Raw genomic sequence first — 55895 nt, forward strand, 5'->3', positions numbered from 1 at the left:
ACCTGGCCGTGGGGGAGGAGGAGCCGCCGTTGTTGCTGCTGGCCTCGGCCGAGCGGCTCGACCAGAGCGTGGTCACCGAGCTCAAACAGACCCTGCAGGCCCACCGCGGCGACACCCCCGTCCGGCTGACGCTGGTCACCGGCCGCCGCGAGCGCCGCTACGCCCTCGACGACTACCCCGTCACGGTCAGCTCGATGCTGCTCGGTGAGCTGAAGGGGATCCCGGGCATTTCCTGTGCCCGGTGACGACTCCGCCCGGGTGACTACTCCGGTAGTGCGCTCGCGACGATCAGATCCACGAGCGCGGTGACGTCGTGCTCGGCGAGGACGTCCGGCGTCGTCAGGTGCTCCACGAGCAGCCCGGTCATCGCGAAGTACAGCAGCAGCACGGTGTCCGCGCCGCCGGGCAGTCCGGCGTCGACGTGGAAGCCGACGTTGGCGGCGAGGTTGTCGCGCAGCGTCTCCGTCAGCGCCTCGCGCAGTGCCGGGCGCCGCGTGGCCTCGAGCCGGAGCTCCAGCAGCGCGAGGTAGCCCGCGCGGTCGGCGAGCATCCGGTCGCGCAGGTCGTGCATCAGGCGGAAGACCAGCGCGCGGTCGCGCGGCGCCGCCATCAGCCCGGCGAGCACGGTCTCGTCCGGGGTGAGCCGCACGTGGATGTGCAGGCCCGCCTGGTGCAGCAGCTCGTCGCGGCCCGCGAAGTAGTTGGACGCCGTGCCGGGCGGAACTCCCGCCTCCGTGTCGACCGCGCGGAACGTCAGTCCCCGGGCGCCGTCGCGTGCCAGTACCTCTATCGCCGCATCGGCCAGTGCCGTCCGCCTGGCCTCGTTGCGCACCATGCCGCCTCCGGAAAAGTCCTTGCAACCACTCCGGACATAGTACTACAAATAGAGTGGTTGCCGGGATGGTCCGGCACGACGGCCCCCAAGGAGCACCGCATGCGAACACTGACCTACTTCGTCGCCTCGACCATCGACGGCGTGATCGCGGGGCCCGACGGCGGCGATCCCTCCGGCCCGGACGGCTTCTTCGTCATGGAGGGCGACCACATGCGGGACCTGCTCAGCGACTGGCCCGACATCCTGCCGGCGCCGGCCCGCGCCGCACTCGGCATCGACGCGCCCCCGACGCGCTTCGACACCGTGCTCGAAGGCAGGGCGTCCTATCAGGTGGGGCTCGACCTGGGCGTGACCGACGCCTACCCGCACCTGGAGCACTACGTCTTCTCGCGCACCCTCACCGAGTGTCCCGATCCGGGCGTGCACCTGGTCTCCGGCGACCCGGTGGAGACCGTGCGCGAGCTGAAGCGGCGCGACGGCCTCGGCATCTGGCTGGTCGGCGGCGGCACGCTCGCGAGCGCGCTGCGCTCGGAGATCGACGAGCTCATCGTGAAGCTGCATCCGGTGGTGGCGGGCGCGGGAATCCCGCTGTTCGGCGGAGAGTTCGGCCCCCAGCGCTTCGACCTCACCGACGTCCGTCGCTTCGACAGCGGCGTGCTGTACCTGACCTACACGCGGCGCTGAGGGCTCACTCGGTGCCCGCGTAGCGCTCTCGGACGAGGTCCAGTTCGGCGGGGGAGAGGTCGAGATCCAGTGAGCGCAGCGTCTCCCCGAGCTGATCCGGCTCGATCGTGCGGTGCTCGTCCGGTCCGTCGGCGTGCTCCACGACGAGGTCGCCGCCGATGATCTTGCGGCAGATCCCCTCGGACAGGCGCATCACCACGAGCCTGCCGGTGAACGGCGAGCGCGGATGCGTGGCCACGTAGTGGTTGAAGACCTCGTAGTCGATCGGGTACTGCGCGGTCGCGTCGAACGAGTACTGCGTCTCCCACATGCCGTCGGTGAGCTTGTCGAGGCGCCAGCCCGCGCCCTCGGCGATGAGCCGGTGCGGCCAGCCTGCCTGGTCGCGCTCGCTGCCGTCGGTCAGCGGCATGGGCCGCATGACGCTCGCGCCGAAGCCGACGTCGGCGAGGAAGTCGGCGCCGTCCACGCGGACGCGCAGGTTCATGTGGGTGTTCGGGCCGGGGTGGTCGGGCTGCACGCGCGCCGCCTGCCGGTGCACGTCGTAGCCGAGCTGCTCCAGCGCGGCCGCGAAGAGCAGGTTGTGCTCGTAGCAGTAGCCGCCGCGACGACGGCGCACGAGCTTGTCCGCGATGTCGCCCAGCGCGAGCGAAGGCGAGCGGCCCAGCAGCGGATCGATGTTCTCGAACGGGATCGCGTGGACGTGGGCCGCGTGCAGGTCGCTCAGCGCGGCGGCCGAGGGCGCGGTGTGCGGCAGCCCGAGGCGATCCAGGTAGGCGTCGAGGTCGAGGTCGTCGCTGTGCCAGACCTCGGTGCCGCCCGGTCTCGTCGTGGTGTTCACGGTCTTCGCGGTGTCAGGCATGGCTCCAGGCTCACACCTCCAGCGCGATGGAAGTCAAGCACCGTGCCGGTGATCACCCGCGGCCCGGCGTGCTCGCCGGGCCGCGGGGAGGTCAGGCGCCGGTGCGCAGGGCGTCGGCGTTGGCGACGGCAGCGGGCCGCCGTCCGCTGTGCCAGGCGCGCAGGGCCTCGGCGGCGAGGCGCGAATGCGCCACGATCACGTCGTCCGAGGCGCCGCCGATGTGCGGTGTCAGGGTCACCGTGGGCAGCGACAGCAGCGGGTGGTCGCGCGGGATCGGCTCGGTCCAGAACACGTCCAGCCCGGCGCCGGCGAGGTGCCCGCTGCGCAGCGCCTCGATCAGCGGCGCCTCCTCGACGACGGCCGCCCGGCCCGCGTTGATCAGGTACGAACCCGCGCGCATCGCCGCGATCTGCTCCGCGCCGAGCAGCCCGATCGTCGACTCGGCCAGCGGCACGTGCACGCTGACCACGTCGGAGGCGGCCAGCAGGTCCTCGAGCGGTACGACACGGGCCTCCTCGCCGAACGCGTCCTCGGCCAGGAACGGGTCGTACACCAGCACGGTCATGCCGAACGCGCGCGCCCTCGCCAGCACCCGCCTGCCGACCGCCCCGCCGCCGAGGATGCCGAGCGTGCGCCCGGTGAGGCTCAGCCCCCGGAACTCGCGGTAGGGCGCGAAGACATCGTCGGTGCTCCACGCGCCGGAACGCAGCCACGCCTCGGCGCGGGAGGTGTTGCGCAGGGTGGACAGCAGCAGCGCGAACGTGAGGTCCGCCGTCACGTCGGCGTTGCGCCCCGGCGTGGTGGCCACGGGGATGCCGCGCCGTGTGCAGGCGTCCAGGTCGATGTTCACCGGCGCGGCGCGGCAGGACACCGCGAGCCGCAGCCCGCCCGCGATCGCCAGCGCGCGGTCGTCGAGCAGGTCCAGCTCGCACACCACGGCGTCGGCCGCGGCGAGCTCGTCGTCGAGACCGGCGTCGGCGAGCGACCGTCCGCTGTCCGACGGCGGCGTGAGCACCAGGTCGAAGTCCGCGGCGAGCTCGTCGGCCACCGCCTGGTCGAACGCCGCGGTGACGAGCACTCGTGGCTTGCCCGCTGAGGTCATGGTTCGTGCGCTCCTTGTCTGGTGTGGACTGTGGTCTTGTGCGTCAGCGCAGGGCCCGCAGTGCCGGCCAGTGCGGCCGTACGGCGTCGCGCACCGCGGTGAACGTGCGGAACTGGGCGTCGTGCGCGGCCGTGGCCTCCGGATCGGGTGTGAAGACGTCGAGTTCGCCCACGAACGCGGCGGCGGCCTCGGCGAGTCCCGTGCCCGACAGCGCACGCAGCGCCAGTGCCGCGGCGCCGCGCGCACCCGGTTCGGCCGCGACGGCCCGCTCCACCACCGCGCCCGTCACGTCGGCGACGATCTGGCAGAGCAGTCCGCTGGTGGCGGCGCCGCCGCAGAGCCGGATGGTGCCGTTCGCGCCGGGTGCTCCCAGTGCGTCGCGGCACTCGCGCAGGCTCAGCGCGAGTCCCTCGTAGACCGCGCGCAACAGCTGGCCCGCGCCGGTTTCGGTGGACAGACCGAGCCAGGCCGCGGAGGCGTGCACGTCGGCGAACGGTGCGCGCTCGCCGGACTCGGCGCCGTAGGGCAGGTACAGCACCCCGCCTGCGCCGGGCGGCACCGCGCCCGCCTGCCGCTCGATGGTGTCCCAGTCGGCGTCGCGCAGCCCGAGGGTCGTGCGCACCCAGTCGAGGTTGGGCGTGCCCGACATGGGGCACAGGCACTCCAGCACGGCGTGCTCCTCGCCGGTGGCGACGGTGATGCCGACGTTGGTGCGCAGCTCGTCCGCACTCGCGCGCACGGTGCCGAGGAACGCGGTGGTGCCGAGGATCGAGTAGACCTGGCCCGGTTCGGTCACGCCGAGCCCGACCCCCGCGGCGGCGGTGTCCACCAGCCCGGTCACCACGGGCAGACCGGCGGGCAGGCCGAGTGCGGTGGCGGCCCGGGCGGTGAGCGGCCGGTGCGAGCCCGGCGGGGCGATCGGGGGCAACCAGGCGGCGAACCGTTGGTGCCCGAGCGCGTCGAGAAGCGTCGTCGAGTAGTCGCCGGTGGCGACGTCGAGGTAGGTCCGGGAGGCCTCCGACGCGTCGGTCTCGAGCACGCCGGTGAGCCGCAACCGGATCCAGTCCTTGCAGTTGGCCTGGTGGCGGGCGCGGGCCAGCAGGCCTTCGTCGGTGTGGGCGAGCTCGTCGAGCAGCACGGGCAGCGCCCCGGGGAACAGTGACGAACCGGTGGCGCGCCGGACGGCCTCGGCCCTTCCGTCGCGTTCCCACCGCTCCACGCGGTCGGCGGCGCGGCCGTCGAGCCACAGCACGGCGGGCCCCGCCGGCTCGTGGTGCTCGTCGAGCAGCCACGCGCCGTCGCCCTGGCCGGTGACGCCGAGTGCGCGCACCCGGACCTCGCCCGCGGCGGTCAATGCCGCGCGCACGGTCTCGGTGACGGCGTCCCACACGTCGGTCATGGACTGCTCGGCGTGGCCTCGGCCGGAGCGGGCGACCGGCACCGGAACGCGCGCCGTGCCCAGTTCGGCGCCGCCGGTGGTGACGACGGTGGCCTTGACCGCGGTGGTGCCCGCGTCGATCCCCACGATCGCGTCCGGCAGCTCGGTCATCATGTTCTCCAGTGAACAATTGTGCAATGCGATGCGCTAACGTTCGTCAACGTACGGCCGGTGCGACGCTCGGTCAAACCCGGGTGCCGGGGTTGACAGGTCCGGCCCGCAGGGCTGAAGCTGCGAGCGCAAGTACGATGAATTGAACAATTGTTCAGCCATAGTGGACTCAAGGGAGAGTTCTCCATGTCAGAAGCGGACGACGAACGCGCCTCCGGATTCGCGGGCACGCTCGCGCGGCAGGGAATCGTCCGGCCGCTCGCCTGGGGCTATGTCGCCCTGCTGCTCTTCATGGTCGGCGACGGCATCGAGCTCGGCTTCCTCGCGCCCTACCTGACGTCGCAAGGGTTCGACGCCACCGGAGTGGCCACGCTGATCAGTGCCTACGGCATCGTGGTGGCCGTGGCGGCGTGGCTTGCTGGCGCGCTCGCCGAGGCGTGGGGACCCCGGCGCGTGATGCTGATCGGCTTCGCGATCTGGGTCGTGTTCGAGGTGGTGTTCCTCGGGCTCGGTGTCGCGGCGGGCAACTACGAGATCATGCTCGTCTCCTACGCCATCCGTGGGTTCGGCTATCCGTTCTTCGCCTACGGCTTCCTGGTCTGGGTCACGATGGACACGCCGAAGGCGCTGCTCGGCCGCGCGGTCGGCTGGTACTGGTTCGCCTCCACGGCCGGGCTCGGCGTGGTCAGTTCCTACCTCGCGGGCGCCGTGATCCCGGTGCTCGGAGAGCTCGCCACCCTCTGGCTCTCGCTCGCGTTCGTCGCGGCGGGCGGGCTGATCCTCGTGTTCGCCGTCCGCGCCCGCGCGAGTGCGCCCACCGGTGGCGCGCTGACCAACCTCCGGCAGGTCGTGCGCGGCCTCACCGTCGTGCGCTCGCACCCGAAGGTCGGCATCGGCGGTGTCGTGCGCATCATCAACACCCTGTGCTTCTACGCGTTCCCGGTGTTCCTGGCGACGCACATGGTCAACGACGTCGGCTTCTCGCTGCCGCAATGGCAGACGATCTGGGGCACGATGCTGTTCGCCAACATCGTCGGCAACGTCGCCGCCGGCTACCTCGGCGACAAGCTGGGCCGGGTCAACGTCGTCGCGTGGTTCGGCGGGCTCGGCTGTGTGGTCACCGTGCTCGGCATGTACTACGTGCCGGAGTGGCTCGGGCCCAACTTCGCCGCGGCGATGGCCGTCGCGATCCTGCTGGGGCTGGCGATGGCGGCCTACGTCCCGCTGAGCGCCATCGTCCCGCTGCTCGCCCCGGCCCAGAAGGCCGCGGCCGTGGCGATCCTGAACCTCGGCGCCGGGCTGAGCAACGCCACCGGGCCGCTGCTGGCCCGCGCGTTCCTCGGGCCGATCGGCGTCGCGGGGATGATGTGGCTGCTCGCGGCGATCTACGGCGCCGGCATCGTGCTCACCGTGTTCCTGCGCGAGAACGACGACACGCGCGAGCCCGAGCCGGAAGGTCGTGAGGTCCGTGATCGTGCGGCATGATGGTCGCTGAACACGCGCTCGATCGAAAGAACGGATGTTCATCTCATGGAGTCACGAGAGCTGCAGGGCCGGGTCGCCCGGCTGCACTACCAGCACGGGATGACCCACCAGGAGATCGGCGACCTGCTCGGCCTGTCCCGGGTGAAGGTCACGCGCCTGCTCGCCGACGCCCGCAGGGCCGGGATCGTCGAGATCAGGATCCACAGCTCGAGCAACCCGTTCGAGGACCTGGAGACCGCGCTGGTCGGCCGCTACGGCCTGCAGCAGGCGTGGGTCGCGCCGAGCTTCGCCGACGCGCGGCGTACCTGGGACTCGGTGGGCATGGCGGGTGCGGAATGCCTGCGGGCACTGGTGCCGACCACTGGGACCGTCGCGATCGGACTGTCGTCCAGCGTCGCCGCGATCCTGCCGCACCTGCACCCGGAACCGCGGCCGGACATCGGGTTCGTGCCCTTGGCGGGTAGCTGGGGCGGCATGTCGCGGGGGATGAACCCGCACGAGCTCGCGCTCAAACTCGGCTCCGCGTTCGGTGCGCGCACCTACCATCTGCCCGCGCCCATCCTGGCCTCCACGCCCGAGGCGGGTGCGGCGTTTCGCGAGGACCCCGGCGTGCGCGAGACGATGGCGCTGGCGGGTGGTGCCGACCTGCTGATCGCGGGCGTCGGCGGCATGGACCGCGCGTCCGGCATTCTCGTCGACGCGCTGTCCGCCGCCGAACGGACGCAGCTCGCGGCCGACGGCGCGGTCGGCGACATCTCGGCGCGGTTCTTCGACACCGACGGACGCGGCGTGCCCGGCCGGCTCGACGAGCGCGTGGTGGGCCTGTCGCTCGAGGCGCTGAGCGCCATCCGGCACCGCGTCGCGGTCTCCTTCGGCCCGCACAAGGTCGCCGCGCTCGACACCGCGCTGCGCACCGGCCTGATGAACATGGTCGTCACCGACGTCGACACCGCGAAGTCCCTCACCGGCAAGACCGGAACAGCCCTGCCGGGCACGGAAAGAAAGAGTGGGTAATGAAGAAGGCAACCACCGCAGGCGAACTCGTCGAACAGCTCATCGAGGTCGGCAGGACCGCCGTCGAGCGCGGCTTCGTGCTCGCCAGCGGCGGCAACCTCTCCGCCCGGCTGCCCGGTGCGAGTGAGTTCGTGGTCACCGCGTCCGGCACGTGGCTCGACCGTCTGGTGCCGGAGGACTTCACGACGATGACCGTCGACGGCGAGATCGTGGGTGGTAACCCCGACCCGTCCAGCGAGTGGAAACTGCACCAGCGCAGCTACCGCGTGCGCGACGACGTCAACGCCGTGATCCACATGCACCCGCAGCACACCGTGCTCGTCGACGCGCTCGGCCATCCGATCCGGCTGTTCACCCTGGACCACGCCGTGTACGTGAAGTCGGTGGGCCGCACCGGCTACTACCCGAACGGCTCCGACGAGCTCGCCGACACCGCCGCCGAACAGGCGCGCGTGCACAACTGCGTGATCATGGGCAACCACGGGTGCTCCGCGCTCGGCGAGGACATCGGGATGGCCTTCCGGCGCGCCATGAACCTGGAGGAGGCGGCCACGGCGACCTTCCGCGCGCTCAGCCTCGGCGACACCACCACAGAGTTTCCCGAGGAGGCGTGGAAGTCCCTGCACCACGCCTGAAGCCCACCCGCCGCCGCGTGGCGTGCGCTCCCGTCAGAGCGCTCCGCCCGCGTCGACGACGTGCGTGGTGCCCGTGACGAAGCGCCCCTCGTCGGACACCAGGTACAGCACGGCATTGGTGATGTCGGCCGGTTCGAGCGCGGCGACGGGAAGCCGGTTGAGCGTGCGGGCGGCCTCCTCGAAGTCGGCGCGCGTCGGGTTCTCGAGATCGGGGCGGAACAGCCGGTAGGTGGCCTCGTTGAGGATCATGTCCGTGGCGACCGTGGTGGGATGCACGGTGTTGACGCGGATGCGGTGGGGCGCCAGCTCCTTCGCGAGCACCTTCATCAGCTGCACCAGGCCCGCCTTGGCGGCGCTGTAGTGGGCGGTGTTCTCGTTGGCGTAGAGCGCGGCGAGCGAGCTGGTGATCACCACCGAGCCGCCGCGCCCGCCCGCGACGACGTGCGGGACCGAGGCCTTGAGCGTCTTCCAGACACCGGTGAGGTTGATGTCGATCATGTCCTGCCAGGTCTGCTCGCTCATGTCCAGTGTGGACGCCGGGCTGGAGATGCCCGCGTTGGCGAGCACGACGTCGAGCCTGCCCAATTCGGCGACGCCGCGTTCGACCACGGCGCCGAGCGCGGCGAGGTCACGCACGTCCGCGTCGCCCGTGACGACGCGGCGGCCGGTGGCCTCGACGAGGCGGGCGGTCTCCGCGAGATCCTCGGCGGTGGCGAGGTCGTAGGGAACGCTGCCGACCTTCGCGGTGGTGTCGGTGGCGATGATGTCGGCGCCCTCCTCGGCCAGCCGGACCGCGTGACTGCGGCCCTGCCCCCTGGCGGCGCCCGTGATGAATGCGACCGTGCCGTCCATGCGTCCCATGACCGCCTCCGTGATGTCGACTCTGACCCTCGGATGTTCGCTGGTGAGGAGGTTATGACACAGGGTGTCGTAAGTAAAGGTCGATCACGGTGCGCTTCCGGCGTGGCGACGGCGTGCGACGATTCCGGGATGGAGCCGTCGCCGAGCCGCGTCAACGTCGGTGGCAGGCCTGCCCAGACCAGTGCGCACCAGCTGGCCGAGATCGCGCAGGAACTGTTCCTCGCGCACGGGTTCGAGCGGACCTCGGTCGCCGACATCACCGCGGCGGCGGGGGTGAGCAGGCGGACGTTCTTCCGGTATTTCGCCAGCAAGGCCGACGTGCTGTGGGTGGAGACCCCGGCGGAGCAGGAGCGGCTCCGCGCGCTGCTCGCCGAGGCGCCGCCGGGGGAGTCCTGCGCCGAGGTGCTGTACCGCGTGGTTCCCGAGGCGCTGCGGCATCCGGCGGACCAGCGTCGCTGGGCGCTGCACCGCGCGGAGCTGGTGCTGACCGTGCCCGCGGTGCAGGCGCAGGCGGTGCGGCGCTACGCCGACTGGCGTGCTGTCGTGGCCACGTTCGCCGCGGAGCGGCTCGGTGTGCCCATCGGCGACCTGGTGCCGGTCGCGGTCGGTCACGCGGTGCTCGCGGCGACCGTCGCGTCCCACGAGTACTGGGTCGCCCACCCGGACGAGGACCTGGAGCCGATCCTGGAACGCCTCCTGCGCCTCCTGCTCCCACGGCCGCTGAAGCCCCAGTAACCGCGAGTCCTGCACTCGGGCACGCGAGTCCCCCGTTCGGGCGCGCGAGTCCCGCACTCGGGCGCGCGAGTCCCGCACTCGGGCACGCGAGTCCCGCACTCGGGCACGCGAGTCCCGCGCTCCAGACCGCGAGTTCTGCGTTCCGGTCCTCCGGGCGCGGGGCGGGTCGCTCGCCGCGCCAGCTCGCGCTCGCGTCAGGGCGCACGACTCGCGTTCAGGCTCAGAACCCCTGCCGCTGAACGGGCAACTCGCGTGCCGGAGCGGGGGACTCGCGTGCCGGAGCGGGGGACTCGCGCGCTGGAACGGGGGACTCGCGGCGGACGGGCGTCCGGCTCTGTTGTTGACCCGCATTGTGGGTGTGTGTTCATAATGTGGGGCGCTGCGGGGTCCCGTGGCGCGGTGCAACGTCGCACGACGGACGGACGGGTGAATGTCAGATACGGCAATCCTGATCAACACAGCGGTCGCGATCGTGGCCATCGTGGTCCTGATCGTTCGGTTCAAACTGAACCCGTTGATCGCCCTCGTGGTGGGCGGTTGCTACCTCGGCCTCGCGGCCGGGCTCGGCGCGGGCGGCACGGTGGACGCGATCACCACCGGATTCGGCGACATCATGGCCGAGATCGGCCTGCTGATCGCCTTCGGTGTGCTCATGGGCGCGATCCTGCGCGACCTGCGCGCCATCGAGCGCCTGGTGGAGAGACTGCTGCGCGTGGTGGGGCCCAAACGCATCCCGACCGCCATGGGCCTGACGATCTCGACGTTCCTGCAGTCGATCTACCTCGACGTCCTGCTCGTGATCTCGGCGCCGCTGGCCAGGGGCATCGCGCCGCGGCTCGGCAAGTACGGCACCGCGCGCATGGCGACGGCGCTCGCCATCGGCCTCGAGTGCGGCATCGTGTTCACCATCCCCGGCGTCGGCGCGCTCGCGCTGGCGGGGCTGCTCAACGTCCCGCTCGGCACGTACCTGCTCTACGGCCTGATCGTCGTGATCCCGACCGTGATCATCGCGACGACGCTCATGACCTTCGTGCTCACCAGGGGCTGGTGGAAACCGGAGCTCGACGAGCAGAGCGACGCGGTCCCGTCGGACGCTCCCGAGGGCGACATCGCGGCCGAGCGTCCCGACGAGCCCGGCCCGGCCGGCAACACCGACCGGTCCGGCACACCCGGCGCCCTAGCGAGCGGCGACACGACGACGCTCACGCCGCGCCGAGTCCGCACCGAGCCACTGCTCGTCGTGCTCTTCGCGCCGCTGGTGGTCGCGCTGCTGCTGGTGGGACTCGGCGCGATCGCCGAGGTCGCCGAGTGGGGCAACCCCGTGGTGCAGTTCCTGTCCAATCCGGTGATCGCGCTGCTGATCGGTCTCGTCGGCACATGCCTGATCGGCCGCAGGTACATGGGCCAGCCCAAGGTCGAGGAGTCGCTCGGCAGCGGATTGCGGCAGAGCGGCCAGATCCTGCTGCTCAGCGGCGTCGGAGGGTCGCTGGCCGCCGTGATCGAGGCCGTCGGGCTCGGCGACATCCTCGGCAAGTACCTGTCCGCGAGCACGTGGGCGCCGCTCGTGGTGGTGTGGGCGATCGCCGCGCTGCTGCACGTCGCCGTGGGCTCGGTGACGATCTCGGCCATCACCGCTGCGGGCCTGCTCGCGCCGGTGGCGCCGTCGCTGGGCCTGGACCCGGTGCTCATCGCGCTGGCCGCCGGTGCGGGCTCGCTGTTCCTGGTGCACCTCACGAGCAACACGTTCTGGCTGCTGCAGTCGCTGCTGGGCCAGACCACGCGCGGGACGTTGAAAACCTGTTCGGTCGGGGTCTCCGTCGCCTCCGTCATCGCGATGGGTCCGATTCTGGTGCTGAGCCTGGTCCTCTGACCGAGGAGCCGGTTCAGCGCAGGGAGGGGAAAGACAAGCAATGCCCAACGAGGGAACACCGCTGCCGCTGCAGGGCGTGCGCGTGGTCGAGCTCGGCAACTACATCGCCGGGCCCACGGCCGGGCGGCTGCTGGCCGACTTCGGCGCCGAGGTGATCAAGGTGGAACGGCCGGGGCGGGGTGACGAGCTGCGCAACTGGCGGCTCTACGCCGGTGACACCTCGATGCTGTTTCGCACCATCAACCGCAACAAGCGCTCCGTGGTGCTCGACCTGCGCACCGAGCAGGGCCGCGAGATCGTGCTCGACCTGGTGCGGCACAGCGACGTCGTGATCGAGAACTTCCGTCCCGGCACTCTCGAGGGCTGGGGGCTCGGCCCGGACGTGCTGGAGGAGGCGAACCCGGACATCGTGCTGGCCCGTATCTCCGCGTTCGGCCAGACCGGTCCGCTGGCGCAGCGCCCCGGGTTCGCCGCCGTCGCCGAGGCGATGGGCGGACTGCGCAATCTCGTGGGGGAGGCCGACCGGCCGCCCTCGCGGGTCGGGGTGTCCATCGGGGACTCGATCGCCGGTCTCTATGCCGCGTTCGGGGTGATGGTGTCGCTGTTCCAGCGTTCCACCACCGGCCACAGCGGATCGATCGGCGACCGCGTGGTGGACGTGGCGCTGCACGAGGCAGTGTTCTCGATGATGGAGTCCCTCGTGCCGGACCACCTCGCCTACGGGGTGGACCGGCAGCGGGTCGGTGGCCGCATGGAGGGGATCGCCCCCACCAACGCCTACGAGTGTCTCGACGGCTCCAGCGTGGTGATCGCGGGCAACGGCGACTCGATCTTCCGGCGCTACATGCTGGCCATCGGCAGGCCCGACCTCGCCGACGATCCCGGCCTGGCCGGCAACGCGCAACGCTGGGCGCGGCGCGACGAACTGGACGACGCGATCGGACAGTGGACGAAGACGCGCACGCGCGACGAGGTGCTCGAGGTCCTCGACGGCGCGGGCGTGCCTGCGGGCCCGATCTACACCGCCGCCGACATCTGCGCCGACGACCAGTACGCGGCCAGGGACATGATCCAGCGGCTGCCCGTCGACGTCGGGGCCGAGCAGCCCGCCGAGGTCGGCTTCCCCGGAGTGGTGCCGGTGCTCGGCGAACGGTCGCTGCCCGTGCGTTCGGCCGGGCCCGACCTCGGCGCGGACACCCGCGACGTGCTCGCCGGGGTGCTGGGCCGCAGCGACGCCGAGATCGACTCGATCGTCCACGAGAGCGAGGAGCGCCGATGACCGCCGTGACCCTGCGCGACGTGACGTTGCGCGACGGCCTGCAGCTGACCGGCAAGGTGCTGCCCACCGAGCGCAAGGTGGAGGTGGTGCGGGAGCTGCTGCGCCTCGGCGTGCCGAGCGTGGAGATCGGCTCGCTCGCGCGGCCGGACCTGGTGCCCTCCATGGCCAACACGGTGGAGCTCGTCGAGCGTCTCGAGCCCGCCGAGCTGGAGCGGTGCTGGGTGTGGGTCGCCACGCCGCGCCATGTCGAGCGCGCCGCCGCGGCGGGTGCGCGCAACTTCCAGTACTGCCTGTCGGTGTCGGACAAGCACAACCGGGCCAACATCGGCCGCTCCACCGACGCGAGCCTGGCGGCGATGCCCTCGGCCGTGGAGCACGCGCTCGGGGTGGGCGGGCGGATCCAGCTGTGCCTGGCGACCTCGTTCACCTGCCCGTTCGACGGCGAGGTCCCGGAGGAGCACGTGCTGGCGATCGCCGGGGACGCCAGGACCGAGGGCGCGGACGACATCGTCGTGTGCGACACCCTCGGGCAGGCCGTGCCCACGCAGGTCACCAGCCTCGTCACGAAGGTCGCCGAACGGACGCCGCCCCGGCGGATCGTCTACCACGGACACGACACGTGGGGCCTCGGCGTGGCGAACTCGCTCGCCGCGGCGGCGGCCGGGGCCTCCGAAGTGGACGGTGCGCTCGGCGGACTGGGCGGGTGCCCGTTCGCGCCCGGCGCCAGCGGCAACGCGGCGACCGAGGACCTGCTGTTCGCGCTGCGGCCCGAGTGGCTCACCCCGGACCGCTTCGCCGCGCTCGTGCGGCTCACCGACGGGCTGCTCGCCGAGCTCGGCGAGCCGAACCGCTCGCGGGCCGTGCAGGGCGCCCACTCCAGCGCCACGGCGTTCCCGTGGGCGCTGGCCTCGCAGGGACAGCCGTGAGCGCTCCGTCCTTTCTGGTCACGACGCCCTTGCCGGAGCCGGGTATGCGGCTGCTGCGCGAGGCGGGCGAGGTCGTGGTGCCCGCGCACCCGCCCTCGGCGGAGCAGCTGCTCCAGGCGTGCGCGTCCGGCCGCCACGACGTGGTCGTCGCGCAGCTCACCGACCACTTCGACGAGGAACTGCTGGCCACGGCGAGGATCCGCGGCGTCTCCAACTACGCCGTGGGCCACGACAACGTGTCCGTGCCCGCCGCGACCCGCCGCGGCATCCTCGTGGGCAACACGCCCGGGGTGCTCACCGACGCCACCGCCGACCTGGCCCTGCTGCTGATCCTCGCCACGGCGCGACGGTGCGTGGAGGCCGACGCGTTCGTCCGGGCGGGGCGCTTCGACGGCTGGCGGCCCGAGTTGCTGCTCGGCGCCGACGTCAGTGGTGCGACGCTAGGCCTCGCGGGTTTTGGCCGGATCGCGCGCGCGACGGCGGAGCGGGCGCTGGGTTTCGGCATGGACGTGCGGTACTGGGCCCGCCGGGGCCCCGTGCCCGAGGCCGAGCTCGGAGCGCTCGCCGGGCGGGTGCGCCACGCGAGCTGGGACGAGGTGGTGCGCGAGAGCGACTTCCTGTCCCTGCACGTGCCCCTGTCGCCCGGCACGCACCACCTCGTCGACGCGGCGACGCTGCGCGCCATGAAGCCCACCGCGTGCCTGATCAACACCGCGCGGGGTCCCGTGGTGGACGAGCACGCGCTGGTCGAGGCGCTGCGCACGGGCGAAATCGCGGGTGCGGGCCTCGACGTCTACGAGCGCGAGCCCGCGCTGGCCGACGGGCTCGCCGAACTCCCGAACACCACGTTGCTGCCGCACGTCGGCAGCGCGACGCGGTCGGTGCGGGCGCGCATGGCGCGGCTGTGCGCGGACAACGCCGTCGCGATGGCGACGGGACGGCGCCCGGCCCATCTCGTGAACCCGGAGGCCTGGGCACAGGCCGCGGTCACGCCGGGAACCGGCCTCCCAGGGCGCGGGTGACCCGTTCGGCATGTTCCACCAGCACATCGACCCACTCGACGCATTGCTCGTAGGGCATGCGCAGCGTCGGACCCTGGATCATCAGCGCGCCCACCAGGTCGGCGGCCGAGTCGAACACCGGCGCGGCGAGTCCCGACGCCCCGTCCACGCGTTCGCCGACCGTGATCGCGTAGCCGTCGGCCGCGGTCTGCTTGATGAGCCTGCGCAGCTCGTCGCTGTTGGTCACCGTGCTGTCGGTGAGCTGGGGGAGCTCACGGCTGAGCACGTCCTCGGCGAGGTCGGGGTTCCACGCGAGCAGCACCCGGCCCGGCGAGCCGACGGTGATCGGCGCGATGCGGCCGACCGACATCTCCCTGCGCAGCGCGTGCCTGGTCTCGGCCACCGCGATGCACACCCGGTGCTCGCCCTCGGCGCGGAAGAAGCACGCCGTCTCGCCGGTCAGGTCGCGCAGGTCCTTGAGCACAGGGTTGACCACGGCGAGCACGTCGAAGTCCTTGGCCGCGGCGGCCGCCCAGTAGGCCATCCGGACACCGATGCGAAAACGGTCATCGGCCCGGTCGAGAAACCCGTTCGCGACCAGGTTGGTCACCAGCCGCTGCACGGTCGACGTGGGCAGACGGGTAGATTGCTGTATCTCGCGCAAGGTCAGCGACGGCTGCTTCAACGTGAAAGCGTTGAGGATTTCCGTGATCTTGCCCAGAACGAGCAGCGGCGTGTGCGTGGCCCCGTCGGTGGCCTTCGCAGGGTCCCGGCCGGCCTCGTCGTTGCGGCTACTCATGGCTGAACACTATGACAAGGAGGACCGTGTTGTCTGAGAACGCCCCGGATGCGGGTGTGGTGAGCGCGGCGGACGTCACTGAGGCGGCCGCCCGGTTCGCCGACGTGATTATGCCGAGCCCGCTGCAGCGCAACGAGCGGCTGTCCCAGCGGCACGACCTGGACGTGTGGCTCAAGCGGGAGGACCTCAACACGGTCCGCTCGTACAAGGGCCGCGGCGCCTACAACCTCATCGCCTCGCTCAGCGAGGAGGAGCGTGCGCGGGGCGTGGTGTGCGCCAGTGCGGGCAACCACGGCCAGGGTGTCGCGTTCGCCTGCGCCGCGCTCGGTGTCAGCGCCCGCGTCTACCTGCCCAGGACCACCCCGAGGCAGAAGCGCGACCGCGTGGCCAGCTTCGGCGGCCGGTACGTGCAGATCGTGGTGGAGGGCGAGACCTACGACGACTGTGCCGCGGCCGCGCGCGAGCACGCCGGGTCGACCGGCGCGATCCTGATCCCCGCGTTCGACGACCCGCGCACCATCGCGGGCCAGGGCACGGTGGTCAAGGAGGCGATCGAGCAGCTCGGCCGTGTCCCCGACGCCGTGGTGGTACCGGTCGGCGGTGGCGGCCTGATCGCCGGGACCCTGACCTGGCTGCGGGAGACGCACCCCGAGGTGCGCGTCATCGGCGCCGAGCCGCAGGGCGCCGCCAGCATGGCGCGCGCGCTCGCCGAGGGCGCGCCGGTGCCGCTGGAGCAGCTCGACCCGTTCGTCGACGGCGCCGCCGTGCGTCAGGTCGGCAGGCACACGTTCGCCGTCGCCGCCGAGCAGCGGCCGAAGGTGGTCGCCGTGCCCGAGGGGCAGATCTGCGTCGAGATGCTCGATCTCTACCAGTCGGACGGCATCATCAGCGAGCCCGCGGGTGCGCTGGCGTCGGCGTCGCTGGTGCAGGACCTGGGCCTGCCCGCGGGCGCGACGGTGGTGTGCATCCTCTCCGGCGGCAACAACGACGTCAGCCGGTACAACGAGATCGTCGAGCGCGCTCTGGTGTTCGAGGGCCGCAAGCACTACTTCCTCGTCGAGTTCCCGCAGGAGCCCGGTGCGCTGCGCCGGTTCCTCGACGACGTCCTCGGCCCCGACGACGACATCACGCTGTTCGAGTACGTCAAGCGCAACAACCGCGAGACCGGGCCCGCGCTGGTCGGGGTCGAGCTGGGCGCTCCGGAGAACCTCGAGGCCATGCTCAAGCGCATGGACGCGGCTCCGCACCGCATCGAGCAGGTGTCGCCCGACAGCCCGCTGTTCACCTTCCTGGTCTGAACCCGCCGCGAGTCGTGCGAGACATGGCCGTCCGGACCGCGAGTCACGCGGACCGGGCGGCCATTCGCGCGTCCGGTGGCCCCCTCGTGCCGGCTCACCTCTCGTCAGCGGAAAACTCGGTGCCCGGTTTACACGGGGCTTACGTACTACTCCATTTGTCGTAAAACTTCTGTCTCAACGCAGCATAAGTCAGCCTTTTTTGACCGTAGATATTTACGGGAGCACCGGAAGTAATTAACTTCCCTCCTGGAACCCCTCGGCGCTGAAGGCGAGGCAGGCGTGAGACGGAAGTCGCGACAGGTGGACACGGCGCGAACGCGGCGACAGCTGCGGTCCGCGCGCATCCGCCATCCCGGACGCGGCCCGGCGATCGGCTTCCTGCCCTGCCCCGCTCCGCCCTGACGCACGCCGCCCCCCATCCCTTCGACCCCGTCCCCAGCACAGCGCGCCGCCTCGCGTGCGCGCGCCACACCCGCCCTGGCGAGACCGCCCTGCGCGGCGAATCACCCTGCCCGATCCCCACCGTCCACACGCGACCGCACGCGCACGTCGACGCTTCACCAGCTCCCCACCCCCCGATCTCCCCGGTGCCGCGTGTGCCCGGGGCACGCGAATGGAGGCCTCATGGCTGACACACCCGATCGCCCCCGCAGGCGAGGCCTGTCCCGGCGGTCGATGCTCGCGGGTGCCGCGGCGGCAGGCGTCGCCGCGCCCGTGGTCGTCGCGGGTCTCGGTACGGCGTCGGCTTCCCCCGAGACCTCGCGTCCCGCGCGCGCGGGCGTGACCCGGCGCGTCACCGTGTACGCGGAGGAGCTCGGCGGTGGCCAGTTCGGCTACGGGCTCTCGCCGGGCACCGCCACGATCCCGGGGCCGGTGCTGGAGGTCTACGAGGGCGACACGCTCGAGATCGACCTGGTGAACAACACCGACCGGCGGCTGTCGATCCACCCGCACGGCGTGGACTACGACGTGGACTCCGACGGCAGCCCGCTCAACGACTCGTTCAACGAGCCAGGAACCCGCCGCACCTACGTCTGGAAGACCCGCGCGCCGTTCCAGAAGGACGGCCGGTGGATGCCCGGCAGCGCGGGGTACTGGCACTACCACGATCACGCGATGGGCGACGACCACGGCTCCGGCGGCATCCTGGCCGGCCTCTACGGCGCGCTCATCGTGCGCCGCGAGGGAGACCTGTTGCCGCAGCGGCAGTACACCGTGGTGTTCAACGACATGACCATCAACAACCGGGTCGCTCCGGACATCCCGGTGATCGAGGCCAACCAGGGCGAGCGGGTGGAGTTCATCGCCATCGGCCACGGCAACACCTTCCACACGTTCCACCTGCACGCCCACCGCTGGGTGGACAACCGCACCGGCATGCTCAGCGGTCCCGACGACCTCACTCCGTCGATCGACAACCGGGACCTGAACCCCGGTGACTCCTTCGGTTTCCAGGTGATCGCAGGCGAGGGCGTCGGACCGGGGGTGTGGATGTACCACTGCCACGTGCAGTTCCACTCCGTGGGCGGAATGGCGGCGGTCTGGCTGGTCCGCAACCCCGACGGCTCGATGCCGGACGGTGCCCAGGAGGCGCTCGACCGCTACCAGGCGCACGAACACAGCTCGCACGCAGGCCACTAGTGCACGACGAGTGAAGGAGTAGGGATGGGTCGAAGAAGGTTGGCACTCCTGCGCCGCGACGGTCGATTACGGCCGAAGCCGTTGCGGCGCACCATGATCATGCTGACGAGCGCGACGCTGGCACTGGGGCTCACCGCGTTGCCGGCCACCGGGGCGCCCGCGCAGCCGGCGCCGACGCAGAACAAGGCCGCGCAGAACACCCAGGCGAGTGTCCTGGTGTTCCACGGTGTCGCCGGCGAGCAGGCGGACCCTGTTCGCCAGGCCGCGCGCGCGATCGAGGAACTGGGGCAGGGCAACGGGATCGCCGTGGACCGCACGACGGATCCCGCCGTGTTCACCAAGGACAACCTCGCGCGCTACCGCGGTGTCGTGTTCCTCTCCGCCGAGGGCAGGGCACTGAACGCGGGCCAGGAGGCCGCGCTGCAGAGCTACATCCGCGAGGGTGGCGGGTTCCTGGGGATCCGCGACGCCGCGAAGGCGCAGGCGAGCTCCGAGTGGTTCGGCGGCCTCATCGGGGCCCGGCCCGCGGGCAACCGGCCGACGCCGCAGGACGTCGCCGCGGTGACCGTGAGCGGCGAGAACCCGCCCAACGAGACCGGCGCGAACCTCGTCGACGGCAAGACCAACACCAAGTGGCTCACGTTCGACTCCTCCGGCTGGGCCGCGCTGGAGCTCGCCGAGCCCGCCGCGATCGTGCACTACTCGTTGACCTCGGCCAACGACTTCGCCGGCCGTGACCCGGTGGACTGGACCCTGCAGGGATCGCAGGACGGGGAGAACTGGACCGACCTCGACCAGCGCAGCGGCGAGGACTTCCCGGAGCGTTTCCAGGCCAAGGAGTACCGCTTCGAGAACACCGAGGCGTACGCGCACTACCGGCTCGACATCACCGGCAACGCGGGCGAGTCGGCCACGCAGCTGGCCGAGCTGGCGCTGCACACCGCCGATGCGACCCCGCCGCAGGAGGGCGAGCAGGAGGCCCAGCAGGCCACGGTGAGCATCGTCGACCGGCAGCACCCCGCGACCGAAGGTCTCCCGCTGACGGTGAAGCGCTCGGACAAGTGGCTCAACTGGGAGACCAACCCGGTGGGCGAGGTCCACACCATCGCCCAGGTTCAGGAGCACACCTACGACGCGGGTGACAACGGCAACGGTCCGTTCCACCCCATCTCGTGGTGCCGGGACTACGACGGCGGACGGTCGTTCTACACCGGGATGGGCGGCACGGCGGGCAGCTACGGCGAGGCCGCGTTCCGCACCCACCTGCTCGGCGCGCTGAAGTGGACCACCGGCCTCGTGCGCGGTGACTGCCAGGCGACCATCGCGAGCAACTACAAGATGGAACGGCTCACCGCCGAGAACCAGCCGGGCCAGCTCGACCAGAACGGCGAGATGCACGGCCTGACGACGGCGCCCGACGGCACCGTGTTCTACGTCGGCAAGGCCGCGTGCCCGTCTGGTCCGGTGCCGAACTGGGACGACGAGAACGTCGGCCTCGGCTGCGGCACGATCCACCAGTGGAATCCGGAGAACGACCAGGTCAAGCTCCTCGCGACGCTGGACGTGTTCGGTAACCGCGGTAGCGGCAGCGAGCTCGTCAAGGCCGAGGAAGGCCTGCTCGGGATGACGCTGGACCCGGCCTTCGGTGAGAACGGCTGGATCTACGTCTACTGGATGCCCTACGACTCCATCGACACGGAGAAGCGCATCGGCCAGCGCACGGTCTCGCGCTTCACCTACGACGCGGCCGCCGACTCGATCAACCTCGAGAGCCGCAAGGACCTGCTTCAGTGGGACACCCAGATCCACAGCTGCTGCCACGCCGGTGGTGGCCTGGACTTCGACAAGGCGGGCAACCTCTACGTCGCGACGGGTGACAGCAACTCGTCGCAGGGTTCCGACGGCTACTCGGGCAACAACTGGACCCAGGACTACGAGGGTGTGTCGTTCCAGGACGCCCGCAGGACGTCGGGTAACACCAACGACCTCAACGGCAAGATCCTGCGGATCCACCCCGAGGACGACGGGACCTACACGATCCCCGAGGGCAACCTGTTCCCCGAGGCGGACGACGCCGACGACAAGACACAACCCGAGATCTACGTGATGGGCGTGCGCAACCCGGCGCGCCTGCAGGTCGACCCCGTGCACGACTGGGTCACCACGGCGTGGGTCGGTCCCGACGCGGGAGCCCCGAGCCCCGAGCTCGGCCCGGCGAAGTACGAGACGGCCACGGTGCTCACCTCGGCCGGTAACCAGGGCTGGCCGTACTGCATGGCCGACCAGCAGCCCTACCGTGATCGCAGCGACACCGACGCGTCCGAGCTGACGGGCTGGTACGACTGCGACAACCTGAAGAACACCTCGCCGCGCAACACCGGCCTGGTGGACATCCCGCCCGCGCGGGACAACATGATCTGGTACTCGCCGCAGGGTGGTGGCCCGGTGTTCCCGGAGCGGCCCGACGGCAGCGGTGTGCCGACCTACGAGGAGGGCGACAGCACCTTCACGCAGCCCTACCTCACCGGTGGTGGACAGGCCATCATGTCGGGCCCGACCTACCACAGCGAGCTGGTCGACCCCGAGAGTGAGGTCGCGTGGCCGTCCTACTGGGACGACAAGTGGCTGATCGGCGACCAGTCCAACGCGAACAACCGCGTGGCCGTGACGCTCAACCCCGACACGATCGAGCAGCAGGGACCGCCCGCGTTCGCGGAGGACCTGCGCAAGATCATCAAGGCCGGAGGCGAGGACACGGATCTGCAGCAGTGGATGGACGCCAAGTTCGGTGCCGACGGTGCGCTGTACATGGTCGACTACGGCGGCGGGTTCTTCAGCCTGACGCCCAACCAGAAGCTGCTGCGGGTCACCTACGAGGGCGGGCCGGCCACCCCGGCTCCGGCCGCGAGGGCCACGGCGCTGCAGAACAAGCCGCTGACGACCGCGTTCAACGGGTCCAAGTCCGGTGGTGTGTCCTACGACTGGCGCTTCGGCGACGGTGCGAGGTCCACCGAGGCCAACCCGGTGCACACCTACGGCAGCATCGGGACCTACACGGCCACGCTGACGGTGACCTACGCCGACGGCGAGACGTCGACCACCAAGACCCAGGTCGAGGTCGGCTGCCAGGTCACGGACAACCGCGACACGGTGTGGCTGCGGGACTCCGACACCGGGGTGCGCAACCACGAGGTCGGCAACGGCTGCACGGTCAACGACCTCATCGATGACGAGAGCACGTGGAACAAGCACCAGCAGTTCGTCAAGCACGTGTCGCAGACGGCGCGTCAGCTGTTCCGCGCGGGTGTCCTCACCGCCACCGAGCGGAACTCGCTGATCGGTGCCGCCGAGAACTCGGACATCGGCAAGGCCCGTGACTCGGGCTGGGAGCCGATCTTCAACGGCACTCCCGAGTCGCTGCGCGGCTGGGAGATGGCACCGTCGGGCCGGTTCGACATCCAGGAGGACGGCTCGCTGCGCAGCGCGGGCGGACTCGGGATGTTGTGGTACGCCGCGAAACCGTACGGCGACTTCTCCATGAAGCTGGAGTACAAGGACATCGCGCCGGGGGAGGGCAGGGCCAACAGCGGCGTCTTCGTCCGCTTCCCGAACCCGACCACGCCGCTCGAGCAACGGCCCGCCGGTAGCTGTGGCACCGTCGGGTCCGCGCGGGACTCGCAGGCCTGGGTCGGGATCTACTGTGGACACGAGATCCAGATCTACGACGGGGAGGCGGGCGAGCCACAGAAGACCGGCTCGGTCTACAACTTCGACCCGGTCGGGCTCGCGGAGTCCGGCGCCACCCCGAAGGGAGAGTGGAACACCTACGAGATCCGGGCCGTCGGACAGAAGTACACGATCATCCGCAACGGCAAGGTGATCAACGAGTTCGAGAACAGCCCGGGTAAGCAGTCGTCCAGGGCCGGTGACCCGCCGACCGATCAGCGGCAGTTCCGCAACGGGTTCATCGGGTTGCAGAACCACGGTGACAACGACCTGATCGAGTTCCGCAACATCCGGGTCCGGGAGCTGTAGTTCCCGCCGGCCGGTGCGGGCGCGCGACGTCCGCACCGGCCGGTGTCCCCCTTCACGAGAGGTGCAGCGCGCTCATGATTCGACGATTACGCGGCTCCCTGCGCGTGGCCGCACGCCGGGGATCGGTGGGTCTACTGGGTTTTCTGCTCGTGGCGTTGTGGGTGGTCCCCGCCTCCGTCGCCGGTGAGCAGCAGGCCGAGCAGGCTCGCCAGACCCAGTTGCTGGCCGAGAACCAGCAGGCGGCGCGGGCAGCGCAAGCAGAGCAGGCCGAGCAGAAGCAGCAGGGCGAGCAACGCCAGGCCCAGCAACAGGTTCTGACCTGGACGGCCGACAACAGCATCACCGATTACGCGACCGTGCCGGAGACGGCGACCGCGGGCCCGACGACGATCGTCTTCGAGAACAGCACCGCCACCGGCAACACCAGCGGTATGGTGCACACGCTGACGTTCGACGTCTCCAACCCGGAGTACAACCAGGACGTCGACACCGACATCACCGCGAGCCCGTTCGACGCGAACCAGGGCCGCTGGGAGATGGAGGTGAACCTCACCCCGGGGCAGTACCGCTACTTCTGCGCCATCCCCGGCCACGGCCAGATGGAGGGCGTGCTCACGGTCACCGAGGGCGGTGGCGGCGAGGAGGACACCACGGCGCCGACCGTGTCGGCCGAGGTCACCGGTGAGCAGGACGGCGACGGCAACTACCTCGGTTCGGCCACCGTGGCCGTGTCGGCCGAGGACGACGACTCCGGTGTCGCGTCGGTCGAGTACCAGGTCGACGGCGGAGGGTTCGAGCCCTACAGCGACCCGGTCGCGGTGTCCGAGCCCGGTGAGCACACGGTGGAGTTCCGGGCCACGGACAACGCGGGCAACGTCTCGGAGACCGGCTCGGTGACGTTCACCGTCGTCGAGGGCGGCGGCGAGGAGGACACCACCGCGCCGACGGTCTCGGGCGAGGTCACCGGTACCCAGGACGCGGACGGCAACTACGTCGGCTCGGCCACGGTCGCGGTGACCGCGCAGGACGACGACTCCGGTGTCGCGTCGGTCGAGTACCAGCTGGACGACGGTGATTTCCTGTCCTACGAGGGCCCGGTGCGGGTGGCCGACATCGGTTCCCACACCGTGCAGTTCCGGGCCACGGACAACGCGGGCAACGTCTCGGAGCCGGGTTCGGTCGAGTTCACGGTCGTCGAGCCGCCCGAGGGCGACGAGACACCACCGCACGTGATGGCGGAGGTGACCGGCGAGCAGAACGAGCAGGAGCAGTACCTCGGCTCCGCGATCGTCGAGCTCACGGCACACGACGAGGAGTCCGGTGTGGACACCGTGGAATACGCGCTGGACGGGGGTGAGTTCACCGCCTACACCGAGCCTGTCGTGGTCAGCGCGGTGGGCGAGCACACCGTGCAGTACCGCGCCACGGACAACTCCGGCAACACCTCGGAGCCGGGCTCGGTGACCTTCACGGTCGTCGAGGGCGGCGGCGAGGAGGACACCACGCCACCCGAGGTGTCGGCCGAGGTCGCCGGTGAGCAGGACGACGACGGCAACTACGTCGGCTCCGCGACGGTCACGGTCGCGGCCGCGGACGACGGATCCGGTGTGGACACCGTGGAGTACGCGCTGGACGGGGGTGAGTTCACCGCCTACACCGACCCGGTGGAGGTCGCCGAGGCCGGTGAGCACACAGTGGAGTTCCGGGCCACCGACAACGCGGGCAACGTCGCGGAGCCCGGTTCGGTGACCTTCACCGTCGTCGAGGGCGAGGTGGAGGACACCACGCCGCCCGAGGTGGTGGTGACGCTGTCCGGTGAACAGGACGCGGACTGGAACTACCTGGAGTCGGCCAGGCTGACGCTCACGGCGACCGACGAGCAGTCGGGTGTGTCGCTGATCGAGTACAGCTTCACCGACGCCGGGTTCCGTCCCTACCGCGTCCCGATCACGATCGCCGACGCCGGTGTCTACACGGTGCAGTACCGGGCGACGGACAACGCGGGCAACGTGTCGGAGGCCGGGGCGACGACGTTCAGGATCGTCGACGCCGGACCCACCTGCACCGTGTCCGACACGAGGGCGACCGTGGTCGTCGGCGGTGACGACACGGGTGTGGCCAACGCCGACACCGGCGGTGGCTGCACGATCATGGACCGGATCGACGAGGGCGGGAACTACTCCAACCACACCGCGTTCGTCACCCACGTCCGGCAGGTGACCTCGGCGCTGGTGGCCGACGGCATCATCACCAAGGACGAGAAGCAACGCATCGTCCAGGCCGTCAAGCGCACGGGGAACAACGGCAACAACGGATGACCCACGCCGCCCGGGCCCGCCTCACCGCGGGCCCGGGCGGTTCATTCGCGAGAGGGGCGAGCCATGCCTGCTCGGAGCAGGACGGGACTGGACCGGGCGGCCCTGCGGGCCGACCTGCGGGCCGCGCTGCCCGACGCCACGGCGGCGCTCGCGCTGACCGGGGCGATCTTCCTGTTCCTGTACGTGCGGGTGCGGGCGGCGACGTCGGACACCCTCGCCGTGATGCCCTTTCTCGCCGACGCGAACGAGTACTGGATGTACTGGCTCTGCCAGGCGTTCGGCTGGTCGGCGTTGCTGTGGGCGTGGCTGACGACGATGCTGGGCCTGCTGCGTTCGGGACCCGGCCCGCGCCGGCTGCCGGTGTCGGCGGCGAGGCTCGAACGCTGGCACCGCTCGACGAGCCTCACCACGATCGCGCTGATGTTCGCCCACGCGGCGTTCTTCTTCGCCGAGCAGGTGCGCTCCAACGAGGACGGGCTCGGTCCCGTCGGCCGGGTGTGGCGCGCGTTCGTCGACTCGTTCGTGCCCGGCGGCTACGCCTCGGGTACCGGCCAGGTCGCGATCCTGCTGGGCCTGATCGCGCTGTACCTCGCGATTCCGCTGGGCCTGCTCTACTACTTCCGGGCAGGGACGGGCGCCCGGATGTGGCGGGCGCTGCACCGCTTCGTCCTCGTCGTCTACGTCCTGAGCGCGTGGCACACCCTGCTCTACGGCACCAACGTCTGGTTCGACGGCTGGCCGAGGACCACGCTGTGGCTGCTGCAACTGCCCGTCGCGCTGGTCCTGCTGGCGCGCCTGCTCGAGCCCGCGCGCCGCGCGGAGAAGTCGAGCGGTGCCTCGCCGCGGACCCGGGTCCTGCGCGGCGTCGCGATCACGGCGACGCTCGCCGTGATCGCCGCGATCGTCGCCGTGGTGGTCACCGGCCGCGACGGTGGCCGGACCCCGGACGTGCCGAGTGCCCCGATGTCGGTCACGGCGGACATGGTCTGGGTCGGGCTGGTCGTGTTCGCGGTGGCCGTGGCCGTCACGGTGCTCGTGGTGCGCACGAGCGCGGCGCGCACGCCGGAGCGTGCGCGCCGCGACCGGTCCACGACTACGGGATGACGATCGGCGTCTGCTCGCCGGAGGCGATCAGCGCCTGCCGGTTGGAGTCGGCGAGGCCCTCGCCGGTCTCCCTCGGCGGGACGCCGTCGACGATCCACTGTGCGAGCAGCAGCGACACCCGGGACTGCATCTCGGTGCGCAACCGCAGGAACGAGTCGGCGGGATCCGCCCCGACCTGTCCCAGCAGCAGCCACCAGGCCCACGCCGCGGCGCCCGCGTTCGCGATGAAGTCCGGGATCACCGGGATTCCGCGGGCGGCCAGCGTCGCCTCGGCCTCGGGGATGGTGGCCGCGTTGGCCGCCTCCACGATCACCTTGGCCTTCACGTCGGCCTCGTTCTCCGGCGTGATCGCGTAGGAGATGGCCGCGGGCACGAGGATGTCGGCGTCGGTGGAGATCACCGCGTTCCTCGGCAGCCGCTGGACGTCCTCGGGCACCTGGGAGCGGTCGATCTCGCCGAACGAGTCGCGCAGGTCCAGCAGCGCCGGGATGTCGAGACCCTCCGGGTGGTAGAGCGTGCCCGCCGCGTCGGCCACGGCGACCACACGTATCCCGGCCTCGTGCAGGTACCAGGCCGCGCCGCCGCCCATGGTGCCGATGCCCTGCATCGCGACCGTGGTCTGGTCGGTGTCCCAGCCCCACGCGTACGCGGCACCGAGGCAGGCCTGCGCCACGCCGTAGCCGCCGATGACGTCACCGAGCAGCAGACCACCGGGAACCGGCGCGTTCAGGCCCGCTGTCACCCGGCGCAGCGTGCGCTCCGGCTGGGCCGACCGGCTGATCGCGGCGTGGTAGGACTGCCCGAGGCCGAGCCGCTCGAAGACCTCGTCGATGAGGTGCTGCGGCACGCCCAGGTCCTCGGCGGTCACCCAGTGCGCGTCGAGCCACGGGCGCATGGCCTGGCAGAAGCGCTCGAGCACGCCGACGGCGGCGGGGTCCTTCGGGTCGAAGTCGATGCCGCCCTTGGCGCCGCCGACGGGCAGCTCGAAGGTCGCGGTCTTGGCCGACATGCCGCGGGCGAGGTCCTCGACCTCCGACATCGTGCAGCCCTTGCGCATCCGCGTGCCGCCGGTGGCCAGACCGGACACGAGCGTGTGAACGACGAGATAGCCGTGAGCGCCGGTCACCGGGTCGGTCCACGTCAGGCGCAGCAGGGGCTCGCCCCGGCGCGCGGTCTGCTCGACACCGGGCTCGGGTGCGCCGGTCCGGTTCGCGGTGCTCGTGTGTCCCCACGGGTCGTGCATCGTGGTCACCTGCAACCCACCTCCAAAGTTCTCTGCTCGGCCTCGTCAGTGCTGTCAGTGCTTCGTCTCCTCCGGCTGAGCGGGTGCACTGACGAGGGCGCGAGGCAGCCACCGTTGTTTCGGTCAGGCCGAATAACGGGCGGCTGAACTGCGGTTTTCCCGAGCGGTGCTCCGTGCTTGCCGGTGACACCAGAGTGCGCCCGGGCAGCGTGCTGCGTCCAGTTAAGGATCATGCACGGTTCTGTTCACGCTTCCTGCACGACTTTGTTTCGCCCTTTGTGCGCGGCGCGAGATCGGTCCGTAATCTGTGCGCATGGAGCTTTCGTTGCACCGATTGCGAATGCTTCGCGAGTTGCATCGCCGTGGCACGGTCACGGCGGCGGCGGCCTCGTTGCACTACACAGCGTCGGCCGTGTCGCAGCAACTCGCTCAGCTCGAACGGGACGTGGGGGCGAAGCTGTTCGAGCGGCTCGGCCGCCGGGTACAGCTGACCGAGCTCGGCATGCTGCTGACCGAGCACGCCGAGGAGATCCTCGGGGCGGTGGAGCGCGCCACCACGTCACTCGAGGAGGCGCAGGACGCGGTCTCGGCGCGGCTCACCGCGGGCGTGTGGGCGTCGGTCGCCTCGGGTCTGCTGCCCTCGGCGCTCACCGCGCTGGCCGCCGAGCACCCCGGCATCCAGGTCCGCAGCAAGGAGCTCGCGCCGGAGGACACGGCGGGCGCCGTGCGCGACGGCACGCTCGACTTCTCGTTCGTGATCGACTATTCGGACTACCCGATGCCGTGGGATCCGTCGCTGGTCCGCGTCGTGATCGCGGTGGAGCGGCTGCACGCGGCGGTGCCGATGGGCGTGGTGCCCACCGGCACGGTGCCGCTGACGGAGCTGGCCGAGCACCCGTGGATCCTCGCCGGACCGCGCTCGCACTTCGGCCGCGCGGTGCGCATCGCGTGCCAGCGCAACGGGTTCGAGCCGAAGATCAGCCACGAGGTGGGGGAGCAGGCGACGGCGCTGGCGATGGTCGGCGCGGGACTCGGCGTCACGCTCGTGTCCGATCTGGGACTCTCGCTGCTGCCGCCGGGGGTGGACATCGTGGCGCTGACCGAGCCGGTGATGCGGACGGTCTCGATCGCCCACCGGGCCACCGCCACGCGCAGGCCGTCGTTGCAGTTCGTGATCGACGCCGTGCGCGACGCCGCCGCCGACAAGGGCCTCGGCGCGAGCTCCCCGATCCCGTGACGCGCGTGGCTCATCCGGCTCAGTGTCCGCGCTAGCCGCGCTGCTCCTTGGGCATGACGATCCAGAGCAGGAGGTAGGCCAGGAACTGGGGGCCGGGCAGCAGGCACGAGAGCACGAACGCCCAGCGCATCGTGCGGGGCTCCCAACCGACTCGCCGGGCCAGCCCGGCGCAGACGCCGCCGAAGACCCGGTTGGTGCGTGACCTCGTCAATGTCGTTGCCATGACTTCACCCTGCCCGTGCCTGAGCCGGCTCGCATCGGTGAGAACCCCGAGTGGCCCCCGAGATCGGCCCCCGGAGGTCCGGCCCGCCACCGGCCACGTGGTCAGGGTTCCAGGCCGTCGCGGTCGGCCCACTCCAGCAGCGTGTCCAGCGAGTGGGCCGTGTCGTCGATGCCCGCGTGCAGGTCGCCGAGCCGGGCGAACCGGGCAGGCACCGTGGCGATGGTGCACTCGCGCGGCTCGACGTCGTCGATCTCGTCCCACGTGATCGGGGTGGACACCGTGGCCTCCGGCACGCCCCGCACCGAGTAGGCACTCGCGATGGTGTGATCGCGGGCGTTCTGGTTGTAGTCCACGAACAGCGTCCGCGGGTCCCGGTCCTTGCGCCACCACGCGGTGGTGACGTCGTCGGGCGCGCGGCGTTCGACCTCCCTGGCGAACGCGAGCGCCGCCCTGCGGACCTCGGAGAATCCCCACCTCGGCTCGATCCGGACGTAGATGTGCAGACCGTCCCCGCCGGAGGTCTTCGGGTAGCCGGTGATGTCCAGGTCGTCGAGCACCTCCCTGGCGACGTGGGCGATCCGGCGCACCGTGCCGAACCCGCACTCGGGCATCGGATCCAGGTCGATCCGCCACTCGTCGGGGCACTCCGTGTCGGCCCGCCGCGAGTTCCAGGGGTGGAACTCCACGGTGGACATCTGCACGGCCCAGATCACCGCCGCGAGCTCGGTGACGCACAGCTCGTCGGCGTAGCGGTTGTAGCGGGGAAAGTGCACGCGGACGGTCTCCAGCCACGGCGGCGCGCCCTGGGGGACCCGTTTCTGGTGCACCTTGTCCCCGGCCACGCCCGACGGGAAGCGGTGCATCATGCAGGGCCGCTCGCGCAGCGCCCGCACGATGCCGTCGCCCACGGACACGTAGTAGTTCGCGAGGTCAAGCTTGGTCTCGCCGCGCGCGGGGAAGTAGACGCGGTCCGGATTGGAGATCCGGACCGTACGGTGGCCGACCTCGAGCTCGACCGCGGAGTCCGTCGCCATAGTCAGACGCTAGCCCGGATCGGGCCGCTCCGGTTGACCTGGAGCACACTCCAGCAACTACGGTGAGTGAGCCCCGCCCCGAGTGAAGGAGCCGACCATGGCACCCAGCATCGCCACCGCCGACCGCGTCGACCTCGCCGCGTTGCTGGACTTCCTGCGTCCGCGCCACCGCGGCGTGCTGATGACCACGCGCGCCGACGGCTCGCCGCAGCTGTCGCCCGTGAGCTGCGGGGTGGACGGGGACGGGCGCATCGTCGTGTCGACGTACCCCAAGCGAGCGAAAGCCGTCAACGCGCGCCGCGACCCGCGGGTGTCGATGTGCGTGCTCTCCGAGGACTGGAACGGCCCCTACGTCCAGGTCGACGGCCGGGCCGAGGTCCTCGACATGCCCGATGCCCTCGACGGTCTGGTCGAGTACTTCCGGTGCATCTCGGGCGAACACCCCGACTGGGACGAGTACCGCGAGGCGATGGTCCGGCAGGACAAGTCGCTCATCCGCATCACCATCGAGCGCTGGGGGCCGGTCGCGACCGGCGGCTTCCCGCCCGAGCTGGCCAGGGACTGACCCAGGATCGACCCAGGACTGACACGGCGGTCCGTGCCTGGCATCGTGAGCGGTGCGAACAGCACAGAGGCGAGAGGGGAAGTCCGATGATCTTCATTACGGCCAAGTTCCGAATCCTGCCCGAGCACGCGGACCGGTGGCCGGAGATCGCCGCCGAGTTCACCCAGGCGAGCCGCAACGAACCGGGGAACCTGTGGTTCGACTGGTCCCGCAGCATCGGCGACCCGAACGAGTACGTGCTCGTGGAGGCCTTCCGCGACGGCGACGCCGGTGCCGCGCACGTGCAGTCGGCGCACTTCAAGACCGCGCAGGAGACACTGCCGCAGTACCTCGCCGAGACGCCGAAGATCGTCAACACCACCGTCGACCAGGACGACTGGTCCGAGCTCGGTGAGCTGGCCGTGCGGGCGAAGGGCTGAGCCGGTGTCCCAGCGATACGAGTACAAGGTCGTCGAGCTCCGCGAGAAGATGCTCGGCGGCAAGATGTCGGGCGACCGGCTGGAGAAGGTGCTCAATGAGCAGGCCTCCGACGGCTGGCAGCTCAAGGCGATCACCGCCGCCGAGGTGAAGGGCCGCGTCGGCCCCGGTGGCGTGGACGGGGTGCTCGTCACGTTCGAGCGCCCGACGGGCTGAGCGCCAGGGTATTCTCCACACCCTCCAGGCCGGCGTCGTGATCCAGCGACGTCGGCCGTTTTTGTGTGCGGAATCTATAGTGGACACAAAGCTGTGTCCATAATGGAGTTACGGCTGGCACCGCGTGATGACGCTGCGTCGATGTAACCGGGGACACACGTCCGAGTTGTCCTGTCCGGGGAACAAAGCCGGCGCGGTGGGTGCTGAAGGTCCCGTCAGAGCCGACCTTCCTCGCGTGCACCTACTCGAAAGGCAGTGATGGACAGAGTCGCGGTGCGGAACCCACAGGCCCCCTCGGCCGGAGGTCCGCCCACTCCCGAACCGGCCCGGGCCGAGCGGATCCGCGTGATCCTCGTGCTCGGTGCGCTCATCGCGCTGGGTCCGTTGACCATCGACATGTACCTGCCCGCACTGCCCGCCATCGGCGAGGACCTGGGGGCCTCGTCGTCGACCGTGCAGCTCACCCTCACCGGGACCCTGCTGGGCCTGGGCCTCGGCCAGCTCCTGGTCGGCCCGCTCTCCGACGCCGTCGGGCGCAGGCTGCCACTCGTCGCGGGCACCCTGTTGCACATCGCGGCGTCCGTGTTGTGCCTGATCGCCCCCAACATCGCGGTGCTGGGTGTGTTCCGGACGCTGCAGGGCGTCGGCGCGGCCGCCGCGATGGTCGTGGCGCTCGCCGTGGTGCGCGACCTGTTCTCCGGCAACGCCGCCGCCACCGTGTTGTCCCGGCTGATGCTCGTGATGGGCGCCGCGCCCATCCTCGCGCCGACGCTCGGTGGCGCCATCCTGCTCACCGGGTCGTGGCGCGGGGTCTTCGGCGCGCTCGCGGTGCTCGGTGTGCTGCTGCTCGTCGTGGCCGTGTTCGCGCTCAAGGAGACGCTGCCCGCCGAGCACCGCAGGCCCCGCGAGGTCCGGCCGGTGCTGCGGACCTACCGGATGCTGCTGACCGACCGCGAGTTCGTGGTGCTGGCGCTGGTGGCCGCGCTCGGGATGTCGGCGCTGTTCTCCTACATCTCCGGATCGTCGTTCGTGCTGCAGGAGCAGTTCGGGCTCAACCAGCAGGAGTTCGCGCTCGTGTTCGGCGCGGGCGCGGTGGCGATCATCGCGGCCTCGCAGTTCAACGTGGTGTTGCTGCGGCGGTTCAGCCCGCGCCGGATCGTGGTCGGCGCGCTCGCGGCGGCCACAGTGTCCGGACTGGTGCTGACCGCGTTCGCCGTGGGCGGCATCGGCGGGCTCACCGGGTTCGTCGTGCCGCTGTGGTTCGTGATGGCCGCGGTCGGGTTCGTGCTGCCCAACGCTCCCGCGCTGGCCCTGTCCCGGCACGGCGAAGCGGCGGGTACCGCGGCGGCGGTGCTGGGCGCGGTGCAGTTCGGCCTCGGCGCACTGGTGGCTCCCCTGGTCGGGGTGCTCGGCAACGACGGGCCCGCGATGGCGATCACGATGACCGCGGGTGCGGCGATCGGGTTCGCGGCACTGGCAACCGTGGTGCGCCGGGGCCGCAGGCAGGTCGCGGTCGCGGTGTGAGCGATCGGGCCGGGCGGGCGCTGCCGGGTGCGGTGCCCGCCCGGCTCACTGCCGTCAACTCCCAGCGCCGGCGGCTCGCACGACGGGAGAGCGGCGGACCCACGGCCAGGTCATGAGCGCCCAGCAGGCCAGTACCAGCGCGACGATCGAGAGCACGTACCACGGCCACGGGCCGAGGACGTCGAGGATCGACGCAGACTCGGGCGGTCTGCCGAGGTAGCCGTAGTTCGTGCCCGCGACGGTGTTCACCACCATCGCCACCGCGGCCCAGCCCGCGGTGGCCGTGATCGAGAACCAGTACCCCTGCCAGTCCGGAGTCCGCCCTGCGCCCCACGTCAGGTAGACCGCCGCCCACACGACGAGCAGGTGCAGGCCCCAGAAGGTGACGAACGTGCGCGAGGGGAAGTCCGGGCCCGTGAGTACTGGGAACAGCAGCGCCTGCGTGCTCAGCGTGAGGCACCAGAAGTAGGTGAGGGCGCACGGCCAGGGCCGCCGGGTCCACAGCGCGAACGCGGCGACGGGCGCGGCGAGGTCCGAGACCTGCAGTGGGACCCAGTTCTCCGGATCGGTCAGCACGAGGATCGAGTACGACTGCGACACCACGGCGGAGGCGAGGACCACGACGGCGAACGTCCGGCTCACCCGTCGTTCGGTCTCGGTGCCCCGGGTGCGACGACCGGACGCGACGAGCACCGTGGCCCCCGCCGCGAAGACGACGAGGACCAGCCAGTGCGACAGGCCGTACGTGGTGAACTCGCGATCGGCCACCGGTTCCTCCAGTGGGTCCCTCGCCCTCGATGGTGCCAGGGTTCCCGCCGGTCGCGCACCTGCCGCGCGGCGGCTAGCGCTCGTCGCCGAAGAGGCGGTCGACGTGGTAGCGCAGCACCGCGGCCGCGGAGGCCGCGCTGCGCTGACCGACGAGGACGCTCGTGCCGAGTCCGTGGTTGAGGGCGAGCAGCCGCGCCGACTCGGCGGCCGGGTCGGCGCACGCCGGGAGCTCGCCGCGCTCCTCGGCATCGCGCAGCGCCTCGGTGAGCTGCTGTTCGAGCCGGTTGGGTCCCGCCACGAACGGCTGCGCGGCGAGTTCGGGATCGGTCAGGGCCAGTGCCGCGTACGACGTCCAGACCAGGTGGAAGTCGCGGCTCGGATCGTCGGCGGGCAGAGCTTCGGCGAGCAGGGCCTCGACGAACCGCCGCGTCGGGGCGGGCGAGGGCAGCGCCCGCAGACGTGCCTGCCAGCGGGCGTGGCTCTGGCGTTCCAGGTGCAGCAGGGCCGCGTGCAACAGCGCGGCCTTGGTCTCGAAGTAGTACTGCACGAGCCGCAGCGACACCCCGGCCTCCGCCGCCACGCCGCGCATCGTCACGGTGTGCAGGCCCTGCCTGGCGGCGAGCCGGACCAGCGCGTCGGCGATCGTGGCGCGACGCTGCGCGTGGTCGACGGTTCTCGGCATGCCCGCCCCCTTCGTGATACAGGTGTATCATAACGGCGGATTCCCGGAACCGAGGTGCGGACATGACGGAACGCAAACCGCCCGGCGTCGACTTCGAGTCGTGGGTCGAGAAGCAGATCCGTGAGGCCCAGGAGCGCGGCGAGTTCGAGGACCTGCCCGGTGCGGGCAAACCGCTGCCCGGCCGCGACCGCCCGGTCGAGGAGCAGTGGTGGCTCAGGGACTACCTGCGCCGCGAGGGACTGCCCGCCGACGCGCTGCTGCCCACGCCGCTGCAGCTGCGCAAGGAGGTGGAGCAGCTGCCGGACACCGTGGCGTCGCTGGCCTCCGAGACCGCGGTGCGCGACACCATCAGCGCGCTGAACCGGCGGATCGCGAACTGGTTGCGGTCGGGCACGGGCCCGCGCGTGCACGTCGTCCCCGTCGACGACGCCGCCGCGGACGAGCTCGTCGAGACGTGGCGCCGGGCCAGGGCTGAACACTCCGCGCCGGCACCCGCGGAGCGCGCCGAGCGGCGCCGCTGGTGGCGCCGCTCGGGCGGCTGAGCCGTCCGCCCTCGGCGAAACTCCCAGGAAGCCGTTTCGCCCCAAGCGAATTCGACGTCCGCGCACTGTGGACGATCGGCTCGCTGCTCTAGCGTCCGCGGCATGACACAGGCACAGAGCTCCCCGGTGACGTTGTCGGACTCGGTCTTCGACCGGTTGTTGCGGCAGCGGATCATCGTGCTGGGACAGGAGGTCGACGACGACGTCGCCAACCGCATCACCGCGCAGCTGTTGCTGCTCGCCGCCGACGACCCGGACACCGACATCTCCTTCTACATCAACTCACCCGGCGGTTCCGTGCCCGCCGGGATGGCCATCTTCGACACGATGGAGCTCGTCGGCTGCGACGTGGCGACCTACGGCTTCGGGCTGGCCGCGTCGATGGGCCAGTTCCTGCTCTCGGCGGGCACTCCCGGAAAGCGCTACGCGCTGCCGCACTGCCAGATCCTCATGCACCAGCCCTCGGCCGGCGTGGGCGGCACGGCCTCCGACATCCGCATCCAGGCCGAGATGCTGCGCACGAGCAAGGCCGAGCTGGCCGGTCTGCTCGCGACCCACACCGGGCAGCCGGTGGAGCGCATCGTCGCCGACTTCGACCGCGACCGCTGGTTCACCGCCGAACAGGCGCGCGCGTACGGCTTCGTCGACACGGTGCTCCAGCAGCGGGAGCTCACGGCTCGGGAATGACGGGCCTGCGGGCCAGTGGCGTGGACAGAACCAGCGTGCTGGAGGGCTGGCCGTAGGGCGCGAGCCGGTCGATCAGGCGCTCGAATCCGGCCATCGAGCCGGTGGCGACCTTGAGCAGGCTGCACGCGTCGCCGGTGACGCGGTGGATCTCCTGGATCTCCGGCCAGCTCGGCACGTCCGGGTCGCGCAGTACGCAATGCGAGCCGTAGCAGGACATCCGGATGAACGCGACCACCGGCCTGCCCGCGGCCTCCAGGTCCACGGCCGCGTGGTAGCCGGTGATCACCCCGGACTCCTCGAGCCTGCGGACGCGCTCGGCCACCGCCGGCGCCGAGAGGTGCACCCGCCGGGACAGCTCGCGCAGCGACAGCCTCGAGTTCTCCTGCAGGTGCGCCAGCAGCGCCCAGTCGGTCTCGTCCACGCCGTCCACCTCATCGTCACGTGAATCGCCGGATGTGCTTTCGAATCGTAGGTCAGATCGAGGGCAGGCCGTTCGTTCGGCATTCAGTCGCGGGCCTCGGACAGCGATCATTGTCCGGTGCCGACGTGAGGGAGGCGAGGACGTGCAGACCGGAAGGACGGCACCGGCCGTACACCCGTCGAACGAGGCCGAGCGCGTGCGCAGGGCCCGGCGCAACGCGGGTGATCCCACCCTCGAGTTCGGCCGCGTGCCCTACGACGACTACGTGCACGCGAGCACCCTGCACGGGTTGCAGCGGACGCTGTCCGACGACGCGGGCGAGATGTCGTTCCTCGTCATCAGCCAGGTGATGGAGCTCTACTTCGGGCTGATCCATTTCGAGTTCACCCAGCTCCAGCAGCGGCTGCGAGCCGACGACGTGTGGGGCGCGCTCGCGCCCGCGCGCAGAGCCGCTCTGCACCTGGAGGGACTCACCGCGGGCTGGCGCACGTTGAGCTGGATGACGCCTGCCGACTTCAACCGCTTCCGCAACCTGCTCGGTGAGGGCTCCGGGTTCCAGTCCGCGATGTACCGGCACCTGGAGTTCCGGCTCGGCCTCAAGAGCGCGCCGCTGATCCGGCCCTTCCGCCGCCAGCCCGAGGTGCACGCCGCGCTCACGGCCACGCTCGAGGAGCCGAGCGTGTGGGACGACGTGCTCGCGCTGCTCGCCAGGCACGGCCACGACCTGCCGGCCGAGGTCCTGGACCGCGACCGCACCACCGAGCACGAGCCGCATCCCGCGGTGGAGGCCACGTGGGTGCGCGTCTATCGCGACGCAGGGCCCGCGAACCTGCTGCGCCAGCTCGGCGAGCTGCTCACCGAGATCGCCGAGAAGTTCGGCGACTGGAGATACCACCATCTGCGGGCCGTGGCGCGCACTATGGGAGCCAAGGTGGGTACTGGCGGGTCCACCGGGCTCTCGTGGCTGCGGCGCAGCATGGACCGGCCGGTGTTCCCCGAGCTGTTCTCCGCCCGCACGCTGATGGACTGAGGCCTGATGACGACGACGCTCGACCGCACGGAGGCCGCCGCCCTGCGCCGCGACGAGGCCGACCCGGGGCACCGGGACCGGTTCCTCGTGCCGCCCGCAGAGGGCGGCGACTACGCCGAGTCCGCTTACCTGGCGGGCAACTCGCTGGGCCTGCAGCCGGCCGCGACGCGTGCGGAACTGCTGGAGGACCTCGACGACTGGGCGCGGCTCGGCGTGGAAGGTCATCTCGAGGCGCGCAGGCCGTGGCTGCCCTACCACGCGCTGCTCACGGAGTCGGCCGCGCGACTGGTCGGGGCGCTGCCCGCCGAGACCGTGGTGATGAACTCGCTGACGGTCGACCTGCACCTGCTGATGGTGTCGTTCTACCGGCCGCGCGGGCGGCGCACGCGCATCGTCATCGAGGACGCGGCGTTTCCCTCCGACAGCTACGCGGTGCGCAGCCAGGCCCGCTTCCACGGGCTCGACCCCGACACGACGGTGGTGCGCCCCGGGTCGGGGGAGGAGGTGCTCGACCTGCTCGCCCGCGAGGGCGACACGATCGCGCTCGTGCTGCTCGGTGGCGTCAACTACCTGACCGGCGAGCTGTACGACATCCCCGCGATCACCGCGGCGGGCCGGGCCGCCGGGGCTGTGGTGGGCTGGGACCTGGCACACGCGGCGGGCAACGTGGAGCTGCGGATGCACGAGTGGGGCGCCGACTTCGCGGCGTGGTGCTCGTACAAGTACCTCAACGCGGGACCCGGCGCGCCCGCGGGCGTCTTCGTGCACGAACGGCATCTCGGCGACCGCTCGCTGCCGCGGTTCGAGGGCTGGTGGAGCACCGAGGAGGCCACGCGGTTCGAGATGGCGCCGGTGTCGCGCCCGCCCGCGACGGCCGAGGCGTGGCAGGTGTCGAACCCGCCGATCCTCGCGCTGGGCCCTGTGCGCACGTCGCTGAGCCTGTTCGACGAGGTCGGCATGCCCGCGCTGCGCGCCCGCAGCGAGCGGCTCACCGGCTATCTCGCCGAGCTGCTCGGTGCCGTCACCGCGACCCACCCGCTCACGCTGCTCACCCCTCGGGAGCCGCATCGCCGCGGCGCGCAGCTGTCGCTGCGGGTGGAACGCGGCGGAGCTGACGCACTGTCCCGCAGGCTCCGGCTGGAGTTCGGGGTGGTCACCGACGCGCGTGAACCCGACGTCGTGCGGCTGGCGCCTGCGCCGCTGTACTCGACCCACCACGACTGCTGGCGCGCCGCCGACGCGCTGGCCCGGCTCGCCGGGGAGGAGTCATGAACTCGCGCGGAGACAGTGGGGCAGACGTCGCGATCGTCGGCGCCGGGCTCACCGGCTGCCTGCTCGCCTGCTATCTCGCCCGGCGTGGCGAGCGGGTGCGGCTCTTCGAGCGCCGCGCCGACCCTCGGCTCACGGGCGCCGAGCGCGGGCGCTCGATCAACCTCGCGCTGTCGGAACGCGGGCTCGACGCGTTGCGGCGCATCGGACTCGAGCACGCGGTGCTCGCCGACGCGCTGCCGATGCGGGGCCGGATGATCCACCCGGCGGGTGACCCCGACGGCGAGCTCGACTTCCAGCCCTACAGCGCCGACGGCGAGCGCGCGATCAACTCGATCAGCCGGGGCGCGCTCAACAACGCGCTGCTCGACGCCGCGCAGGCACTGCCCGAGGTGGAGGTGTTCTTCGAGCACCGCCTCGACCGGTTCGACCCCGCCACCGGCGCGCTGTGTTTCGACACGCCGACGGGTCCGGTGCGCCCCGAGGCCGCCGTGGTGCTCGGCGCCGACGGCGCGGGCTCGGCGGTGCGGGGCGAGCTGCTGCGCCACGACGCCACCACCGAGACGCTCGACTTCCTCGACTACGGCTACAAGGAGCTCACCATCCCGGCCGTCGGCGGCGAGTTCGCGCTCGATCCCGGCGCACTGCACATCTGGCCCCGGGGCCGCTCGATGATGATCGCGTTGCCCAACCCCGACCGCTCGTTCACGTGCACGCTGTTCTGGCCGACCAGCGGCACCGCGTCGTTCGCCTCGCTCAGCAGTCCCGCCGCGGTGCAGCGCTACTTCGCCGAGCAGTACCCCGACGTGGTGCCGCTGGTGCCGGACCTCGTGACCGAGTACCGCGAGAACCCCGTGGGGCTGCTCGGCACCGTGCAGTGCGCGCCGTGGCAGACCGGCGGCCGGGTGTGCCTGCTCGGCGACGCCGCCCACGCGATCGTGCCGTTCTACGGTCAGGGCGCCAACTGCGCGTTCGAGGACGTGGTGGTGCTCGACGCCTGCCTCGACCGTACGGGTGGCGACTGGAGCGCGGCGCTGCCGCTGTTCGACGCCGAACGCCGCGCCGACACCGAGGCGATCGCGCAGATGGCGCTGGCCAACTTCGTGGAGATGCGCGACAAGGTCGCCTCACCCGCGTTCAAGCTGGGCAAGCGCGTGGAGCACGCGCTCGAACGGGCGCTGCCGGGCCGCTACGTCTCGCGCTACGAGCTCGTGTCCTTCTCGACCACGCCGTACTCGGCGGTGCGCCGCCGCGTGCGGCTCCAGCACCGGTTGCTCGGCGCGGGCGCCGCGGGCGTACTCGGCCTGCTCGGCACCGTCGGCGCACTGACGACGCGATGGAGGCGGTCATGAGCGAGCTGCTGCGGCACTTCGTCGGTGGGGAGTTCACCGCCTCCGCCAAGGAGTTCCCGAAGATCAGCCCGGTCACCGGCGAGCCGCTGTGCCAGGTCGCCGAGGCCGGTGAGTCCGATGTGGACGACGCGGTGCGGGCGGCTCGGGAGGCGCTACGAGGGCCGTGGGGGCGCACCACCGAGCTGGAGCGGGCGGCCGTGCTGCGCCGCATCGCCGACGAAGCCGAGCGCCGCTTCGACGACCTGGTGGCCGCTGAGGTCGCCGACACCGGCAAACCCGTCGGCCAGGCCCGCACGCTGGACGTGCCGAGGGCGGCGGCCAACTTCCGCGCGTTCGCCGACATCGTCAGCGCCGCGCCGGGGGAGTCGTTCCTTACGGGCACCGCGGGTGGAGGCCGGGCGCTCAACTACGCGGTGCGCAAACCCGTCGGCGTGGTGGCCGTGATCGTGCCGTGGAACCTGCCGCTGCTGTTGCTGACGTGGAAGGTCGCGCCCGCGCTGGCATGTGGCAACGCCGTGGTGGTCAAACCGTCGGAGGAGACGCCGTCGTCGGCCACGCTGCTGGCCGAGATCGTGCGCGACGCCGGACTGCCGCCGGGCGTGTTCAACGTCGTGCACGGCTACGGTCCCGGCTCGGCGGGCGAGCACCTCGTCCGCCACCCCGGGGTCGACGCGATCACGTTCACCGGGGAGTCGGCCACCGGTGCGACCATCGGCAGGGAGGCGGCGGCCGGGGTGAAGGCCGTGTCGTTCGAGCTGGGCGGCAAGAACGCCGGCCTCGTGTTCGCCGACGCCGATCTGGACGCCGCGGTGGCGGGCACGGTGCGCTCGGCGTTCACCAACGGCGGGCAGGTGTGCCTGTGCACCGAGCGCGTCTACGTGCAGCGGCCGGTGTTCGAGGAGTTCACCGAGCGGCTCGCCGCGCACGCGCGGGACGTGGCGTTCGGCTGGCCGTCCGATCCCGGGCTCACCACGATGCCGCTGATCTCGCGCGCCCACCGCGACAAAGTGCTCGGTCACTACGACCTGGCCCGCGCCGAGGGCGCGCAGGTGCACGCGGGCGGCGACGTGCCCGAGTTCGGCGACGCCCGCGACGGCGGCGCCTACGTGCGCCCGACCGTGCTCACCGGGCTGGGCCCGGACGCCAGGACCAACCGCGAGGAGATCTTCGGCCCGGTGTGTCACGTCGCGCCGTTCGACGACGAGGACGACGCCTACGCGCTGGCCAACGACAGCGACTACGGCCTCGCCGCGGCGGTCTGGACCCGCGACGTCGGCAGGGCCCACCGCGCCGGATCGGCGCTCGACGTCGGACTGGTGTGGGTCAACACGTGGTTCCTACGCGACCTGCGCAGCCCGTTCGGCGGCACCAAGGCTTCCGGTATCGGCCGCGAGGGCGGCGTGCACTCGCTGGACTTCTACTCCGAGACCACCAACGTCTGCGTCGACCTCGGCGGAAAGGGGACTCCATGAGCGGCGACGGTGCGCGCACGGTCGCGGGCAAGGCGCGGCCTCGCGGGCGGTTCCCGCACGTGAAGGTGGCGGGCGGGTTCGCGTTCGTCTCCGGTACGAGCAGCCGCAGGCCCGACAACACCATCGCGGGCGCCGAGTCAGACGAGCTGGGCACCACCGCGCTCGACATCCGTGAGCAGACCCGCTCGGTGCTGGAGAACGTGCGCGACGTCCTCGCCGAGGTGGGCGCCGGGCTGGAGGACCTCGTGTCCGTCACGACGTATCTGGTGTCGATGAACGACTTCGGCGGCTACAACGCCGTGTACGGCGAGTTCTTCGACGAGCAGGGCCCCGCCAGGACCACGGTCGCGGTGCACCAGCTGCCGCATCCGCACCTGCTGATCGAGATGTCCGCGGTGGCCGCACTGCCGCGATCCGCAACGGAGTAGGAGGACGACATGACCGACACCACCGGCATCACCGCTCCCATTCACTTTCCCGGCTGGCTCGATCAGAACCGGTCGCTGCTCAAGCCGCCGGTCGGCAACAAGCAAATGTTTCCCACCGGGCAGGACTTCATCGTGATGGTCGTGGGCGGGCCCAACTCGCGCACCGACTTCCACGTCGACCCCTACGAGGAGTTCTTCTACCAGGTCACGGGCAACATGCGCGTCGACATCGTCACCGAGAACGGGGTGGAGCCCGTGCACATCGGTGAGGGACAGATGTGGGTGCTGCCCGCGAACGTGCCGCACTCCCCGCAGCGCCCCGAACCCGGCTCCATCGGCGTGGTGATCGAGCGCATCCGCGAGGAGGGCACGCTCGAGAAGTTCCAGTGGTACTGCCCGAACTGCTCGGCGCTCGTGCACGAGGTGGAGCTGCAGGTGCGCGACATCGTCGCCGACCTGCCGCCGGTGTTCGAGGCGTTCTACACCGACGAGCAGGCGCGGGTGTGCCGCGAGTGCGGCACGAAGCACCCGGGCAAGGGATGACGCCCGCGCCCGTCGTCGACGTCCACACCCATCTGGTGCCGCGCGGCTGGCCGGATCTGGCCGCCGCGTGCGGGGGTGAGGGCTGGCCGTGGCTGCGTCTCGACTCCGAACGCGAGGCGATGATCATGGTGGGGGAGCAGGAGTTCCGCCCCGTCGGCGCGCAGTGCTGGGACCCCGCGACCCGGCTCGCCGACATGGCCGCCGACGCCGTCGACGTCCAGGTGGTGTCGCCGACGCCGGTGTTCTTCGGCTACGAGCGGCCCGCCGCGCAGGCGGCAGCGATGGCGCGGATCTTCAACGACCTCACGCTGGAGTGCGTGGCGGACGCCCCCCGGCTCGTGCCGTTCTGCCAGGTTCCGTTGCAGGACCCCGACGCCGCGTGCGCCGAGCTCGACCGCTGCCTGGCCGCGGGGCACGCCGGGGTCGAGATCGGCAACCACGTGGGCGAACGCGATCTCGACGACGAGGGCGTGGTGACGTTCCTGCAGCACTGCGCGCACGTCGGCGCGCCCGTGTTCGTGCACCCGTGGGACATGCCGGACGGCCCGCGGCTGGACCGGTGGATGGCGCGCTGGCTCACCGGCATGCCTGCCGAGACGCACCTGTCGGTGCTGGCGCTGATCCTGGGCGGCGTGTTCGACCGGGTACCCGAGACGCTGCGGCTGTGTTTCGCTCACGGCGCCGGCAGTTTCCCGTTCTGGCTCGGCCGCGCCGACAACGCCTGGCACCGTCGTGGGGACCTGGTGCGCGGGCGCTCGGAACGGCCGCCCAGCCACTACACCGACCGGTTCTATGCCGACTCCGTGGTGTTCGACCCGGCCGCGCTGCGGCTGCTGGTGGACGTGCTGGGCGAGGACCGCGTGATGGTGGGCAGCGACTACCCCTACCCGCTGGGGGAGCGGCCCGTGGGCGAGGTGGTGCGCCGAGCGGAGTTCCTCACCGCTGCCCAGCGCGCCAAGATCCTCTCCGGCAACGCACTGCGGTTCCTCGGCCAGGAGTGACCACAGTGGACTTCCGAGCTCAGATCTTCTCCGCCACCGCACCGAAGATCGCGGCGCAGTGCTCGACGATCTCCTCCTCGGTGGCCGCGAGCGTGCCGTCGAGCCACGAGGTGAGGGTCTGCGCGAAACCGCCCACCAGCAGTTCGGCGGTGATGGCGAGGCGAGGGCTCTCGGGCACGCCGTAGAACTCGCGGGCCTGCATCCCGAGCAGCTCCACGAACAGCCGGGTCGACTCGGCCCGGCTGGTCGCCGGCAGGGTGCCGGCGAGCGCGGGGGAGAACAGCAGCCTGCCCCGCCGGGGATCGTCGGCGAGCACGCGCACGAGCCTGGCCAGGCCCGCGTGGATCTTCGCCTGAGCCTGCGGCGGCGCGGCGTTCACGGCGTCGAGCGTCGTGGCGGCGATGTCGCGCACCACCTGGTCGTAGACGGCGAGCGCGAACGCGTCGCGGTCGGCGAAGCTCTCGTAGAAGTACCGCGCCGCCAGTCCCGCCTGCCTGCACACCCCGCGCACGCTCACGGTGCGCTCGCCGTCGCGGGCGCCCAGCAGGTCCAGTCCGGCCTCGACGAGCTGGGCCCTGCGCTCGGCCTGCCGGTCGCCGCCGGTGACGCCGCCGTAGGTCCGCAGCGGTGTGGAGTCCATGCCGATCATCTTGACACCTCCGCGCCCGAGGCGGTTGCATATCTGCGAACGGTCGTGAGCAGATGGGAGCCGACGATGGGTGCCACGGCGAGACCGGAGACGATGCGGGCCGTTCGCGACGACATGGTGATCGGCGCGGGGCTCCTGGCGGGCGGGGCCAACATCATCATGCAGCTCGCGCGGCCCGGCGTCGGGTACGGCGTGGTGGAGAGCAGGGTCGACGACGGCAACGTCTACACCCGCCCGCTCAAGCGCACGCGCACGACGCTGACCTACCTGGCCGTGGCCACGCTCGGCACCGACGAGGAACGGCAGGCCTACCGCCGCGCGGTCGACCGGCAGCACCGGCAGGTGTACTCCACCGCGGACAGTCCCGTCCGCTACAGCGCCATGGACCCGCGGCTGCAACTCTGGGTCGCGGCGTGTCTGTACAAGGGCTTCGAGGACGTCTACCACGTCTTCGCCGGACGCCTGGAACCCGACGAGCTCGACGCCGTCTACCGCGCCGCCGCCCCGCTGGGCACCACGCTGCAGGTGCGCGAGGACATGTGGCCCGCCGACCGGGCCGCGTTCGAGCGGTACTGGAACGGCGCGCTGGCGCAGGTCTCGATCGACGACACCGTGCGCGAGTACCTGCTCGGCATCGCGACGCTGGCCTTCCTGCCGAAGCCGCTGCGGACGCTGTTCGGCCCGGGAAACCGGTTCGTCACCACCGGGTTCCTGCCGCAGCGCTTCCGCGACGAGATGCGCCTGCCCTGGTCGCCGCGGCACCAGCGGCGCTGGGACCGGCTGATGCGCGCGATCGCGGCCGTCGTGCGACGGCTGCCGAGGCCGCTGCGCGAGTTCCCGTACAACGCCTACCTGTGGGATCTGCGGCGCAGGCTGCGCACCGGCAGGCCGCTGGTCTGAGCTCGCCACGCCTCGCCGGGAAGATCGGCTGCCACTCGCGTGTTGCGTGGACAGACGACCCAGGAAGGATGAGGCACATGACCGAGCAGACGACTCCGCCGAGCGTGGTCCGCAACGAGGAGCGCAACCGCTACGAGGTGTGGTCGGGCGACCGGCTCGCCGGCTTCACCGAGTACCGCGAGCGCGGCGACCGCACCGTGTTCGTCCACACCGAGGTGGACGAGGCCTTCGCGGGCCAGGGCCTGGGCAAGGTGCTCGCCGCTGGCGCCCTCGACGACGTCGTGGAGCGCGGCAGGGTGATCGTGCCGATCTGCCCGTTCATCGCAAAGTTCCTGGACAAGAACCCCGGCTACGAGCCGCACGTCAAACGACGCGAGAGCGGCAAATGAGCAACCTCGATGTCCGCCCCGAGGAGACGCCGTGCCGGGGCAGGGACGAGGGTGGCGCGGTGACCGAGCTGCTGGAGGCACGGACGGTGCCGCTCGGCGGGGTGCGCGGCATCCAGGTCGACCGGGTGCTGCCCCAGCGCGCGTTGCCGACCGTCGGCGCGTGGTGCTTCCTCGACCAGTTCGGGCCGGCGCGGTCGGACATGCGCGTGCTGCCGCACCCGCACATCGGGCTGCAGACCGTCACGTGGCCGCTCGCGGGGGAGATCCGGCACCGCGACAGTCTCGGCAGCGACGTGGTGGTGCGGCCGGGCCAGCTCAACCTGATGACCGGCGGGCGCGGCGTGGCGCACTCGGAGTTCTCGCTCGGCGACGAGCCCGAGCTGCACGGTCTGCAGCTGTGGGTCGCGCTGCCCGAGCAGAGCACCGGAGTCGAGCCCGCGTTCGAGCAGCACGTCGCGTTGCCCCGGTTCGAGGCGGACGGGCTGAGCGCGACCGTGCTGGTGGGCTCGCTCGGTGACGCGGTGTCGCCCGCGACGGTGTACACGCCGCTGGTGGGCGCCGAGCTGACGGTGGGGCCGGGTGCGCGCACGAAGCTGCCGCTGCGAAGGGACTTCGAGTACGCGCTGCTCGTGGTGGACGGTGACGTGACCGTGGCGGGAGTGCCGCTGTCGCCGGGTCCGCTGCTGTACCTCGGCACGGGTCGCGACGAACTGGAGATCGCGGCGTCGGCCGGCGCCCGCGCACTGCTGCTCGGCGGCGAGCCGTTCCCGGACGAGCTCGTGATGTGGTGGAACTTCGTGGGCCGCAGCCACGAGGAGATCGCCGAGGCACGTGCCGCGTGGGAGGCCCACGACGAGTCCCGCTTCGGCCGGGTCGACGGCCACGGCGACGCCCGCATCCCGGCCCCGGACCTCCCGGGCGTCCGGCTGACCCCCCGCCGCCGCCCCCACTAGCCAACCCGCGCCCCACCGCCGCGAGTCCCGCGCTCCGGCACGCGAGTCCCGCGCTCGGGCGCGCGAGTCCCACGTTCCGGCACGCGAGTCCCGCGCTCGGGACCGCGAGTCCCACGTTCCGGCACGCGAGTCCCGCGCTCGGGACCGCGAGTTCCGCGCTCCGGGCAACGAACTGTCCGGTCGCTCACGACGGGCCGTCACGCGCGAGTCGTGCGGCCCGGTGCGCGAGTCTTGCATTCGGGACCGCGAGTCGCGCAGTCCCGACCGCGAGTCCCGCGCCCGAGTGCACGACTCGCGCACCGAGGCACCCTGGCGGAATGTCGCTGTCCAGCAGCCACGCGAGCCGCGGACGAGTGGCGACACGCGGGAGGCTCCCGGCGTCGCGAGGACTGCCCGCTCTCGTTCGTGAACGATCCGCCGGATTCTCCACTCGCGAATCCTGCTGTCGAGACCGGCAGCCGCGGATTCCGTGCCCGCCCCCACACCGGACTCACGAAGTTCCCCGTGGCGGCGCGGCCTTTCACCCTTGTTCGTCGTGATCCCGGCAGGGGACCCGCCCGCCGCTGTGCGTTCCCAGCCCGCCGTGAGGCCGTGACCAGACCGCAACGTCCAACTCGCGCTGCTGAGCACATGACTCGCGATCTGCGCTGCGTGGTTCTCCACGCGAAAGCGCCATTCGGCGACTCGAGCGGGGAACTCGCTGGTCCTGGCGGGGGACTCGCGCTCCTGAGCGGGGGACTCGCGGATGGGCTGGAGCGTGCCGGGTTTCGGCTGTCGTGCGGTGAATGGACACGGACCTCTTGTGTGGGCGCGCGCGACGACATAGTGTCATGGAAAAGCGAACACTGTCAAGATATTTATGACAACTCCGAACGAAGGTTGGGTGGATGCGTACTGCTGGCAGACCCGCCGGTGCGGCCACTGTGGACGGGCTCGCGCTCCGCGACCCCGCGGAACTGATGGATCCGCGGCGACTGGCGGCCATGCAGCCGACCCGGCTCAGCGCGAGCCGGTCCCTGATCGAGAAGATGACCCGGGAGCGCTGGGCCATCGAACTGTCCACGATGGACGTCGGAGACGACGGCGACGGCGTCGCCGTGTACCGGGTGGACACGGGGCGGGATGTCTTCTCCTTCGCGGCCTTCAGCTCCGAACCGCGGATGGTCGACCGCACTCCGCGCATCATCGGCCAGAGCTGGGACATGGTCGGTGCGCTCTGGGAGGGAGAGGCCGACGCCGCACGCCTCGACCAGACCCGCAGGGAGCTACCGAAGCTCTACGCCGGCAGGGCCGCGCCGGGCACCCTCGTGTGGTGCCGCTCGAACCGCAGCCTCCGCGCGTTCGACCACACCGTCAACGCCCTGGCCGACGGGCGCCAGCCGGATCCGGCTGTGCTGCGCGGTATCGGCTACCTCATGCGCAACACCGGGCTCGACGCCAACGGTACGTTCGGCACCCGCACCTTTCTGTCGTACGGCGACCGGCACCCGCTGCGGGTGCCGTACCACGCCCAGATGCTCACGGCCTATCTCATGCGTGAGTTCAGTGCCGACCTGTGCGAACGGCTCGCCCGCGGCGCCTCGTCACGCGCCGTGCCGCTGGCGCCGGAGTACCGTCGCTACCTCGGGCTCGGCAACGGTTCCGCGCTGGGGCTCGTGCTCTTCGTCGCCAACCACCCCCGGCTGGTCGATCGCTGGCTGAGCCTGCGCGAACGGGCGCTGCTCGCCGCTCGCAGACTCGACCCGCCTCCCGGCGACGACCGTTACGCCACGTTGCTCGGCCTGCTGGACCGCGCCATCACCTACCGGCGTCAGGATCCGATGTCCTACAACGTCTTCCCCGCCAGCGCGCGGGTCGCCACCGAGCTGGAGACAGTGCGCGGGCTCGTGGCGAGGCTGCGTGACGGTGACCCGCTCGACGCGCCGGAACTGCCCGCGTTCGAACGGCTTCGACGTGCCGTCGCGGGCACCGTCACGGAGGAGACCGAGGAAACACTCGACGCGGTGTTGCTGGAGTTCGTACCGGACGACTGTGCGCGCCTCACCGAGGAGCTGCTCGTGGACGAACAGCTCGTCCGGGAACCGGGCATGACCGTCGGTGAACTGCGCACCGTGCTCGACGAGGACTACCGGTGGGCGCTGGAACTGCCCATCGCACCGGAGAGCGATCGCAGGCGCATCTGGTACAAGTCCCGTTCCTCCGAGGAACCGCGCTCGGGTCCCCGGGAGGAGGTACCCGGTGGGTTCGACCTCTCCGTGGACGTGCCGGGCCTCGCGCGTGGACTGCGAGCGCGGCTGGACACCTACGATCCCGGCGTCCGTGTCGGCAGGTTCCTCTTCGACAATCCCGGTCATCTCGCCGCCGTGGAACGGTTCCAGGCGCTGCGCGGGAATCCGTACGCCCAGCCCTATGTGGACGCTCTGGACGTGGAGTTCGTGCCAGCCAGGCTGATCCGGCTCATGAACGGAGCACTGTACGGATTGGACCGCACGAAGGACTACCTCAACCGGACCCTGCGCGGGCTGATCTTCCAGGGCGCCCCCACGCGCGAGGACATCGCGGCGGGGGAGCCCGGCGTGTGGTGGTGGCCGGAGGAGCCGGGTTCCACGGAAACAGAAGGGGGACTGGCGTGAGTGAGGACGGCAAGCGGCGCACGCAGCCGTTGTCCACGACTCTGAAGAGCCTCGGCGTGCTGGAGACGGTCGCGCAGGCGCAGCGTTCGGTCCGGGTGTCCGAGCTGGCCCGCGAGCTCGGGTGGTCGCGGGCGGCGGTGCACCAGCAGCTGGTGACGCTCACCGCGGCGGGCTGGATGGAGCAGGCCGAGGACGGTGCCTACCGGCTCACCCTGCGTGCCGCGTGGGTCGGCCAGTCGGCGCTGAGGCAGGCCGGACTCGGCGACCGCGTACTGCCCGCCATGGAACGGCTCGTCGAGGAGATCCGGGAGGCGGTCTCGCTCGCGATCCTCGAACGTGACACCGCCACGATCATCCAGCGCCTCGAACCCGGCCGCACCCTGCAGGTCGACCTCCGGGCCGAGGCGCAGATGCCGCTGGGCCGCAGCGCGTCGGGCAAGGTGCTGATGGCCTGGGCCAACGAGCGCAGCCTTGACGACCTGCGAGCCCGCGGTGTCGAGGTACCGGACGCCGACGACCTGGCCGCCATCCGCGAGGCCGGTTACGCCACGTCCAGCGGTCGCTGGCTCGATGGCGTCACCGGTATCGCCGCTCCCGTGTTCGACGTGCACGGCGGCTGCGTCGGCGCGCTCAGCCTCGCCGGGCCAGCGAGCAGACTCGACGTCGACAAGGCCACCACTGCCCTGTTGCGCCGGGCCGAGGAGGTCAACGAGGTGTTGTCCGGGAAGGGCGGGGCGCGATGAGCGGCGACGAGATGCGGCTGAGCCTGCGTGAGACCCGGCTGGTCACCGAGCGGATCGTGATGTTGCTCGGCGTGCCCAAGGGAAGCTGGGCCGCGGTGCGCGAGGTCGTGGTGGCGGCCGAGGCGGCCGGTCTGGGTGGACTGGCGTTTCTCGACCGCTGCCCGGCCGATGCCTGGGACAAGCCCACGATCACCGGGGAGTCCGGGCCCCGGATCACGGTGGCCGCCCAGGACGTCCCCGCGCCGTTCGCGGTGCCCGCGCTGCTGGATCTCGCGATCGCGACCGCGACCGAACACGGCGAGGCCGAGATCCGGGTGAGCGGTCTGACCGAGGCGGGCCTGCTGCCCGCCGTGAGCTCGCTCGCCGCCCGGTTCGGCGCCGAGGTGAACGTGGAGACCGAGGCTGGCCTGCACGTCCTGCGAGCACGACCGAAGGAGACCGCGGAAGGCTCGCGCGCCGCGATGGCGGGCGGCGCGCACCTGCTCGACGCGGCGCTGCACGGCATCGTCGTGTCCGCCGAGCTGTGGTGGCGGCTGTACCACCGCTCCAACGACGCGCTGACCGTCGACACCCCGTTGTCGCGCAACCACGCGGGGGCGGCGCTGCTCAGTGGCGACGCGGGCCTCACCGAGACCGATCCCGACTACGTGGCCGAAGCCGCGTCCTGACCTACAGGAGAACCAAGTGCACTACGTCGACGGACTCGAATGCAGTGAGTTCGACCGTGAGGTGTTCACCGAGTTGCGCGAGGGCGGGCTCACCTGCGTCACCGTGACGTGCGGTTACTGGGGTGACGCGCTGGAGTCGATGGACTCGCTCGCCGCCTGGCGTGACCTGGCACGGGACAACGAGGACCTCATCGGGATCGCGCGCACCGCCGCGGACATCGAGCGGATCGCGGCGGAGGGCAGGACCGCGATCCTGCTCGGGTTCCAGAACAGCGCGTTCCTCGCGGGCCGGATCCGGTTCGTGGAGCTCTTCGCCGACCTCGGCGTGCGGGTGGCGCAGCTGACCTACAACATCCAGAACGACATCGGCGCCAGCTGCTACGACGACCCCGACAGCGGTCTGACGCGCTTCGGCCGCGAGGTGGTCGCCGAGATGAACCGCGTCGGCATGGCGGTGGACCTCTCTCACGTCGGCGATCGCACGAGCATCGAGGCCATTGAGCACTCCACCGCGCCGGTCGCGATCACGCACGCCAACGCGGCCTCGCTCGTGCCTCACCGGCGCAACAAGTCCGACGAGGTCCTGAAAGGACTCGCCGCGCGGGGCGGCGTGCTCGGCGTCTCGGGGTACCGCAACATCTCCGGCCCCTACGCCGAGAGCATCGACGCGTGGGCCGAAATGGTCGCCAGGACCGTCGACCTCATCGGTGTCGACCACGTCGGCATCGGTACCGACCTGGGCCGCAAGGTCACCTTCGAGCACCTGCAGTGGATGCGTCAGGGCCGTTGGAGCGCCCGGCCGCAGTACGGAGCCGGTTCCGCCAGCAATCCGGGCAAGCAGCCGCCGCTGCCGTGGTTCCCGGACACCCGGGCCTTCCCGGCCAAGGAGGAGGCCCTGCGGCGGTACGGGTTCGACGAGCAGTCGGTCGCCGCCGTGATGGGCGGCAACTGGCTGAGGTTCTACGCCGACGTGCTGCCGCAGAGCAGCGACCAGCCGAGCCGAGAGGAGTAGCCGATGGCCACCCGAACACTGGCGGACGCGCGCTCGCGCGCAACCGCCGAGCCATCCGCCATCACGGCGCGCGCCGTGTCCAAGACGTTCCAGGGAAAGGGCAAGGTCGTCCATGCCCTGTCCGATGTGGACCTCACCGTCGAGGCCGGTCAGTTCGTCTCCCTGATCGGACCGAGCGGGTGTGGCAAGTCGACGCTGCTCAAGATGATCGCCGGCCTGCTCGCGCCCTCCGCGGGCACGGTCGCGATCGACGGCACCACGGTGACCGAGCCACTGCCACAGATCGGGATCGCGTTCCAGAAGCCGACCCTGCTGCGCTGGCGCAGCGTGCTCGACAACATCTGTCTCCCGCTCGACCTCGACGGCGGCAGGGGAGCCGACGGTGAGGCGCGGGCCGTCGAGCTGCTCGCCATGATGGGCCTGGCCGGGTTCGAGAAGCACCATCCGAAGGAGCTCTCCGGCGGCATGGAGCAGCGCGTGGCCATCGCGCGCTCGCTCATCGCGCAGCCCTCGCTGTTGCTCATGGACGAACCGTTCGGAGCGCTCGACGAGTTCACCCGCGAGGACCTGAACGACGAACTGCTGCGCGTGTGGCAGCACGAGCCGAAGACCGTGGTGTTCGTGACCCACAGCATCTCGGAGGCGGTGTTCCTGTCCGACCGGGTCGTGGTGATGAGCGCCCGGCCAGGCCGGATCCACGCCGACATCGAGGTCGACCTGCCGCGTCCGCGCGAGCGCGCGTTGCGCAACACACCCGAGTTCTACGAGGCGATCCGGCACGCGCGTGCCGTGCTCGACGAGGCGCGGCTCGGCGAGCGGGGAGGGCAGCGGTGATGGCGACCAAGCTCGCTCCGTCCGTGGCCGACGAGACCGCCACCCCACCTCGCCCGCGCGGCGGCAGCGCCGGGATGAAGTCGGCGGTACTCGCCGTGCTGATCTTCGTCGCGATCATCACCGGCTGGCACGTGCTCGCGACCTCCGGGGCCGTGTCACCGCTGTTGCTCGCCCCGCCCGGTGACGTCCTGGCCGCACTCGGGCAGATGGTGTCCGACGGAACGTTGTGGCCGCACCTGTCGGCGACGGTGCAGGAAACCGTCTTCGGGTTCCTGCTCGCCGTGGTCGCCGCACTCGTCATGGGTTCGGCCTTCGCGTTCTCGCCCATCCTGCGCAACGCCGTCTACCCCTACATTCTTGTGTCGCAGACGTTCCCGAAGGTCGCGATCGCCCCGCTGATCGTGGCGATCTTTGGCTACGACCTCGCTCCGAAGGTGGTGCTCGCGGCGCTGCTGGCGTTCTTCCCGGTGCTCACCAACACCATCGCCGGGCTCACCGAGGTCAGCGACGACGAGGTGAACCTCTTCCGGTCCCTGCGGGCGAGCAAGTGGCAAGAGCTTCGTTACCTGCGCATTCCCAACGCGCTCGCGTTCATCTTCCCCGCTCTCAACAGCGCGGCGGTGCTCGCGCTCATCGGTGCGATCGTGGGCGAATTCGTGGCCTCGCGCACGGGAATCGGCTACGCCATCCAGCAGTTCACGACCACTGGTGAGGTGGCCGCCACCTACGCGGCGCTGATCGTTCTGTCGATCTTCGGCCTGACCATCTACGGAGTCCTGACCCTGACCGAGCGGCTCGTGCGCCGCAACCGCTGATCCGTCCCCGTCCCCGAGGAGAACCCATGACCATCACCACCCCGCGCAGGCGGTTGCTCGGCGCTGCCGCGGCCGTGCTCACGGCCGCCACGGTCGCAGGCTGCGGCGCCTCCAGCGAGTCGGCGGGAGGCGGCGTGATCTTCGCCGTCGCTGACAAGTCGCTGACGGCCACCACGGCGTCCTACACGTCGGTGCCGCTGCGGGCAGGGTATTTCGCCGACGAGGAGCTCGACGTCACCATCCAGCCGGTCGACACCGCACTGTCGGCGGTGCAGTCGGTGGCCACCGGCCAGTCGTTCATGACGTACGCGTCGGTGAACGCGGTCATCTCGGCGGCGGGACAGGACGACGGGCTCGCGGTGGTGGGCTTCACCAACGGCAACATCTTCCGCATCGCCGTGCCGGAGGACAGTCCGATCAGGACGGTCGAGGACCTCAAGGGCAAGACCATCGGGTCGAGCACGCTCGCCTCGATCAGCAATCTCTACGGCAAGGGAGTGCTCGCGCAGGCGGGGCTGGATCCCGAGGCCGACGCCGAGTACCTGCCCGTCGGTTACGGCGCGCAGGCGGCGGAGGCGATCCGTACCGACCAGGTGCAGGCCTACGTGGGCTACGACGGGCCGAACGTCGTGATCGGCGACCTGCTCGGCACCGAGCTGCGGCCGTTGGACACGCCGCTCAACGAGCTCACCGGAACCTCGGCGCTCGTCGTGCGCAAGGAGAGCATCGAGAACGAGCCCGAACGCGTCACCGGCATGGTGCGGGCGTTCTTCAAGGCGATGGTGTTCTCCCAGGAGAACCCGGAGGCCGCGATCCAGCTGCACTGGGAGGAGTTCCCGCAGTCCAAGCCCGCCGCCACCGACGAGCAGGTGGCACGCGAGCAGGCCGTGGAGATCCTGACCCGCAGGCTCGACGTCACCGGTGGGCCGGGCCCCTCGGGTGAGTACGGCGTGCAGGACGACTCCGCGATGCAGACCACGGTCGACGAGCTCGCCCGCTACGAGATGGTGGACCAGCCGGTGGACCTGGACGCGAGCGGACTCGTGGACTACAGCCTGGCCGAGCGCTACAACGACTTCGACGTCGAGGCCATCAAGCAGGAGGCCCTGAACTGGAAGGGCTGACGGACGGCGGGGTGCCGGCACCGGCACCCCGCTGCCGTCTCATGCGCGCAGCGCGGTCCTCAGCGTGGCGACCGCCTGGCCGATCGCGGCGCCCGCGGCATGGGTCTCGCGCAGCGCGTTGAGCATCACGAAGTCGTGGATCACGCCCTGGTAGCGGGTGGCCACCACCGGCACCCCGGCGCGCCGCAGCTTCGCGGCGTAGGCCTCGCCCTCGTCGCGCAGCACGTCGGCCTCGGCGGTGATCACCAGCGCGGGCGGCAGCCCGGCGAGCTCGTCGAGGCTCGCGCGCAGCGGTGAGGCCGTGACCTCGGCGCGCTGCGCGGGATCGGTCGTGTACTGGTCCCAGAACCAGCGCATGCCCTCGCGCGACAGGAAGTAGCCCGTGGCGAACAGGTCGTAGGAGCCGGTGTCGAAGTTCGCGTCGGTCACCGGGTAGAAGAGCACCTGCTGCCGGAACTCGACCTCGCCGCGCTGCTTGGCCAGCAGTGTGACGGCGGCGGTCATGTTGCCGCCCACCGAGTCGCCCGCGATCGCGATGCGGGTGGTGTCCAGCCCGTGCTCGCCGCCGTGGCGCGCGACCCACACGGCTGCGGCGTAGTTCTGCTCGAGGGCGACGGGATAGCGGGCCTCGGGGGAGCGGTCGTAGTCGGGGAAGACCACGGCGGCGCCGGTGCCGTCGGCGAGCTCGCGGATCAGCCGGTCGTGGGTGCGGGCGTTGCCGAAGACCCAGCCCGCGCCGTGCAGGTACACGATCACCGGCAGCGGTCCGGTCGCTGCCCGCGGGCGGACGATGCGGACGCGCACCTCGCCGGTGGGACCGCCGGGGATCGTCAGGTCCTCGAGGTCGGCTGCGGGCTTGGTGATGTCGCCGGACTGCACCTCGTCGACGGTCTTGCGGCCCTGCTCGGGTTCGAGCTCGTAGAGGTAGGGCGGAGAGTCGGTCGCCTCGGCGAAGGCCTGTGCGGCGGGTTCGAGAGCCAGATCGTGCGGGTTGGCGGTCATCGCGGTCTCCTGTGCTGCCTGCCGGAGGATGGTTCCTCCAGGTTCAGTGACCATAACTGAGTTGTGCACAACTTAATTTCGCGCAATGGTATGGCTCACAGCCGGCTTGCCGGCCCCTTCGTCGCGCGGGATGATCGGCGGTCGGATATCGAGGAGGCGGGGTGGCATGGGACGGCAGGACGGACCGGTGCTGGACGACCAGGTCTGCTTCGCCCTGTACGCGGCGTCGCGCGCGGTGACCGCGCTGTACCGCCCACTGCTCGACGACCTGGGATTGACCTACCCGCAGTACCTCGTGCTGCTGGCCCTCTGGGAGCGCGACGAGCTCACGGTGACCGACCTCGGCCGGTCGCTGCAGCTCGACTCGGGCACGATCTCGCCTCTGCTCAAACGACTCGAGAAGCTCGAGCTGGTGCGTCGCGAACGGCGCAGCGACGACGAGCGCTCCGTGCGGGTGGCGCTGACCGAGCGGGGTGACGCGCTGCGGGCGAAGGCGGTGCCGCTGCCCGGGCTGGTCGGTGACGCGATGGGCCTGGACGGTGCCGAGCTCGACGAGTTGCGCGACACGCTGCGCGAGCTCACCGAGTCGGTGAACGCCTACCGCGAGCGGCTCTAGCCGGTCCGGACTGGCGGAGCAGCTCGCCCGGCCGGCGGGCCGCGTCAACCACGAGCGCGCCGAGCCGGTCCTCGTCGGGAGCCTCGAACAGCGGGAGTCCGATGCTCGTCGGCGTGGTGCCGGGATGCGGCACGGGTGCGGAGATGCCGACGACCGACGAGGCGATCTCCCCAGAGGACACGGCGAAGCCGCGCGTGCGCGCGAGGGTGATCTGGTCGCGCTCGCCCGGCAGCGGCGGCGAGCAGCCCCAGCCCCGCGGAACCACGGTCGATCGGATCGACCTGCCCGGCCCGGAACGCGACGTGCATCCGCGCCTGCCTCGGTTCGACGATCATCGGCATCCGCACGCGGTCCTCGCTCTCGCGTGCCCAGGGAACTCCGGGGCGCGGATGCTGCGGAGCCGAGCACCGCTGCGCTAAAGTAGTTTCAGCATTTACGAGTTGGCGGCGAGGTGGCGGGCATGGAGATGGACAGCGACGAGGGTGCTGGGCTCGACTTCTGGTCGTTCGTCGAACTCGCCAACCGCAGGCTCGCCTCCGAGTACGGATTCCGCCACCAGCTCGCCACCGAGGTGCTGCTGACGCTGAACCGCGCCTCCAACATCGTCACCTACGACCTGGAGGCCTCGGTGCACCGCCCGCGCGGGCGGTCGTGGTCCGGGTTCCGGCTGCTGTTCGTCACCTGGCTCGCCGGTCCGCTCGAGGCCAAGAAGGCCGCCGAGCTCACGGGGATGAGCAGGGCGGCGGTGTCGAACCTGGCCAAGTCGCTCGTCGCCGACGGGGTGCTCGCGCGCACGCCGGGTGAGCGCGACGGCCGGTCGGTGCTGCTCTCGCTCACCGACCGCGGCCGCACCGAGATGGTGGAGCTCTTCCG

Annotated in this window: 56 protein-coding genes (1 of these 56 running past the window's edge); 42 read left to right on the plus strand and 14 right to left on the minus strand. The window is 71.2% G+C overall.

Translation table 11 applies throughout. From position 1 onward, the window contains the following. A partial coding sequence (locus tag JHE00_RS00005) for a hypothetical protein (protein ID WP_200313432.1) occupies positions 1-245 on the plus strand: 245 nt, incomplete at its 5' end. 17 nt (positions 246-262) lie between these two features. Here the strand turns inward: JHE00_RS00005 and JHE00_RS00010 are convergent. Further along, complete coding sequence (locus JHE00_RS00010) at positions 263-835, minus strand: TetR/AcrR family transcriptional regulator (protein WP_200313435.1); 573 nt, start codon at positions 833-835, stop codon at positions 263-265. Positions 836-934: 99 nt separating this feature from the next. Between JHE00_RS00010 and JHE00_RS00015 the strand changes: the two genes are divergently transcribed. Further along, positions 935-1519 carry a dihydrofolate reductase family protein gene (locus JHE00_RS00015; RefSeq protein WP_200313437.1) on the plus strand — a complete coding sequence of 195 codons (585 nt, stop codon included), beginning with the start codon at positions 935-937 and terminating at the stop codon, positions 1517-1519. 4 nt (positions 1520-1523) lie between these two features. Here the strand turns inward: JHE00_RS00015 and JHE00_RS00020 are convergent, their stop codons facing one another. The 3 genes from JHE00_RS00020 to JHE00_RS00030 all read right to left on the minus strand — a co-directional run bounded on the left by JHE00_RS00020 (position 1524) and on the right by JHE00_RS00030 (position 5032). Then, on the minus strand, positions 1524-2378 hold the full coding sequence (locus JHE00_RS00020) for an arylamine N-acetyltransferase family protein (RefSeq protein ID WP_200313439.1): 855 nt from the start codon (positions 2376-2378) through the stop codon (positions 1524-1526). Positions 2379-2469: 91 nt separating this feature from the next. Beyond that, complete coding sequence (locus tag JHE00_RS00025) at positions 2470-3480, minus strand: NAD(P)-dependent oxidoreductase (protein ID WP_200313441.1); 1011 nt, start codon at positions 3478-3480, stop codon at positions 2470-2472. 43 nt (positions 3481-3523) lie between these two features. Continuing rightward, positions 3524-5032: an FGGY family carbohydrate kinase gene (locus tag JHE00_RS00030; protein ID WP_200313443.1), complete on the minus strand. Its 1509-nt coding sequence runs from the start codon at positions 5030-5032 to the stop codon at positions 3524-3526. 183 nt (positions 5033-5215) lie between these two features. Here JHE00_RS00030 and JHE00_RS00035 point away from each other — a divergent pair, with 183 nt between their 5' ends. Genes JHE00_RS00035 through JHE00_RS00045 form a run of 3 tightly spaced genes read left to right on the plus strand, consistent with a single transcriptional unit; the run spans position 5216 to position 8163 of the window. Continuing rightward, on the plus strand, positions 5216-6514 hold the full coding sequence (locus JHE00_RS00035; protein WP_200313445.1) for an MFS transporter: 1299 nt from the start codon (positions 5216-5218) through the stop codon (positions 6512-6514). A 45-nt stretch (positions 6515-6559) separates the two neighbouring features. Then, complete coding sequence (locus JHE00_RS00040; protein ID WP_200313447.1) at positions 6560-7528, plus strand: sugar-binding transcriptional regulator; 969 nt, start codon at positions 6560-6562, stop codon at positions 7526-7528. Beyond that, a complete protein-coding gene (locus JHE00_RS00045; protein WP_200313449.1) occupies positions 7528-8163 on the plus strand; it encodes a class II aldolase/adducin family protein in 636 nt (211 codons plus the stop codon). The genes JHE00_RS00040 and JHE00_RS00045 overlap by 1 nt, the downstream gene beginning before the upstream one ends. A 33-nt stretch (positions 8164-8196) precedes the next feature. On the opposite strand, the gene JHE00_RS00050 is transcribed toward JHE00_RS00045, so the two are convergent. Then, a complete protein-coding gene (locus JHE00_RS00050; protein ID WP_200313451.1) occupies positions 8197-9024 on the minus strand; it encodes a mycofactocin-coupled SDR family oxidoreductase in 828 nt (275 codons plus the stop codon). Positions 9025-9153: 129 nt separating this feature from the next. Between JHE00_RS00050 and JHE00_RS00055 the strand changes: the two genes are divergently transcribed. The 5 genes from JHE00_RS00055 to JHE00_RS00075 all read left to right on the plus strand — a co-directional run bounded on the left by JHE00_RS00055 (position 9154) and on the right by JHE00_RS00075 (position 14856). After that, positions 9154-9759, plus strand: coding sequence for an acyl-CoA-like ligand-binding transcription factor (locus JHE00_RS00055; RefSeq protein ID WP_200313453.1), 606 nt, complete (start codon positions 9154-9156; stop codon positions 9757-9759). A 430-nt stretch (positions 9760-10189) separates the two neighbouring features. Continuing rightward, entirely contained in the window at positions 10190-11629 is a 1440-nt protein-coding gene (locus JHE00_RS00060; protein ID WP_200313455.1) for a GntP family permease, read from the plus strand. A 40-nt stretch (positions 11630-11669) separates the two neighbouring features. Further along, a complete protein-coding gene (locus tag JHE00_RS00065) occupies positions 11670-12908 on the plus strand; it encodes a CaiB/BaiF CoA transferase family protein (RefSeq protein WP_200313457.1) in 1239 nt (412 codons plus the stop codon). Beyond that, on the plus strand, positions 12905-13834 hold the full coding sequence (locus JHE00_RS00070) for a hydroxymethylglutaryl-CoA lyase-like TIM-barrel protein (protein WP_200313459.1): 930 nt from the start codon (positions 12905-12907) through the stop codon (positions 13832-13834). The genes JHE00_RS00065 and JHE00_RS00070 overlap by 4 nt, the downstream gene beginning before the upstream one ends. Beyond that, entirely contained in the window at positions 13831-14856 is a 1026-nt protein-coding gene (locus tag JHE00_RS00075; RefSeq protein WP_307831745.1) for a 2-hydroxyacid dehydrogenase, read from the plus strand. Before JHE00_RS00070 ends, JHE00_RS00075 begins: the two co-directional genes overlap by 4 nt. Here JHE00_RS00075 and JHE00_RS00080 read toward each other — a convergent pair. Beyond that, positions 14822-15634, minus strand: coding sequence for an IclR family transcriptional regulator (locus JHE00_RS00080; RefSeq protein ID WP_200313461.1), 813 nt, complete (start codon positions 15632-15634; stop codon positions 14822-14824). The genes JHE00_RS00075 and JHE00_RS00080 overlap by 35 nt on opposite strands. Positions 15635-15693: 59 nt before the next feature. Between JHE00_RS00080 and ilvA the strand changes: the two genes are divergently transcribed. From ilvA to JHE00_RS00105, 5 genes are all read left to right on the plus strand, one after another. After that, positions 15694-16932 (plus strand): threonine ammonia-lyase IlvA, encoded by a 1239-nt coding sequence (ilvA, locus tag JHE00_RS00085; protein WP_372440366.1) that lies wholly within the window; start codon positions 15694-15696, stop codon positions 16930-16932. A gap of 624 nt (positions 16933-17556) precedes the next feature. Then, positions 17557-18573, plus strand: coding sequence for a multicopper oxidase domain-containing protein (locus tag JHE00_RS00090; protein ID WP_372440330.1), 1017 nt, complete (start codon positions 17557-17559; stop codon positions 18571-18573). A gap of 24 nt (positions 18574-18597) precedes the next feature. After that, the gene (locus JHE00_RS00095) at positions 18598-22608 is read left to right on the plus strand and encodes a ThuA domain-containing protein (protein ID WP_200313465.1); all 4011 of its coding nucleotides are present in this window, start codon (positions 18598-18600) and stop codon (positions 22606-22608) included. A 74-nt stretch (positions 22609-22682) separates the two neighbouring features. Further along, positions 22683-24926 (plus strand): OmpL47-type beta-barrel domain-containing protein, encoded by a 2244-nt coding sequence (locus JHE00_RS00100; RefSeq protein WP_200313467.1) that lies wholly within the window; start codon positions 22683-22685, stop codon positions 24924-24926. 63 nt (positions 24927-24989) lie between these two features. Next, entirely contained in the window at positions 24990-26030 is a 1041-nt protein-coding gene (locus JHE00_RS00105; RefSeq protein WP_200313475.1) for a ferric reductase-like transmembrane domain-containing protein, read from the plus strand. On the opposite strand, the gene JHE00_RS00110 is transcribed toward JHE00_RS00105, so the two are convergent. Continuing rightward, on the minus strand, positions 26020-27282 hold the full coding sequence (locus tag JHE00_RS00110; RefSeq protein ID WP_307831746.1) for a Glu/Leu/Phe/Val dehydrogenase dimerization domain-containing protein: 1263 nt from the start codon (positions 27280-27282) through the stop codon (positions 26020-26022). The genes JHE00_RS00105 and JHE00_RS00110 overlap by 11 nt on opposite strands. 304 nt (positions 27283-27586) lie before the next feature. Here JHE00_RS00110 and JHE00_RS00115 point away from each other — a divergent pair, with 304 nt between their 5' ends. Continuing rightward, complete coding sequence (locus tag JHE00_RS00115; protein WP_200313477.1) at positions 27587-28510, plus strand: LysR family transcriptional regulator; 924 nt, start codon at positions 27587-27589, stop codon at positions 28508-28510. A gap of 31 nt (positions 28511-28541) precedes the next feature. Here JHE00_RS00115 and JHE00_RS00120 read toward each other — a convergent pair whose 3' ends face one another. Beyond that, a complete protein-coding gene (locus JHE00_RS00120; protein ID WP_200313479.1) occupies positions 28542-28733 on the minus strand; it encodes a PspC domain-containing protein in 192 nt (63 codons plus the stop codon). Positions 28734-28834: 101 nt separating this feature from the next. Next, a complete protein-coding gene (gene ligD, locus JHE00_RS00125) occupies positions 28835-29767 on the minus strand; it encodes a non-homologous end-joining DNA ligase (protein WP_200313481.1) in 933 nt (310 codons plus the stop codon). Positions 29768-29864: 97 nt separating this feature from the next. Between ligD and JHE00_RS00130 the strand changes: the two genes are divergently transcribed. The 4 genes from JHE00_RS00130 (at position 29865) to JHE00_RS00145 (ending at position 32489) form a co-directional block, all read left to right on the plus strand. Continuing rightward, positions 29865-30332 (plus strand): PPOX class F420-dependent oxidoreductase, encoded by a 468-nt coding sequence (locus JHE00_RS00130; RefSeq protein WP_200313483.1) that lies wholly within the window; start codon positions 29865-29867, stop codon positions 30330-30332. An 86-nt stretch (positions 30333-30418) separates the two neighbouring features. Further along, positions 30419-30751: a putative quinol monooxygenase gene (locus tag JHE00_RS00135; protein ID WP_200313485.1), complete on the plus strand. Its 333-nt coding sequence runs from the start codon at positions 30419-30421 to the stop codon at positions 30749-30751. A gap of 4 nt (positions 30752-30755) precedes the next feature. Beyond that, the gene (locus JHE00_RS00140; RefSeq protein WP_307831747.1) at positions 30756-30965 is read left to right on the plus strand and encodes a DUF4177 domain-containing protein; all 210 of its coding nucleotides are present in this window, start codon (positions 30756-30758) and stop codon (positions 30963-30965) included. Between the two features lie 273 nt (positions 30966-31238). Next, positions 31239-32489 carry a multidrug effflux MFS transporter gene (locus JHE00_RS00145; protein ID WP_307831748.1) on the plus strand — a complete coding sequence of 417 codons (1251 nt, stop codon included), beginning with the start codon at positions 31239-31241 and terminating at the stop codon, positions 32487-32489. A 54-nt stretch (positions 32490-32543) separates the two neighbouring features. On the opposite strand, the gene JHE00_RS00150 is transcribed toward JHE00_RS00145, so the two are convergent. Continuing rightward, entirely contained in the window at positions 32544-33257 is a 714-nt protein-coding gene (locus JHE00_RS00150) for a YwaF family protein (RefSeq protein ID WP_307831749.1), read from the minus strand. A 73-nt stretch (positions 33258-33330) separates the two neighbouring features. Continuing rightward, positions 33331-33939, minus strand: a complete 609-nt coding sequence (locus tag JHE00_RS00155; RefSeq protein WP_200313487.1) for a TetR/AcrR family transcriptional regulator — start codon at positions 33937-33939, stop codon at positions 33331-33333. Between the two features lie 62 nt (positions 33940-34001). Here JHE00_RS00155 and JHE00_RS00160 point away from each other — a divergent pair, with 62 nt between their 5' ends. Both JHE00_RS00160 and JHE00_RS00165 read left to right on the plus strand, forming a co-directional pair. Next, entirely contained in the window at positions 34002-34481 is a 480-nt protein-coding gene (locus JHE00_RS00160) for a DnaJ family domain-containing protein (protein ID WP_200313489.1), read from the plus strand. A gap of 102 nt (positions 34482-34583) precedes the next feature. Beyond that, positions 34584-35168, plus strand: coding sequence for a ClpP family protease (locus tag JHE00_RS00165; protein WP_200313491.1), 585 nt, complete (start codon positions 34584-34586; stop codon positions 35166-35168). On the opposite strand, the gene JHE00_RS00170 is transcribed toward JHE00_RS00165, so the two are convergent. After that, entirely contained in the window at positions 35152-35589 is a 438-nt protein-coding gene (locus JHE00_RS00170) for an Lrp/AsnC family transcriptional regulator (protein ID WP_307831750.1), read from the minus strand. The genes JHE00_RS00165 and JHE00_RS00170 overlap by 17 nt on opposite strands. 142 nt (positions 35590-35731) lie before the next feature. Here JHE00_RS00170 and JHE00_RS00175 point away from each other — a divergent pair, with 142 nt between their 5' ends. From JHE00_RS00175 to JHE00_RS00205, 7 genes are read left to right on the plus strand one after another with little or no spacing between them, the layout of a single operon-like run. Continuing rightward, positions 35732-36619: a tryptophan 2,3-dioxygenase gene (locus tag JHE00_RS00175; protein ID WP_307831751.1), complete on the plus strand. Its 888-nt coding sequence runs from the start codon at positions 35732-35734 to the stop codon at positions 36617-36619. A 6-nt stretch (positions 36620-36625) separates the two neighbouring features. Continuing rightward, entirely contained in the window at positions 36626-37891 is a 1266-nt protein-coding gene (gene kynU, locus JHE00_RS00180) for a kynureninase (RefSeq protein WP_200313495.1), read from the plus strand. Beyond that, on the plus strand, positions 37888-39240 hold the full coding sequence (locus JHE00_RS00185; protein ID WP_200313497.1) for an FAD-dependent oxidoreductase: 1353 nt from the start codon (positions 37888-37890) through the stop codon (positions 39238-39240). Before kynU ends, JHE00_RS00185 begins: the two co-directional genes overlap by 4 nt. Beyond that, positions 39237-40712: a 2-hydroxymuconic semialdehyde dehydrogenase gene (locus tag JHE00_RS00190; protein ID WP_200313498.1), complete on the plus strand. Its 1476-nt coding sequence runs from the start codon at positions 39237-39239 to the stop codon at positions 40710-40712. Before JHE00_RS00185 ends, JHE00_RS00190 begins: the two co-directional genes overlap by 4 nt. Further along, on the plus strand, positions 40709-41140 hold the full coding sequence (locus JHE00_RS00195; protein WP_200313500.1) for a RidA family protein: 432 nt from the start codon (positions 40709-40711) through the stop codon (positions 41138-41140). Before JHE00_RS00190 ends, JHE00_RS00195 begins: the two co-directional genes overlap by 4 nt. Positions 41141-41149: 9 nt before the next feature. Beyond that, positions 41150-41683 carry a 3-hydroxyanthranilate 3,4-dioxygenase gene (locus JHE00_RS00200; RefSeq protein ID WP_200313502.1) on the plus strand — a complete coding sequence of 178 codons (534 nt, stop codon included), beginning with the start codon at positions 41150-41152 and terminating at the stop codon, positions 41681-41683. Continuing rightward, the gene (locus tag JHE00_RS00205) at positions 41680-42684 is read left to right on the plus strand and encodes an amidohydrolase family protein (RefSeq protein WP_200313504.1); all 1005 of its coding nucleotides are present in this window, start codon (positions 41680-41682) and stop codon (positions 42682-42684) included. The genes JHE00_RS00200 and JHE00_RS00205 overlap by 4 nt, the downstream gene beginning before the upstream one ends. A gap of 19 nt (positions 42685-42703) precedes the next feature. On the opposite strand, the gene JHE00_RS00210 is transcribed toward JHE00_RS00205, so the two are convergent. Then, positions 42704-43333 (minus strand): TetR/AcrR family transcriptional regulator, encoded by a 630-nt coding sequence (locus JHE00_RS00210; RefSeq protein ID WP_307831752.1) that lies wholly within the window; start codon positions 43331-43333, stop codon positions 42704-42706. Between the two features lie 66 nt (positions 43334-43399). Between JHE00_RS00210 and JHE00_RS00215 the strand changes: the two genes are divergently transcribed. The 10 genes from JHE00_RS00215 to JHE00_RS00260 all read left to right on the plus strand — a co-directional run bounded on the left by JHE00_RS00215 (position 43400) and on the right by JHE00_RS00260 (position 53404). Beyond that, positions 43400-44233: an oxygenase MpaB family protein gene (locus tag JHE00_RS00215; RefSeq protein WP_200313506.1), complete on the plus strand. Its 834-nt coding sequence runs from the start codon at positions 43400-43402 to the stop codon at positions 44231-44233. A gap of 77 nt (positions 44234-44310) precedes the next feature. Next, the gene (locus tag JHE00_RS00220) at positions 44311-44622 is read left to right on the plus strand and encodes a GNAT family N-acetyltransferase (protein WP_200313508.1); all 312 of its coding nucleotides are present in this window, start codon (positions 44311-44313) and stop codon (positions 44620-44622) included. Then, complete coding sequence (locus JHE00_RS00225; protein ID WP_200313510.1) at positions 44619-45575, plus strand: pirin family protein; 957 nt, start codon at positions 44619-44621, stop codon at positions 45573-45575. The genes JHE00_RS00220 and JHE00_RS00225 overlap by 4 nt, the downstream gene beginning before the upstream one ends. Positions 45576-46462: 887 nt before the next feature. Beyond that, positions 46463-48208: a hypothetical protein gene (locus JHE00_RS00230; protein ID WP_200313512.1), complete on the plus strand. Its 1746-nt coding sequence runs from the start codon at positions 46463-46465 to the stop codon at positions 48206-48208. Continuing rightward, positions 48205-48951, plus strand: coding sequence for an IclR family transcriptional regulator (locus tag JHE00_RS00235; RefSeq protein WP_200313514.1), 747 nt, complete (start codon positions 48205-48207; stop codon positions 48949-48951). The genes JHE00_RS00230 and JHE00_RS00235 overlap by 4 nt, the downstream gene beginning before the upstream one ends. Beyond that, positions 48948-49619: a hypothetical protein gene (locus tag JHE00_RS00240; protein ID WP_200313516.1), complete on the plus strand. Its 672-nt coding sequence runs from the start codon at positions 48948-48950 to the stop codon at positions 49617-49619. Before JHE00_RS00235 ends, JHE00_RS00240 begins: the two co-directional genes overlap by 4 nt. A gap of 16 nt (positions 49620-49635) precedes the next feature. Then, complete coding sequence (locus tag JHE00_RS00245; RefSeq protein WP_307831753.1) at positions 49636-50631, plus strand: dipeptidase; 996 nt, start codon at positions 49636-49638, stop codon at positions 50629-50631. A gap of 3 nt (positions 50632-50634) precedes the next feature. Beyond that, on the plus strand, positions 50635-51465 hold the full coding sequence (locus tag JHE00_RS00250; protein WP_200313518.1) for an ABC transporter ATP-binding protein: 831 nt from the start codon (positions 50635-50637) through the stop codon (positions 51463-51465). Beyond that, positions 51465-52280, plus strand: a complete 816-nt coding sequence (locus JHE00_RS00255) for an ABC transporter permease (protein WP_200313519.1) — start codon at positions 51465-51467, stop codon at positions 52278-52280. The genes JHE00_RS00250 and JHE00_RS00255 overlap by 1 nt, the downstream gene beginning before the upstream one ends. A gap of 26 nt (positions 52281-52306) precedes the next feature. Then, positions 52307-53404 carry an ABC transporter substrate-binding protein gene (locus JHE00_RS00260; RefSeq protein ID WP_200313521.1) on the plus strand — a complete coding sequence of 366 codons (1098 nt, stop codon included), beginning with the start codon at positions 52307-52309 and terminating at the stop codon, positions 53402-53404. A gap of 39 nt (positions 53405-53443) precedes the next feature. Here JHE00_RS00260 and JHE00_RS00265 read toward each other — a convergent pair whose 3' ends face one another. Continuing rightward, the gene (locus tag JHE00_RS00265; RefSeq protein ID WP_200313523.1) at positions 53444-54406 is read right to left on the minus strand and encodes an alpha/beta hydrolase fold domain-containing protein; all 963 of its coding nucleotides are present in this window, start codon (positions 54404-54406) and stop codon (positions 53444-53446) included. Between the two features lie 166 nt (positions 54407-54572). Here JHE00_RS00265 and JHE00_RS00270 point away from each other — a divergent pair, with 166 nt between their 5' ends. From JHE00_RS00270 to JHE00_RS00280, 3 genes are all read left to right on the plus strand, one after another. Further along, positions 54573-55022, plus strand: coding sequence for a MarR family winged helix-turn-helix transcriptional regulator (locus JHE00_RS00270; protein ID WP_200313525.1), 450 nt, complete (start codon positions 54573-54575; stop codon positions 55020-55022). Positions 55023-55123: 101 nt separating this feature from the next. Then, positions 55124-55441: a hypothetical protein gene (locus JHE00_RS00275; RefSeq protein WP_200313527.1), complete on the plus strand. Its 318-nt coding sequence runs from the start codon at positions 55124-55126 to the stop codon at positions 55439-55441. 41 nt (positions 55442-55482) lie between these two features. Beyond that, on the plus strand, positions 55483-55895 hold the 5' portion of the coding sequence (locus JHE00_RS00280; protein WP_372440332.1) for a MarR family winged helix-turn-helix transcriptional regulator. 127 nt of this gene lie beyond the right edge of the window; 413 of the gene's 540 nt are visible here — the first part of the coding sequence; its start codon is at positions 55483-55485; its stop codon lies beyond the right edge, outside the window.

The organism is Prauserella cavernicola, from assembly GCF_016595675.1.
Taxonomy (GTDB): domain Bacteria; phylum Actinomycetota; class Actinomycetes; order Mycobacteriales; family Pseudonocardiaceae; genus Prauserella_A; species Prauserella_A cavernicola.

Coding starts and splice junctions, on each gene's coding strand:
- JHE00_RS00030 (WP_200313443.1), bottom strand. CDS start 5,032: ATGATGACCGAGCTGCCGGACGCGATCGTGGGGATCGACGCGGGCACC.
- JHE00_RS00035 (WP_200313445.1), top strand. CDS start 5,216: ATGTCAGAAGCGGACGACGAACGCGCCTCCGGATTCGCGGGCACGCTC.
- JHE00_RS00055 (WP_200313453.1), top strand. CDS start 9,154: ATGGAGCCGTCGCCGAGCCGCGTCAACGTCGGTGGCAGGCCTGCCCAG.
- JHE00_RS00060 (WP_200313455.1), top strand. CDS start 10,190: ATGTCAGATACGGCAATCCTGATCAACACAGCGGTCGCGATCGTGGCC.
- JHE00_RS00080 (WP_200313461.1), bottom strand. CDS start 15,634: ATGAGTAGCCGCAACGACGAGGCCGGCCGGGACCCTGCGAAGGCCACC.
- JHE00_RS00025 (WP_200313441.1), bottom strand. CDS start 3,480: ATGACCTCAGCGGGCAAGCCACGAGTGCTCGTCACCGCGGCGTTCGAC.
- JHE00_RS00265 (WP_200313523.1), bottom strand. CDS start 54,406: ATGACCGCCAACCCGCACGATCTGGCTCTCGAACCCGCCGCACAGGCC.
- JHE00_RS00270 (WP_200313525.1), top strand. CDS start 54,573: ATGGGACGGCAGGACGGACCGGTGCTGGACGACCAGGTCTGCTTCGCC.
- kynU (WP_200313495.1), top strand. CDS start 36,626: ATGACGACGACGCTCGACCGCACGGAGGCCGCCGCCCTGCGCCGCGAC.
- JHE00_RS00095 (WP_200313465.1), top strand. CDS start 18,598: ATGGGTCGAAGAAGGTTGGCACTCCTGCGCCGCGACGGTCGATTACGG.
- JHE00_RS00250 (WP_200313518.1), top strand. CDS start 50,635: ATGGCCACCCGAACACTGGCGGACGCGCGCTCGCGCGCAACCGCCGAG.
- JHE00_RS00155 (WP_200313487.1), bottom strand. CDS start 33,939: ATGCCGAGAACCGTCGACCACGCGCAGCGTCGCGCCACGATCGCCGAC.
- JHE00_RS00090 (WP_372440330.1), top strand. CDS start 17,557: ATGGCTGACACACCCGATCGCCCCCGCAGGCGAGGCCTGTCCCGGCGG.
- JHE00_RS00045 (WP_200313449.1), top strand. CDS start 7,528: ATGAAGAAGGCAACCACCGCAGGCGAACTCGTCGAACAGCTCATCGAG.
- JHE00_RS00185 (WP_200313497.1), top strand. CDS start 37,888: ATGAACTCGCGCGGAGACAGTGGGGCAGACGTCGCGATCGTCGGCGCC.
- JHE00_RS00020 (WP_200313439.1), bottom strand. CDS start 2,378: ATGCCTGACACCGCGAAGACCGTGAACACCACGACGAGACCGGGCGGC.
- JHE00_RS00255 (WP_200313519.1), top strand. CDS start 51,465: ATGGCGACCAAGCTCGCTCCGTCCGTGGCCGACGAGACCGCCACCCCA.
- JHE00_RS00100 (WP_200313467.1), top strand. CDS start 22,683: ATGATTCGACGATTACGCGGCTCCCTGCGCGTGGCCGCACGCCGGGGA.
- JHE00_RS00240 (WP_200313516.1), top strand. CDS start 48,948: ATGAGCGGCGACGAGATGCGGCTGAGCCTGCGTGAGACCCGGCTGGTC.
- JHE00_RS00220 (WP_200313508.1), top strand. CDS start 44,311: ATGACCGAGCAGACGACTCCGCCGAGCGTGGTCCGCAACGAGGAGCGC.
- JHE00_RS00065 (WP_200313457.1), top strand. CDS start 11,670: ATGCCCAACGAGGGAACACCGCTGCCGCTGCAGGGCGTGCGCGTGGTC.
- JHE00_RS00225 (WP_200313510.1), top strand. CDS start 44,619: ATGAGCAACCTCGATGTCCGCCCCGAGGAGACGCCGTGCCGGGGCAGG.
- JHE00_RS00010 (WP_200313435.1), bottom strand. CDS start 835: ATGGTGCGCAACGAGGCCAGGCGGACGGCACTGGCCGATGCGGCGATA.
- JHE00_RS00115 (WP_200313477.1), top strand. CDS start 27,587: ATGGAGCTTTCGTTGCACCGATTGCGAATGCTTCGCGAGTTGCATCGC.
- JHE00_RS00275 (WP_200313527.1), top strand. CDS start 55,124: ATGCTCGTCGGCGTGGTGCCGGGATGCGGCACGGGTGCGGAGATGCCG.
- JHE00_RS00130 (WP_200313483.1), top strand. CDS start 29,865: ATGGCACCCAGCATCGCCACCGCCGACCGCGTCGACCTCGCCGCGTTG.
- JHE00_RS00135 (WP_200313485.1), top strand. CDS start 30,419: ATGATCTTCATTACGGCCAAGTTCCGAATCCTGCCCGAGCACGCGGAC.
- JHE00_RS00160 (WP_200313489.1), top strand. CDS start 34,002: ATGACGGAACGCAAACCGCCCGGCGTCGACTTCGAGTCGTGGGTCGAG.
- JHE00_RS00050 (WP_200313451.1), bottom strand. CDS start 9,024: ATGGGACGCATGGACGGCACGGTCGCATTCATCACGGGCGCCGCCAGG.
- JHE00_RS00195 (WP_200313500.1), top strand. CDS start 40,709: ATGAGCGGCGACGGTGCGCGCACGGTCGCGGGCAAGGCGCGGCCTCGC.
- JHE00_RS00260 (WP_200313521.1), top strand. CDS start 52,307: ATGACCATCACCACCCCGCGCAGGCGGTTGCTCGGCGCTGCCGCGGCC.
- ligD (WP_200313481.1), bottom strand. CDS start 29,767: ATGGCGACGGACTCCGCGGTCGAGCTCGAGGTCGGCCACCGTACGGTC.
- JHE00_RS00190 (WP_200313498.1), top strand. CDS start 39,237: ATGAGCGAGCTGCTGCGGCACTTCGTCGGTGGGGAGTTCACCGCCTCC.
- JHE00_RS00205 (WP_200313504.1), top strand. CDS start 41,680: ATGACGCCCGCGCCCGTCGTCGACGTCCACACCCATCTGGTGCCGCGC.
- JHE00_RS00070 (WP_200313459.1), top strand. CDS start 12,905: ATGACCGCCGTGACCCTGCGCGACGTGACGTTGCGCGACGGCCTGCAG.
- JHE00_RS00200 (WP_200313502.1), top strand. CDS start 41,150: ATGACCGACACCACCGGCATCACCGCTCCCATTCACTTTCCCGGCTGG.
- JHE00_RS00105 (WP_200313475.1), top strand. CDS start 24,990: ATGCCTGCTCGGAGCAGGACGGGACTGGACCGGGCGGCCCTGCGGGCC.
- JHE00_RS00210 (WP_307831752.1), bottom strand. CDS start 43,333: ATGATCGGCATGGACTCCACACCGCTGCGGACCTACGGCGGCGTCACC.
- JHE00_RS00215 (WP_200313506.1), top strand. CDS start 43,400: ATGGGTGCCACGGCGAGACCGGAGACGATGCGGGCCGTTCGCGACGAC.
- JHE00_RS00040 (WP_200313447.1), top strand. CDS start 6,560: ATGGAGTCACGAGAGCTGCAGGGCCGGGTCGCCCGGCTGCACTACCAG.
- JHE00_RS00230 (WP_200313512.1), top strand. CDS start 46,463: ATGCGTACTGCTGGCAGACCCGCCGGTGCGGCCACTGTGGACGGGCTC.
- JHE00_RS00015 (WP_200313437.1), top strand. CDS start 935: ATGCGAACACTGACCTACTTCGTCGCCTCGACCATCGACGGCGTGATC.
- JHE00_RS00120 (WP_200313479.1), bottom strand. CDS start 28,733: ATGGCAACGACATTGACGAGGTCACGCACCAACCGGGTCTTCGGCGGC.
- JHE00_RS00165 (WP_200313491.1), top strand. CDS start 34,584: ATGACACAGGCACAGAGCTCCCCGGTGACGTTGTCGGACTCGGTCTTC.